The sequence below is a fragment of the Kitasatospora aureofaciens genome, assembly GCF_019192735.1.
GTDB lineage: Bacteria > Actinomycetota > Actinomycetes > Streptomycetales > Streptomycetaceae > Kitasatospora > Kitasatospora aureofaciens_A.
On the sequence record NZ_JAHTKP010000023.1, the window covers coordinates 1 to 57,021 of the forward strand.

Consider the following 57,021-nt stretch of genomic DNA (forward strand, 5'->3'; position numbering starts at 1 on the left):
TCTCCTGCCCCGGCGACCCCCGAGCTCTACACATCTTCTCACACTCTGTCCCTACCCGACGCTCGTCCGATCTCCGGCGGCCCCGGCCCGGGCGACGACGGCGCGGCCGGCCGGGCCGGCCAGCACCGCGGCGAAGGCGCGGGCGCCCTGCGCGGGGGTGATCGCCCCGGCCAGCATGGCGTCCTGCACGCCCGCCAGGTCGGCCGGCAGCTCCGCGCGGTCGGCCATGCCGACCTCGGCCCAGGTGTCCCAGTCCACCGCGACGACGTACCGTCCGCCGCGAGCGGTCTCGGCCTCGGCGACGCCGGCCAGGTAGGCGTTGGCCGCGGTGTAGTCGGCCTGGCCGTAGGTGGGCACCAGCGCGGCCAGCGAGGAGCAGAGCACCAGGACATCGGCCTCGCCGGGGCGCAGCGCGGCCAGCAGGTTGCGGGTGCCGACGGTCTTCGGGGCGAGCACGGCCCGCATCTCCTCGTCGCTGCGCAGCTCGATCGAGCCGCCGCCCGCGAGGCCGGCGGCGTGCACGACGCCGTCGATCCGGCCGAACCGCTCGCGGGCCTCGTCCAGCGCCCGCTCCAGCGCGGCGTGATCGGTGACGTCGGCCTGGAGGGTCAGCACCTCGGCGCCGGCCGCGGCCAGCCCGGCGAGGGCCTCGGCGCCCGGTCCGTCCGCCGGGGCCGCGCTGCGGCCGATCAGGACCAGCCGGGCGGCGCAGGCACGGGCAAGATGCCTGGCGAGGACCAGCCCGATTCCGCCGAGGCCGCCGGTGATGACGTAGGTGCCGCCGTGCCGCAACCTCGCGGAGGCGGCAGGGACGGGTCGCTCGACCGGCTCGACCACGCGGGTGAACAGGCCGTTCCCACCGAGGCTCTTCCCGCGCAGGGCCAGCAGCCGGGCGGGCGCGGTGAGCAGCGCGCGCACGGCGTCCTCGGCGAATTCGCCGGAGTCGGCGCCCTGGGCGAGGTCCACCTGGGTGCAGACCAGGTTCGGGTACTCCTCCGGGAGCACCTGGACCAGGCCGCTCAGCAGCGCGGCGGCCGGCTCCACCGGCTCCCCGTCGGCGGTGCGGAAGGCGCCTGCGGTGAGCACGCCGAGGCGCACCTCGTTGACCACCCGCTCGGCGGTCATCGCCCGGGCCACCCGGACCAGGCGCAGGTAGTCCTCGCCCTCCTGCCCGTCGGCGGCGTCGAGCCCCCATCCGTACAGGGCCGCGGTGGGAGTGCGGACGAGCGCGCGCAGGTCGGCGAAGAGCCGGTTGTACTGGGCCTGGTCGGCCGGGTCGAGCTGGTAGACGCCGCGGCGCAGGCGCCGGTAGTCGGGGCCGGGCCGGACGACGGTGACGATCTGTCCGCGCGCGGTGAGCAGGTCGACGACGGGCTGCGCGCGGTTCTCCCGGTCGACGAAGACCAGCCAGGTGTGGCGGCGCTCGGCGAGCGGGTCGGTGTCCGCGGTGCCCTCGACGGGCTGCCAGGTGACGCGGCCGTGCACGGCGTCCACCGTCCGGGCGGCGGCGACCGGGCCGGCCGGGCGGCCGGCGGGGTACGGCTCGATCCAGTGCGGCCGTCGCTCGAAGGGGTAGCCGGGCAGATCGGCCGGGCGGGCATCGGCGAGCGGCTCCCAGCGGACGGCGGCGCCGTGCGCCCAGAGGTCGCCGAGCGCGAGGACGGCGTGCCGGGCGTCGTCCTGCTCGGTGCGCCGGCCCCGGGTGGGCAGCGACGGGCGGGCGACGACGGTGGCGGTGTCCTTGCCGAGCGCGGCGCGGACGAGGTCGGTGAGCACGCTGCCCGGGCCGGCCTCGGCCAGGACGGGCGGGCGGCCGACGGCACGCAGCCGTTGGACTCCCTCGTGGAAGCGGACCGGCGCGAGCATCTGCGCGGCCCAGTAGGCCGGGTCGGTGCTCTGCTCGGCGGTGATCCAGTCGCCGGTCAGGTTGGAGAGGAACGGGATCTGCGGCGCGTGCAGGGTCACCTTGGCCAGCTCGGTCTCGAACGCCTCGGCGGCCGGGCGGCACAGCTCGCTGTGGAAGGCGCGGTCCACCGGCAGCCACAGCGGGTGCAGCCCGCGCTCGCGCAACTCGGCCTCGGCCGCCTCCACCGCCTCGGCCCGGCCGGAGAGCACGGCGGCCGACGGGCCGTTGACGGCGGCCACGGACAGGCCGTGTGCGGCGGCGAGTCCGGCGGCGTCCGCCTCGGCGAGCGGCACGGCGAGCATGGCGCCGGGCTCGGTCTCCTCCATCAGCCGGCCGCGCGCCGCCACCAGGGCGAGCGCGTCGGCGAGGTCGAACACCCCGGCCAGCAGCGCGGCGGTCAGCTCGCCCAGGCTGTGCCCGAGCAGCGCGGTGGGGCGCACGCCCCAGTGCTCCCACTGCTTGGCCAGCGCATAGCTGACTGCGAGCACGGCCGGCTGGGTGAGCGAGGAGCGGCGCAGTTCGGCCTCGTCGGCCGCGCGCAGCACCTCGATCAGGTCCCGGCCGAGGTGCGGGCGCAGCAGTGCGGCGGTCTCGTCGAGAGCGGCGCGGAACACCGGATGCGCCTCGTAGAGGCCGAGAGCCATCCGCGGGTACTGGGCGCCCTGGCCGGGCAGCAGGAAGGCGACGGGGGTGTCGCCCTGCTCGCTGCGGGCCTGGACGGTGGCGTGGCGGCCCCCGGCGCGCAGGGCCTCGACGGCGCTCGCGGTGGTGTCGGCGACGACGACGCGGCGGTGGGGCAGCCGCCGGCGGCCGTCCCGCAGGGTGCGGGCGACATCGGCGAGCGGCCGGTCGGGGTGGGCGGCGAGGTCGTCGGCCAGTCGCTCGGCGACGCGGTCCAGGGCGGTGGCGGTCTGTGCGGAGAGCGGGAGGGCGACGGGCAGTGCCGGGGCCTCGGTCACCGCGCGCCCGGCCGCGACCGGGGCCTGCTCCAGGACGACGTGCGCGTTGGTGCCGCCGATGCCGAAGGCGCTGACGGCGGCACGGCGCGGGCCGTCTGCGGCGGGCCAGTCGCGCAGCCCGTCCGGCAGGTAGAACGGGCTGTCGGCGAGCCCGAGTTCGGGGTTGGCCGGGGCGGCGTGGAGGGTGGCCGGGATGCGGCCGTGCCTGAGCACCTGGACGGTCTTGATCAGACCGGTGACACCGGCCGCCGCGTCCAGGTGGCCGAGGTTGGACTTCACCGAGCCGAGCGCACACCAGCCCGTCTCGGAGTCGGTGCCCGCCTCCCGGTACGCGGCGGTCAGCGCGGCGACCTCGATCGGGTCGCCGACGGCGGTGCCGGTGCCGTGCGCCTCGACGTAGCCGATGCTGCGCGGGTCGACGTCGGCCACCGACAGCGCCTCGCGGATCACCTCGCGCTGGCCGGTGAACCCGGGCGCGGTGTAACCGACCTTGGCGGCCCCGTCGTTGTTGACGGCCGAGCCGAGGATCACGGCGTGGATGCGGTCCCCGTCGGCGAGCGCGTCGGCCAGCCGCTTGAGCACCACGACGCCCGCGCCGTTGCTGAACACGGTGCCGTTGGCCTCGGCGCCGAACGGACGGCAGTGCCCGTCCGCCGACTCGATGCCGCCGGGCACCGGCAGGTAGCCGGAGCGGTTCGGGACGGTGACGGTGACGCCGCCCGCGAGCGCCAGGTCGCACTCCTGGGCGAGCAGCGCCTGTGCGGCCAGGTGCACCGAGACCAGCGAGGTGGAGCAGGCGGTCTGCACGCTCACCGCGGGACCGCGCAGGTCGAACTTGTACGCCACCCGGGTGGCCAGCCCGTCCGGGGTGTTGCCGTGGAAGACCATCGGCATGCCGACCGAGGCCGCCAGGTCGGTGCGCGGCACCAGGTTGTGGATCAGGTAGGTGCTCAGCATCGAGCCCGCGTACACCCCGACCGGGCCGGTGGCCCGCTCCGGGTCGCAGCCCGCGTCCTCCAGCGCCTCCCAGGCGCACTCCAGGAAGATCCGCTGCTGCGGGTCGATGACCGAGGCCTCCAGTGCGCTGTAGCCGAACAGCTGCGAGTCGAAGCCCGCGATGTCGTCCAGCACTCCCTTGGCCGGGACGTACCCGGGCTGCGCCGCCTCGGCGTCCGGCACGCCGTCGGCGCGCAGCTCCTCGGGGCCGAACCGGCGGACCGTCTCGGTGCCGGCGGTCAGCAGCTCCCACAGGCTGTCGGCGGAGTCGGCGCCGGGGAAGCGGCCGGCCATGCCGACGATGGCCACGCGGCCGTCGAAGGCGGGGTCGTTCGGCTCCACCGGAGCCGGCTGGTGTTCGTTCAAGGTCTTCTCCGTCCAGGGAAGGTGAGCGCCGCAAGGCGGGCGAGGGAGGTGTCCGCCGGGGCGTCAGGCGGCGGTGAAGTAGCGCTGGAAGCGTGGCATCAGGAATTCGAGCGCGCGGACCTCGACGGGGGTCAGCTCCGGGTGCCAGACGTCCCAGAGCAGCACCGCGCGCCGGCCGGTACCGCGGTTCCACGCCTCGTGGATGAAGCTGTCGTCGAAGAGGATCACCTTGCCCTCCTCCCAGCCGCGCTGGTCGTCGCCGACCGTGATGGCGCAGCCGTCCGGGACGATCAGCGGCAGGTGCGCGGTCAGCAGCAGGTTCACGCCGCCGGTGTGCGGGGTGATGTGCGCGCCGGGGTTGAGGATGGTGAACATGCCGTCACGCGGCCCGTGCGGGGTGGCGTCCAGGGCGGCCCGGGTGGCCGGGCAGCGCTCGGCGGCCTCCTCGCTCCAGGTGCCGTTGCGGTACAGCTGGTAGGTGTCCCAGCCCTGCCAGCCCAGCTCCTTGGTGTACATGTCCTCGTACGGCGCGAACCGGGCCTGCTCCTCCCGCAGCGCGGTGAACTCCGCCAGGATCTCGGGGTACTTGGCCTCGATGCCGGCCACCCACGGCTGGGCGGCGGTGTCGTGCCAGGGCAGCGCGCTGATACCGGGGAAGAAGAGCCGGGTCGGTTCCTGGTCGTCGTGCAGGTACTCGGGGGCCTGCTCGCCGGTGAGGATCCGCAGGCACTCCTCGACCCGCTCCAGGCCCTCGGCGCCCACGGTGTCCCGCAGCTCGGCCATCACGCTTTCCACGTTCATGTCGTCAGTCCTCTCGGGTGTGCTTCGGGTGTTCGTTCAGGTCCGGGGCCGGCCGCGCAGCGCCGCCCGGCGGCGGGCGCCCCGGTCCTCGGCCTGCGACGGCTGTGCCGCGGGAGCACCGGCCGGGGCCTCGGTGAGGGCGGCGGCGAAGTCCGCGATGGTGGGCCGGGTGAACAGGTCCACCAGGCGCACCTCACGGCCGAGCCTGCGGCTCAGGTCGAGCTGGAGCATCGCCGCGAGCATCGAATTGCCGCCCGCCTCGAAGAAGTTGGTGTGCCGGCCGACCGGCCCGCCGCCGAGCACCGTCCGCCATCCGTCGGCGATCAGCTGCTCGACACCGGCCAGCGGCGTCACCTCGGCGGCGGGCGCCGGGGCGGCGGGCACCGGCAGCCGGTTGCGGTCGCGCTTGTTGCTGCGGGTGCGGGGCAGCGCCTCCAGCAGCATCACGGTGTCCGGGACGGCGGCGGCCGGCAGCCGCTCGGCCAGGTGGGCCCGCAGGTCGGCGCCGGTGACGCCGGGCGCCGCGACGGCGTAGCCGACCAGCTGCTGCGCGCCGCCGGCGGTCGTGTGCACCGTGGCGGCGGCCTCCCGGACCTCCGGGTGGGCCTCCAGCACGGCCTCCACGCCGTCGAGTTCGACCCGGTTGCCGCGGATCTTCACCTGCCGGCCGATCCGGCCGAGGAAGGCGAGGTCGCCGTCCGGCAGCCATCGGCCGAGGTCCCCGGTGCGGTAGAGCCGGCCGTCCGGCTGCCACGGGTCGGCGGTGTACGCCCGCCCGGTCTCCTCGGGGCGCCGGTGGTAGGCGCCGGCCAGGAAGTCGCTGCGCAGGTGGATCTCGCCGGGCACGCCGACCGGGCAGGGCCGGCCGTGGTGGTCCAGCACCAACACCTCGCGCCCCGGAATGGGCCGGCCGATCGGGACGGCGCCGGGGAACCGCTCTCCGGGGGTGAGCATCCGGTGGGTGGCGAGGATGCACTCGGTGGGCCCGTAGTTGTTGTGCAGCCGGGGCCCGTCCGGGCGGTCCGTCCAGGCCTCGGCCAGGGCCGGCGCCAGGGCCTCGCCGGAGAGCAGCACGTGGCGCAGCTCCGGGAGACTGCCACCCGCGGCGTCGAGGGCGGCGGTGACCAGCCGGAAGAAGCCGGGCACCGTCTCGAAGACCGTGATGCGCTCGGTCCGCAGCCAGTCGACGATGGCCACCGGGTCGCGGCGGGCGCCGTCCGGGGGCAGGCAGAGCGTGGCGCCGGAGCACAGGGCGACGAACACCTCGGTGTAGGCGGCGTCGTACGTGAACGGCGCCCACTGGGCGACGTTGCTGCCGGGTCCGATCTCCAGCAACTCCCGCTGCCAGGCGGCGAACTGGGTGAAGGCCGCGTGCGACAGCACGATGCCCTTGGGGGTGCCGGAGGAGCCGGAGGTGTAGACGAGGCAGAGCGGATCCGCGCCGTCCGCCGGCGGGTTCGGCAGCGGCTCGGCGGGCTCCTGGGCGATCGCGTCGAGCAGGGCCACCGGGACGGTACCGAAGGTGTTCTCGCCGCACAGCCCCTGGTGCCGGGCCAGCGACTCCTCGGCGGCCAGCACGCAGACCGGCCGGGCGTCGTCGAGGACGGCGCCGATCCGCAGGGCGGTGTCCGCGGGGTCGAGCACGACGAAGGCCGCGCCGGTCTTGGCGACGCCGAGCACGGCGGTGCTCTGCGCCGCGCCGGCGGGCACCAGGACGGCGACGAACTCGCCGGGAGCGGCGCCGAGTTCGGCGAGACGGACGGCGATCGCGTCGCTCCGCGCGTCCAGCGTGCGGTAGTCGACGGCGGTGTCGTCGTGTCGCACGGCCACCGCCTCCGGGGTCGCCTCCGCCTGGCGGCGGAACAGCTCGTGCAGCGGGACGGGGTGCTCGGCGCGGGCGGCACCGAAGGGCCGGGCCGGCCGCACGCGGTGGTCCGCGGGGTCCGCGAGGTCCACGGCGTCGAGCGGGGCGTCCGGGTCGGCGAGCGCTGCCCGCAGCAGGGTTCGCAGCTGGACGGTGAAGCGGGCGGCGGCGTCCGGGCCGAGGCGGCGGCCGTCGTGCTCCAGCACGCCGCCGACCCGGTCCGGGTGCTCGTCCATGGCGAGCGCCAGGTCGTACTTGGCGACCGGCGGGAGCGCCGCCCGCAGTTCGCCCCGGGCCGCGCCGAGGCGCAGCTCGGCGGGGTGCGCGTCCTGCCACACCAGCACGGCCTGGATGAGCGCCGGGCGGGTGGGATCGCGGTCCACGCCGAGTCCGGCGACCAGCCGGTCCATCGGGACCAGCGGGCGGTCGAGGTCGGCGGCCAGGGTACGGCCGGTCCGGGCGACCAGGTCGGCGAAGCCCGGCGCCGGCGAGACGTCCAGCCGGACGGGCAGGGTGTTCACCAGGGTGCCCACCACGTCGTCGAGTTCCGCGCGGTCGCGGTTGGCGACCGGGATGCCGACCACCACATCGTCGGTCCCGGTCCAGCGGCCGAGCAGCGCCGCGAAGGCGGTGGCCAGGACGGTGAACGGCGTGGTGCGCAGCCGGGCGGCCACCTCGCGGAGGCGGGCGGTGAGTTCGGGGTCGAGGCCGAACGGCACCCGGCCGGCCGGGGCGCTCCCGTCCGTCCCGTCGGCGGGCAGCTCCAGCCGTCCGGCGTAGCCGTCCAAACGCCGCGTCCAGTGGGCGAGGTGCTCGTCGTCGAGGTGCTCGCTATCGGCGTGGTGGCCGGCCGCGTACTCGGCGTAGCCGACGAGCGGGGCGGGCGGCGGGTCGCCGGCGCTGGTGCGGGCCGCGTAGAGGGCGGCGAGGTCGCGCAGCGCGACGCCGATCGACCAGCCGTCGACGGCGATGTGATGGGCCGTCAGGAGCAGTTCGCGGCGCCCGCCGGGCGCACTGAGCAGCGTGGCGCGCAGCAGCGGACCGGCGGCGAGGTCGAACGGCCGGGCCGCCTCGGCCTCCGCGGCGTCAGTGAACGCCCGCTCCTCGTCGGCCAGTTCGACGACGGCGAGCCGGACGGGTGCGGCGTTCCGGACCAGGACGGGACGGCCGTCGACGACGTCGCAGCGGGCGCCGAGCACCTCGTGCCGGGCGGCCAGGTCGCCGAGCGCGGCGTCCAGGGCGGCGACGTCCACCGGCCCGTCGAGGCTGATCCGGCCGGGCAGGTGATAGGCCGGGGACTGCGGGTCGAGCCGGTGCAGCAGCCAGAGCTGGCGCTGCTGGTCGGTGAGCGGGAGCGGCCCGTCCGGGGCAGGCGCCGGGGTGACGCGGCCCTCCGGGGCAGGCGCCCGGTCGATGCCCAGGGCCAGCGCGGCGAGCGTCGGGTCGGCGTAGAAGTCGGCCAGGGAAGGGGCGCCGCCGAGTGCGGCGCGGGCGCGGGCGAGCAGGCGGGTGGCGGAGATGGAGTTGCCGCCGAGGACGTGGAAGTCGTCGTACCGGCCGACCCGGTCGGGCTCGATGCCGAGGGCCTCGGCCCAGAGCACGGCCAGCGCGCGTTCGGTGGCGGTCGCCGGGGCCTCGTGACTTCCGGTCGTGAACTCCCGGGCTGTGCTGACCAGTTCCGGACGGTCCACCTTGCCGCTGGTGTTCAGGGGCAGCTGTGCCAGCTCGGCAACGACCGCCGGGACGACGGCGGCGGGCAGCCGCTCGCGCAGGTACGCGCGCAGTTCCTCCGGCAGCGCCGGCCCCGGCCCGTCCGCGGCGGGGACGACGGCGGGGACGACGAAGGCCGCCAGGCGCGGGCCCGCCGGGTGGTCGCGGTCGACGACCACGGCCGCCTGCCGCACCCGGGGGTGGGCGGTCAGCAGCGCCTCGATCTCGCCGGTTTCCACCCGGTGGCCGAGGATCTTGACCTGCTGGTCGGCCCGGCCGAGAACGACGATCCGCCCGTCCGGCAGGTGCCGCGCGAGGTCGCCGGTGCGGTAGACCGTGCCGCCTTCGGGACGCACCGGGTCCGGCACGAAGGCCGCGGCCGTGAGCTCGGGCCGGTTCCAGTAGCCGGCCGTCACCCCGGCGCCGCCGATCACCAGTTCGCCGACCGCGCCGCGCGGCACCGGCCGCAGGTCGCGGTCGAGCACGTAGCACGCGGTGCGGGCGACCGGGCGGCCCACGGTGACCGGCTCGCCGGGCAGGATCCTCCCGGCGGTGGACCAGATGGTGGTCTCGGTCGGGCCGTAGAGGTTCCAGAGCTCGGCGCAGCGGTCGAGCAGTCGGCCGGCCAGGGTGGCGTCCAGCGCCTCTCCCCCGCTGAGCGCGCGCAGCCCGGGCTCGCCCGGCCAGCCGCCGTCGAGCAGGCCGCGCCAGAGCGACGGGGTGGCCTGCATCAGAGTGGGCCGGTGCGCGGAGATCAGGGCGCCCAGCGCCGCCGCGTCCCGGACGGACTCGCGCCCCGCGATGACCACGCGGGCACCGGCCACCAGGGGTGCGAACAGCTCCAGCACGGAGATGTCGAAGGTGATCGAGGTGACGGCCAGCAGGGTGTCCGCCGCGGTGATGCCGGGCTGCCGGGTGACGCTGTGCAGCAGGTTGGCCACGCAGCCGTGCGGGACGGCGACGCCCTTGGGCAGGCCGGTGGAGCCGGAGGTGTACATCAGGTAGGCGAGCGCGTCGGCCGCCGGGCCGTCCGGGAAGGGGACAGTGCCGACTGCGCCCTCCGCCAGCAGCGCGGCGGCGTCCGCCTCCGCCACGCCGGCCTCGCCCGACGGCCGGTCGGCGATGAGCACCGCGGCACCGCTGTCCGCCAGCATGTGCCGGGCGCGCGCGGCGGGCAGCGCCTCGTCCAGCGGCACCAGCACCGCGCCGGCCCGCCAGATGCCGGTGATCAGCGGCACCAGCTCGGCGCCGCGCCGCACCCGCAGGGCCACCCGGTCGCCGGGCCGCACGCGGTACTCGGCGGCGAGCCGGGCCGCGACCCGGTCGGCGGCGCGGTCGGCCTCCTCGCGGGTGAGGGCACGGCCCTCGTCGGCCACGGCGGGCGCCGCGCCGCCCTGCCGGGCGAGGGCGCGCAGGGCGGCCGGGACGGCGTCCCAGTCCGGCCGGACGTCGTCGGCGGCGTTGAACTCCTCGACCACGCGCCGGTATCCGGCCTCGGTGAGCAGCGGCAGCGCGGCCGCGGGGTGGCCCGGCTGCTCGACGGCCGCGCGCAGCAGGCGGAGCAGCGCCTCGGCGAGCCCGGCGGCGGTGTCGGCGCAGAGGGTGGCCGTGCGGTACTCCAGGGTGGCCTCCAGTTCGCCGGAGGGCCGGGGCCGTACGAAGAAGGAGAGGTCGTACTTGGCCGTGCCGCTGTGCGAGGGCGCCGGGACGGCGACCGCGCCGGGCAGCTGGAGCGTGGTGGTCGGGCCGCTGTGGTACGCGTACATCAACTGGAACACCGGCGGCCAGCCGCTCGCGGCCAGTTCCTCGACGACGACGTCGAACGGCGTCTCGCGGTGCCGCAGGTCGGCCTTGAGCGCCTCGCGGGTCCGGTTCAGCGCCTCCCGGAAGGTCGACTCGCCGGTGAGGTCGGCCCGGTGGGCCATCAGGTTGAGCAGCGGGCCGACCACCCGGGCCAGCGCGGGGCGGTTGCGGGTGGCCACCGGCATGCCGACGATCAGGTCGTCCTTGCCGGTGAAGCGCCCGAGCACCGAGCAGAACGCCGTGAGCAGCACGGTCGGCAGGCTGGCCAGCTGCTCGCGCCCGAGCGCGGCGAGCGCGGCGGCGAGGTCGGCCGGGACGGTGAAGTGGTGCAGCGCGCCGGCCACGTCGTCGGGCCGGTCGGCGGCCGACGGCCCTGCGCCGACCAGGTCGTGCCCGGCGGGGACGTCCCGGGGCAGGCCGGTGACGGGCTGCTCGCCGCCGAACCTGTCGCGCCAGTACGCGAGATCGCGCTCGCGGCCCTCGGTGCTCGTGCGCTGCCAGGCGGCGTAGTCGCCGAAGTCGGGCACGGCCGGCTCCGGATCCGCCGCGGCGCCCTCGTCGGCACCGGTCTGCGCGGCGTACTCCGCGGCCAGCGCCTCCAGGAACACCCCGAAGCCCCACGCGTCGACCAGGATGTGGTGGGCGACGAAGAGCAGCAGGTACTCGTCCTCGGCGAGCCGGAAGAGGTGGCAGCGCATCAGCGGCGGGCGGTCCGGGTCGAACGGCCGGGCCGACGCATCGGCGACCGCCTCGGCCAGCCGGGCCTCGCGCTCCCCCGCCGGCACCCCGGCGAGGTCGGCCCGCAGCACCGGCGGACGCAGCGCGTCCGCGAAGGCCTGGTACGGCTCGCCGCCGGCATCCACCAGGACGTGGCAGCGCATCATCTCGTGCCGGACGGCGAGAGCGGCGAGGGTGCGCTCCAGCGCCTCGGCGTCGACCGGCCCGGTGAGCCGGAAGGCGGCGGTCTCGTTGTGCAGGGCAGTGCCCGGGGTGCGCTGTTCGGTGCGCCAGATGGACTGCTGGGCGTAGGAGAGCGGGGCCCGCCCCCGGTCGGGGCGCGGCGGCAGCGGTGGGCGGCTCATCGGGCGCCTCCGGTCGCGTGGAGAGTCGGCATGGGGTTCACGAAGCCTGTTCGGACGAAGTCGGGCGGAGTCGGGGCGGTCGGACGGCGGAGTCAGGCAGATCAGACCGGGGTGACAGTCAGACGGAGGTGACGGATACGGGCGGCACGAGCGCCGGCTCGGTCGCCGTCGGGCGCGGCCGGGGCAGGAAGGCCCGTCCGACCGCACAGCCCGCGAGCGTCTGCAGAACCGCGACCAGCAGCGTGGCGGCCACCGCGAGCGCGGCGGAGGACGGCAGCCCGGCGAGCGCGGCGATCGTCTCGGCCGTCGCTCCGACCGGCTGCCCGGCCAGGGCCCGCCAGGCCAGCGGGATCGCCCACCCGGCGGCGCCGATCAGGACTGCCGACCCGAGCGTGCCGGGCAGGCGCATCCGGCGCAGTCCGGTGGCGGCCCCGGTCAGCACCCCGGCCGCGAAGGGCGCGTACCAGAGGCCCGTGGCCGAGCCGAGCGCCACGAGCAGCGCGCCGGCCGGGGCGATCAGGAGCGGTGCGGCGTTCCGGAACCGGCCGGACGCCATCCGTTGCGAGCGCATGCGCAGCTCACCCTTCCGAGGTCAGAGTCCACTTGAGGTCGTCCGAGCCGTGCTCGGCGGCGGTGCGCAGCGGCAGGTACTCGCCGCGCCACCAGAGGTCGATCAGGTTGCGGTACCAGGGGGAGGCCGGGTTCTCGCTCTGGCCGCCGGGGTAGACGGCCCGGGCGTCGGCGGTGGCCGGGCCGGTCCAGCGGACGACCATCCGCCAGCTGGGCCCGAAGTCCGAGTCCATCCCGCCGTCGGCGTTGTTGGCCGTCCAGGGGTCGCCGCCGGCCGGCAGCGGGCCGTGGCCGAGGGCGGGGACCTGGGTGATCGAGGGGATCACCCGGCGATGCAGCCTGCCCCAGTTCCAGCTCGCCGGGTCGGGGCCGAGGTCGGCGGCGAGGCCGGCGGTGGCTTTGGCGAAGGCGTCCCGCATGGCCGCGCGCGCGTCCCGGGCCGGGCCGCCGGGCGGGGTGAAGGCGGGGTTGCCCTGGTCGTGCAGGGTCCACTGCTCCAGGTCCTGGACCAGCGCGGGCGGGGTGCGCTCCAGCGCGAGGTGGCGGCGGGCCAGGTCGACGGGCACCTTGCGGTCCGTCCACCAGGGTTGGAACACCTCGCCGAGGTAGGCGATCAGGAACCGCCACCAGATCGAGGCCTGCGGCGACTTCTCGTCCATCGCGGCGTTCCAGCCGGTGAGCAGGTCCCGGGCCGTGCGCTGCCGCTCGTCCAGCGGGGCGCCGTCGAGGGCCTTGAGCAGTTCGGGGACCAGCTGGGCGGCGAGCCGGTCGGTGACATCGCTCTGGAGGGCACCGAAGTCGTCCGGGCCGAGCGCCGGCCCGGCCCGGAGGCCGGTGTTGATCTGCGTGGCCCGGTAGCCGGGGTCGAAGTCCTGGGTGGTGCCGATGTAGTAGGGGTAGTCGGCCCCGACGGGCCGCTGGTTGGCCGTCACCACCGCGTGGGAGGGCGGGTTGTAGACCTGCGGCACGGCGTCGAAGGGGATGGTGCCGGCGACGTCCGCGGCGCCCTCGCCGGACAGCGGCAGCCAGGGCTCGCCGCTCTTGACGAGCGGGTAGTAGCCGGGCGCGACGATCCCGATGTTGCCCTGGTCGTCGGCGTAGACGAAGTTCTGGGTCGGGGCCTTCCAGCCGCGCAGCGCCTCGCGGAACCCGCCGTAGTCGCCCGCCGTGCTGATGGAGAGCAGTGCGGCCAGGTCCGGCGAGGGGATGTTGCCCATCCAGTCGACGGAGGTGGTCTGGCCGTCCCGGGTGATGACCGGGCCGTGCACGGTGAGGTCGACGGTGAGCGGGACGGGGTCGCCGCCGCGCACCGGGATGGTGTACTCGACGTGTTCCAGCGGGCGCCAGGCGCCGTTCCAGTAGTACGCGCCGGGGTGCTCGGGGCTGGTGGTCTCGCTGTAGAAGAGCGTGGACTGGTTCTGCACGTCCGTCAACGACCACGAGATGTGCTCGTTGTGGCCGATCAGCACGGCGGGCATGCCGGGCAGGCTGGCGCCGGTGACGTCGAGGCCCGGCGAGCGCAGGGCGATCTCGAACCAGTCAGAGGGCAGCGAGAGTTGGAGGTGCGGGTCGCCCGCGAGCATCGCCCTTCCGCCGGCCACGGCGGGGCCGTTGGCGGCCCAGGCATTGCTGTCCGGGTGCAGGTGCAGGGCGCCGGCGGGCAGGTGGTCGGCCCGGGCGAGGACGGCGGTGGCGGCGGCCGCCGCGTGGGCGGTGTCGAGCGGCTGGGCGGTCGGGGCGGGGCCGGGGCCGGGCCGGAGGGCCGCCGGGTCGGCCGCGTTGGCGTTGCGCTCGGGGATGGGCGCGGTGCCGAGGTCCTGGTACGGGCCCGGGTCGTAGGGCTGCTGGGGGGTGGCCGGGAGCACCGGGAACCAGGCCTTCGTGAGCTCCGGCCCGAGCGAGCGGTCGAGTAGCGCGTAGCCCAGCGGGACGGTGCTGAAGTCCAGCTGCTGGGTGAGGACTTCCTGGACCACCAGGCTGTCCACCGGGGTCCAGCGGCCCGGGTGGACCCCGGTGAGGCCGTACAGGGCCGGCCAGTCGTGGCCGTCCTCCAGCTCCGCGATCCGGGCGTTGACGCCGGCCGTGTACGCGGAGAGCGCCTTGCCGGCGGGGCTGTCGGCCGGGGTCTGCGTCCACGCGGCCTCGGCGGTGCGGCGCAGGCCGAGCTGGAGTTCGAAGGTGTCGGACTCGACGGCCGCCGGGCCGCTGAGTTCGGCGAGCCGGCCCGAGCCGAGGCGCCGCAGCAGGTCCATCTGGGTCAGCCGGAACCGTGCGGTGACGTAGCCCTGGGCGCGGAAGAGGTCGTCGTCGGAGGCGGCGGTGATCGAGGCGAGTCCTTCGTTATCGAAGGACACCTGCGCCTGCTGCGTCAGGCCGGGCACGTGCAGCCGTCCGCCGGCCGGCAGCCGGCCTCCGTCGGCCGAGGCCCAGGCGCCCCGGGCGGGGTCGAGGGCCCGCCCCAGGGCGGGGATCGGCCCGGTGCCGACGCCGAGCACGAACATGAGCAGCCCGGCGAGTACCAGGGCGCCCAGCCGGCCCGCGATACGGCGGATCTTGGCTGACACGGTGCATCCCATCGTGTGGTGGTGGGGGGGTGGCGGCCGTTCGGCGGCCGCCACCCGGTGCGCGGACGAGGCCTTCGAGCCCGGCTATTACTCGGCCGCCGCGAGGCGGTCGGCCTCCTGGCGGATCCGGCGGGACCAGCTGCCCGCCTCGCGGGCCACGAAGTTCCGGGCCAGCTCCAGGTCGGTGGCGATGACCCGGTCGGAGTCCAGGAAGTCCACCTCCTTGCGCAGGCTCTCCAGCAGGTCGCGGCCCATCTCGGACAGCTCCAGACCGGGCAGCAGCTGGGCCGCCTGGGCGGCGGAGATCAGCTCGATGCCGAGCACGTACTCGCAGTTGTCGATGATTGTCCGCAGCTTGTAGGCGGATGTGCCGCCCATGCTGACGTGGTCCTCCTGGAGCTGGCAGGTCGGGATCGTGTCGACGCTGGCCGGATGGCTCAGCGTCTTCGACTCGTTGACCAGCGCGGCGGAGGTGTACTGGGCGATCATCAGGCCGGAGTTGACGCCGGAGTTGGCGACCAGGAAGTCCGGCAGGCCGCGCCGGCCGGAGTGCAGTTGGTAGGTGCGCCGCTCGGAGATGTTGGCCAGCTCGGAGACGGCGATGGCGAGCATGTCCAGCGAGAACGCGACGGACTCGCCGTGCAGGTTGCCGCCGAACAGCGCCATCTCCTCCTCCGCGAAGAACAGCGGGTTGTCGGAGACGCTGTTGACCTCGTCCTCGATCGTCTTCCAGGCGAAGTTGACGACCTGCCGGATCGCGCCGTGCACCTGCGGGATGCAGCGGAAGGAGTACGGGTCCTGCTTGGACTTGTTCGCGGTGTCCAGGGTGTGGTGGTTGCCGCCGAGCATGGCCGCGCGCAGGTTCCGGGCGACGGTCTTGCGGTCCTCGTGCGCCGTGGACGTGTGGTACAGCGCGTGGGCGAAGGTGTTGGAGGTGCTGAACGCCTGGGCACTCAGGCCCGCCACCACGTCGGCGAAGTCGGCGAGTTCGGCGATCCTCAGCAGCGAGTCGACGGCGTGCGCGGTGATGTACTGGACGCCGTTCGTGAGCGCCAGACCCTCCTTGGCGGCCAGCGTGATCGGCTCCATGCCGTACTGCTCGCCGAGGACGGTGGCGGGCCGGCGCTCGCCGTCGACCCACACCTCGCCGAGGCCGAGCAGCGGGAGGCTCAGGTGGGCCAGCGGCGAGAGGTCCCCGCTGGCGCCGACGGTGCCCTTGCCGGGGATCACCGGGATCGCGTCGGAGTTCCACAGCTCGATCAGCCGGTCGATCGGGCCGCGGCCGATGCCGGTGATGCCGGTACGGAAGGTCAGCAGCTTGATCAGCATGGCCAGCCGCGATATCCGCTGCGTGGCCGGCTCGCCGACGCCGGCGGCGTGCGACACCACGTGGTTGAACTGCAGCTCGTTGACCTGCTCCGGGGCGACCCTGGTCTCGCAGAGCGCACCGAAGCCGGTGTTCACGCCATAGACGTGCTGCGGGCCGACGGCGATCTCGCGGACGAAGGCGGACCCGGTGGCGACCGCGTCGGCGACCTCGCCGGACAGGCTCAGCGCGCTCCCCGCGTCGATGATGGCGCCCAGCTCGGCGAGCCCGTAGCGCCCCTGGCGGAGCTCGTGTGCGGTGGTGGACATTTCCCCTCACATACCTGTCTTGGAAGAGATCCGCGGAACGGATCCGAGGCTCTGGTGGTCGTACTCGAAGTCGCCGAGCCGCCGGGCGTCGCCGCCGGCCCGTCGTTCCAACAGCTGCAGGACGGGCCCGGCCATGGCCGTGGTCACCAGGGCCATCACCACCAGCAGCGAATAGAGCTGGGTGTCGATCACCGCGAGCTGGAGGCCGACGGTGAGAATCACGATCTCGGTCAGCCCGCGGGCATTCATCAGCGTGGCCAGCGCCGCGGACTGCAGTTTCGGGACGGCGCTCACCCGGGCTCCCGCGTACGCCCCGGCGAACTTGCCGATCACCGCGGTGAGCAGGATCAGGGCGAGTTCCCCGATCCCGGACAGGCCGACCTCGGCGAGGTTCACCCTGGTGGCCGCCAGGACGAAGTACGCCGGCAGCAGCAGGCCGCTGACGGCCTCGAACCGCCCGGTGACCTCGGTGGACAGGTCACGCCGCCCGCCGCGCGGGGCGATCGCCCCCAGCAGGAAGGCGCCGAAGATGAAGTGGATCCCCATCCACTCGGTGGCCCAGCACGACAGCAGCAGGGCCACCAGCAGCGCGCCGATCATGGCCGGCGAGACGCCGTGCTCGTCGGCGCCGGCGAACACCCGCTTCAGCAGCGGGCGGACGCCGAGGGACATCACGGCGAGGTAGACCGGGACGAGCAGCATCCGCTGCTGTCCGGCGGCACCCGCGACCGTCACCGCCAGGCCGAGCAGGCCCCAGGCGAACAGGTCGCTGAGCGCCGCGCCGGCCAGTGCGACCCCGCCGAGGCGGGTCCGGTCCAGGCCGCGGTCGGCCAGGATCCGCGCCAGCACCGGAAAGGCCGTCACCGACATCGCGGCGCCGAGGAAGAGCACGAACCCGGCCCGGCTGCGCACCGGGTGGGCCCCCGCGATGCCCAGCGCCAGCAGCACGCCGAGGACGAACGGCAGCGCCACCGAGAACACCGACACCCGCACCGCGAGCCCGCTGCGGCCGCGCAGTTCGGCGAACCGCAGCTCATACCCGATGGCGAACATGAAGAGCGCGAGGCCCAGGTTCGCCAGCGCGGTCAGCGCCGGGCGGATGTCCGCGGGCAGCAGGGCGTCGGCGACGGCTCCGCCGAACAGCGACGGTCCGATCAGGATCCCGGCGAGGATCTCCCCGACGACCGCCGGCTGGCCGAGCCGGCGCGCCGCCGCGCCGAACAGCCCGCTCAGCGTGAGGATCGCGACCAGCCCGAGGAACAACCACTGCACCTGATGGGCAGTCACAGACCGCTCCCTCAGGCTCCGGCGGGCTCGAAGACCGCCCAGTGCATGCCGTCCGTGGACTCGACCAGGCCGCCCTCGCGCAGCGGCTGGTCGCCGCTGCTCTCGCCGAGCAGGGCCTGGGCCTGGATCCGCGAGCCCTCCCAGTGCATCTTCGGCAGCTGGCCGAGCAGGCCCGCCTTGCGCTCGTCGGAGATGATCGCCCCGGGCCGCACCAGCGCGGCCTCGTCGGAGGCGCCGCCGCCGACCAGCTCGACGAAGGACTCGGCCTCCGAGGCGGAGCCCCTGGTGACCTTCTTGGCCTCGTCGAAGTAGGCCCGCTCGTCCTTGTCGACGTCGTAGAACTGGACCAGGAAGTCGTGGAAGAGGTAGTACTCGCGGCGGTAGCGGTCCTCGTACTCGCGGAAGCAGTCGTCCTCGGCGATCCCGCCGCGCAGCGCGGTGTTGATCGAGCGGGCGGCCAGCAGCGCGCTGTAGGTGGCGAGGTGGACGCCGGAGGAGAACAGCGGGTCGATGAAGCAGGCGGCGTCGCCGATCAGGACCAGGCCCGGGCGCCAGAACTTCTCCTGGATGTAGGAGTAGTCCTTGCGCACCCGGATCTCGCCGTACGGGCCGTCGGTGACGCGGCGCGCCTCGGAGAGGTAGTCGGCGATCAGCGGGCACTCGGCGATCAGCTGGTCGAGCACCTTCTCGCGGTCGCCCTGGATCAGGTCGACGGCCGCCTCGCGGCGCAGCACCGCGCCGACGCTGGTGAGTTCGTCGGACAGCGGGATGTACCAGAACCAGCCGAGGCTGAACGAGGCGCAGATGATGTTGCCGGTCTTGGGGGCCGGCATCCGCTTGCCGCCCTCGTAGTAGCCGAAGAGGGCGATGTTGCGGAAGAAGTCCGAGTACGTGCGCTCGCCGCCCACCTTGCTCTGGATGCGGCTCTTGTTGCCGGAGGCGTCGACCACGTAGGTGGCCCGGACCTCGCGGCGCACGCCCTCGGCGTCGTCGAAGCGGACGCCGCAGACCCGGCCGCCCTCCTCCAGCACGTCCACCACCGAGCAGCGCTCGCGGACGTCCACACCCTTGCGGCGGGAGTTCTCCAGCAGCAGCTGGTCGAACTTCATCCGCTCGACCTGGTAGGCGAAGGAGGTGGGGCCGGAGAACTTCTCGGAGACGGCGAAGTCGAAGGTCCACGGCTCTGGGTTGACGCCCCACCGGAACGTGCCGCCGTTCTTCTTCTGGAAGCCGGCCTCGGCCAACTCGTCGGTGACGCCGAGGAGTCGGCAGATCCCGTGCACGGTGGACGGCAGCAGTGACTCGCCGATCTGGTGCCGCGGGAACTCCTCCTTCTCCAGGAGCAGGACCCGGTGTCCCTGCATCGCGACGAAGGACGCAACCGTCGATCCGCCGGGGCCGCCGCCGACGACCACGACGTCGTATTCCTGTTCCAGAGCATGACTCATTGCCGGATGACCTTCCCTGAAAGGGCAGTTGTGGGATGGACCGAGGCACGCCGGGGCCCGCGCAGCGGTGCGCGTCCGGTCCTTCTCGGTGTGTGTCGGGTGTGGGCGCAGATGCGGGTCCCACGTGAGCGAGCGGGCGGCCGAACCGGATCCGGGGGACGCATCGGGTTCGGCCGCTCCCCGGTTGGCACCGGGAGGCTTCGCTTCGATCCTGGCACGGTCTGCCGGGCCGGGACCAGGGAACTTTGGTCCACCCCCCGGTCGGGCGGCCACCGTTCGGGCCGCGGTCCTACGGGCAGCGGCCACTCAGGCGGCAAGCCGCTCGCAGGGGTCCGGGCGGGCGGGGGCCTGCTCCGAGCGGGCGATGCGGTACGCGAGTGCGGCCAGCCCGATCTGGAGCCGGGACTCCAGCCCCAGCTTCTCCAGAATGCTGCCGACATGCTTCTTGACGGTCCGTTCGCTGACCCGGAGCTGGCCGGAGATCTCACGGTTGGACCGCCCGACGCCGAGCAGGTCGAAGACCTCGCACTCACGGACGGAGAGTGTGGCGATGCTCGCCAGCGCGCCCGTCAATCGCGGGGCCGCTTCCCAGCCGGCCCGCCAGCTGATCGGTTCCATTGCCATCGGCACGTTCCTCCTTCTGGACATGTCACCGGCGGGAACGCTAGGCCGGGTTGCCATCCTTGTCAACGCACTAGTTGATCCGTTGACTAGATCTGGCAATACATCTAGTCTCATCCTTGCCACCGGGCAACCGGAGCCGACACCTCCGCACCCCCAATGCGGGGGCGCCCGACAGACCCCACCGATCGGAAGAACTCCCCATGAGCACGTACCGCCGCGCCCTTGCCGCTCTTTGCCTGTCCCTGTCCGCGCTGGTCGCGGCCGGGCTTGCCACTCAGGCGGACGGCGCCCGACCGACCGTCGCCGCCGGCGCCGCGACCACGACGCCGACGCAGCCCCTGCCGGCCGGCGAGATCGACTGGCCGTAACCGGCCGCCACCGCACTCCCCCTGCCGAGGGCATGCCAGAACTCGACCGTTGCCAAATTTGGCAAACGAAACTCTGGAGACTTTCCAACCGTGTCGCAGATTGGACAACTGACTTGCTGGATGGCAAGGTGTCCGTGCGGGATACGGCCGGGGGAGATCTGCAGAAGCGGGTCCCGTGCCCGGAATCGGATCAACGCAGGAGGACGCGGTGCTGGAACAACCGCTTTTCGGGCAACGACTTCGGCAACTTCGCCAGGAACGCGGGCTGTCGCAATCCAAGCTGGTGGGCCCCGGCATGTCGGCCGGGTATCTGTCCCGCCTCGAATCCGGGGCGCGACCGCCCACCGCCAAGGCGGTGGAGTACCTCGCCGACCAGCTGGGAGTACCGGCCTCCGCATTCGCGGAGGAACGCTCCACATCAATGGCGGAAGAGATCGCCACCGCCATTTCGGCCGGTGACGAGGAAACCGTCGCGCAGGTGCTGAGTTCCGTCGCGCAGAACGGCGAACAGGGATCCACCGCACTGCGCTGGCTTTCCCTGTGGCTGCTCGTCCCGTCGGTCTCCCGGGAATCCGGCTCCGGGCCGGCGACGAATGACCAGCTCGAATCGATCGCACACCAACTCGTCGACCTCGCCGACCAGCTCGGTGTGCCCGCGCTCCAGCTCAGATCGAGACTCGTGCTGGCGCGCCGGCACAGATCCGCCGGCGACATGGGCACCGCCCACCGGCTGGCCGTGGAGGCTCGGCGGCTCGCCGCCGAGGACGGCCCCACCACCGCCGACCGGCTCCGGGCCCTGCTCGTCCTGATCTCCACCGAGGCCGAGATCGGCCGGCTCCAGGACGCTCTGGCCCACGCGGCCGAGGCGGAGCTGCTGCTGCCGGACGTCCCGGTCGCGCTCGGCGTCGAGGCCCTGTGGACGGCCGCCAACGTGTTCGTCCGCCAGGGCGACATCGCGAGCGCCGCCGACCGGCTCCAGCAGGCATTGGAGCGTCAGGACAGCCGGGCGGACATCACGATGTGGCTGCGGCTGCGGCTCGCCGCCGCCTCGCTGTTCCTGCAGATGAACCCCCGCCGCCCGGAGGAGGCCGACGCGCTGCTGCGGGAGGCCGAGCCGGTCCTCGGGCTGGTCGCCTCCCGCCGGCAGCAGTTGGAGTTCCGGGCGCTCAGCGCGCACCTGCTGTTCGCCCAGGGGTACATCGCCGAAGCCGGACACCTCTGCACCAGCATCGGCGACGCACGCGCCGACCTCGGTATCCGCGACCGCCTCCGGCTGGAGGTGCTGGCCAACCAGATCGAGATCCTGCAGGGACGCGAGCAGGTCGGCATCCCGGCCATCGAGGCACTCGCCCGCCAGGCCCAGGAGGCGGCCAACGTCGATCTGGCGGCGGAGATCTGGCGCAACCTCGCCGAGACGCTGGCCGCCTCGCGCGTGCCCGGCCCGGCCTGAGCAGCGCCTGAACACCGCGCCTCCGTCAGCGCACTGACGGAACCTCACCAACCCTCGGACAGGAAGACGCAGGCATGACAGAATCGCCGCTCATGAACAGTGATCATCTGGTGGTCCGCCGCGCCGTCGACGCCGACGCGGCGGCGGTGGCGGAGGTCTGGATCCGCTCGTTCGACGCGGCGCTGCCGACCGTGCGGCGGCCCCGGGGGAACGACCGGATCCGTGCGTGGTTCGTCGAGAAGATCGTGCCGACCCGGGAGACCTGGGTGGCCGAGGCGGACGGCGCCGTCGTGGGCATGATGGTGCTCCACGACGGCGACCTCGACCAGCTCTACCTGGACCCGGACTGGCGCGGCCGCGGCCTCGGCGACCGGCTGGTCGCGGTCGCCAAGGAGCGCTCCCCCGAGGGCCTGGAGCTCTGGACCTTCCAGGTCAACACCGCGGCCCAGCGCTTCTACGAGCGCCACGGCTTCGTGGAGAGCTTCCGCACCGACGGCAGCGAGAACGAGGAGCGCGAGCCGGACATCCGCTACGCCTGGAAGCCCCGGGCGTGAGCCGGTGGGGCGCCGCCCGGCGGCGCCCCACCGGGTAGCCGGTCAGAGCTCGACCAGCACCCCGGCGCCACGGTCCTGCCCCTCGCCGATGCCCACCAGCTCGGCCGGACCCCCTGGTCACGCCCGGGCGCGGCCCGAGGGGAGCAGCTCCGCGATGTCGTGCGGGAGGACGGCGGCGAGCTTGTCCATCAGCTCCGGGGCGAGCGCCGCGTCCAGCACCTCCAGGACGGCCGCCGCCTCCCGGATACCGCCGTCCTCGCTCGTTCCAGCCCGGTCGGCGACCCGTCCGGCGAAGACGGGCAGACCGAACCGCTCGGCGGAGGCGTGCGTGCGCCCCTCCGTGTCGGCCTCCTGCATCGCCTCCCGCACCGGCGCGGCCAGCTCGGGCGGCAGTTGGGCGGCCACGTGGGCGGCGAGTCCGGACGGGAGGCGCTCGCCGAGGGTCAGGAGGACGGCCTTGGTCGCGCGCGCGGCGGCGGCCCGGTCGGGGAGCCCGGTGAGTTCCTGCACGGTGGCGATGATCTCGTCGTACTTCATGGCCGGATCCCCTTCCGCTACCGCTGCCGACTCGGCTGCCGCCGACGGGCGAGGCTGTGCAGAGGCTATGCATGTGAGGCTACGCCGCCGCGCCCGGGGCCGCTACGAGGGGGTGATCGGGAGGCGGCGCTTGTGCTCGGTCCGCCGGTAGTGGCCGAGCACCGTACGGAACACCTCCTCGCCGACCGGCCGCTCCTCCAGGAAGTCGTCCACCGCGTCGTAGCCGACGCCGAGCGCATCCTCGTCGGGGCGGCCGGGGACGAGCGACTCCAGGTCGGCCGTCGGCGTCTTGTCGACGAGCGCCGCAGGAGCACCCAACGCCTCAGCAACAGCTCGCACTTGACGCTTCGTCAGACCGGCGAGCGGCATGAGGTCGGCCGCGCCGTCGCCGAACTTGGTGAAGAAACCGCAGACCGCCTCCGCCGCGTGGTCGGTGCCGACCACCAGCCCGGCCGACGCGCCCGCCACCGCGTACTGGGCCACCATCCGCTGCCGGGCCTTGGTGTTGCCGCGGACGAAGTCCTCGTGCGCGCTGTCCTCGAAGGTCAGTCCGGCGGCCGCCAGGGCGTCCATCGCGGCGTCGGTCGCGGGCCGGATGTCCACCGTCAGGACGCGGTCCGGCCGGATGAAGTCGAGCGCGAGCCGGGCGTCCTCCTCGTCCGCCTGCACGCCGTAGGGCTGCCGCATCGCACAGAACGCCGCCTCGTACCCGGTGGCGCGCAGCCGGTCGACGGCGAGCCGGCAGAGCCGCCCGGCCGTCGTGGAGTCGATCCCCCCGCTGACGCCGAGCACCAGCAGGCGCGCCCCGGCCGCGCGCACCTGGTCGGCGAGGAACGCCACCCGGCGCTCGGCGTCCTGCGCGGCGCTGGGGACGGCGGCGACCCGCAGGGTGCGGGCGATCTCCCGCTGGAGGTCGGCGGGCAGGGGTTCGGACATAACGGCTCCCAATCAACGAGGGTGTTCCGGGAGTCAGCATGATCGGTTCCATCGACAAGGCCAACAGATTTCGCCGTGATCGAATCCTCGATCACCTCCGCGCCCGAACCCGCGACCGGATCCTCGTCAGAGCCAGCCGCGCTCGTCCGCCACGCGCAGCGCCTCCAGCCGGTTGCGGCTGCCGGTCTTGGCGATGGCGGAGGAGAAGTAGTTGCGGACCGTCCCCTCCGACAGGTACAGCTTCACGGCGATCTCGGCCACGTCCGCACCCGATCGGCAGGCGTTGAGGACATCGCGCTCGCGGGCGGTGAGCGGGGAGGCGCCCGCGGCGAGGGTCGCGGCGGCCAGCTCCGGGTCCACCACCCGCTCCCCCGCGACGACCCGGCGGATCGCGTCCGCCAGCACCTCGGCCGGGGCGTCCTTCACGACGAACCCGACGGCGCCCGCCTCCATGGCGCGCCGCAGGTAGCCCGTGCGCCCGAAGGTCGTCAGGATCACCACCCGGCAGCCCGGCACCTGTTCGGCGAGGACCGCGGCCGCCGCCAGGCCGTCCAGGCCGGGCATCTCGATGTCGAGCAGGGCCACGTCGGGCCGGTGCTCGCGAGCCGCGTCCACCACCTGGTCGCCGCGGCCGACGGCGGCGACCACCGCGAAGTCGTCCTCCAGGCCGAGCAGCGTGCACAACGCGGTGCGGACCAGTTCCTGGTCCTCCGCGAGCAGGAGACGGATCGTCATGAGTTTCCTTCTCGGGCTTCTGGGACTTCTGGGGCTGCTCGGCCTTCCCGGCCTTCTCGGACGCGGTCGTGCGGTCGGCGGCCCTCCGGTGGGACGCTGACCCGCAGCCGCCACCCGCGCGGACTCAGCGGGCCGGCCTCGACGCTACCGCCCGCGACCGCGACCCGCTCACGGAGGCCGGCCAGGCCCTTCCCGTTGCCCTGCCCCGACACGCCCCCGCCCCTCCCGTCGTCGCGGATCTCCACGGCCGTGTCGGCGACCAGCACCGTGCAGCGGGTCGCGCGGGCGTGCCGGACGACGTTGGTCAGCCCCTCCCGAACCACCCAGCCGAACAGTTCGCGGTGGGCCTGCGCCACCGAGTCGGTGGCGCTCGGCAGGTCGGCGACCACCCCGGCAGCGCGCAACAGCTCGCGGCCACGGGCGAGTTCGGCGGCCAACGTGACCTCGCGGTAGCCGGAGACCGCCGCCCGGACGTCGGCGAGGGCCTGCCGGGAGAGGTTCTCCACGGCCGCCATCTCCGCGAGGGACGCGTCGGGGTCCTTCTCGGCGAGGCGCTGGGCCAGCCGCGACTTCACCGTGATGGCGGTGAGCGAGTGCCCGAGCAGGTCGTGCAGGTCCCGGGCGATCCGGTTGCGCTCCGCCTCCGAGGCGAGGCGCGCCACCTCGGCGCGGGCCGCCACCAGGGCGCGGTTGGTGGTGGCGATCTCCGAGAACGCCCGCACGGTGAGCGAGGTGAAGAGCAGCGCCAGGGCCTGGAACCAGCCGGGTCCGCTGTGCCAGGGCCGGACCGCCCACGGCAGCAGGACGGCGCCCAGCGTGCCGGTCAGCACGGCCGCGGTGGCCCAGCCGGGGCGCAGCACCGCGACGCAGGAGACGACCACGGTGGCCAGGAAGAACGCGTCGGCGTGGGCGAACGGCAGGGCGGCCATGAACAGCGCCGTGAGCGCGGCCGCCAGGAGCTCCGCGCGCCGCTGCCGGCCGCGCGCCATCGCGACGCTCGTCAGCACGTAGCAGACGACGAAGGCGCCCACGCTCGTGTACCCGGCGACAGCGGCCGTCCCGCTCGCGGTGTGGGCCACGCCCCCGACGGTGAGGGCCGGGAAGACGAGCATCCCGGTCCCCAGCATGACGCGGCGCCAGCCGTACGCCCACCGGTGCGAGTCGCCGTCCGCGCCCGCATCGGCGGTGCCTCCGTGGGTCACCTGCACGCCTCCTTCGGTTCGTTCGCCCAACCCGCTCAGCCCGCTCAGCCCGCTCAGCCCGCTCAGCTTCGCTCCGCTCGCAGCTCCGCTCCGCTCGCCGCGAAGAGCGTACGCAGGTGCCGGCCGTTGACGACGGCGGCCACCCCCAGCAGCGCGATCCCGCAGAGCCCCTGCTCGATCTTCATCCAGAGCGGGAACGTGCCCGGGGTGACGATGATGGCGACGATCACCACGAGCATGACCGCCGAGATGATCCGCAGCCGGCGGAACGCACCGTACGATCCGCGCGCGGCCCGTACGGCGAGCACGAGCGTGATCGCGGCGCTGACCGCGACGGCGGTGCCGCGGATCCACACCGCCGTGTTCACGATGGACGGGTGGTCGGCGAGCGCGACGATCGCCGCCAGGGTGATCACGCTCAGGCCCAGATAGGCGGCCAGGAACCGCCGGACGGTGCGGAAGGCCCGCAGGGTTTGGGAGTGGTTCAGGTTCACGTCGGTGGTGGTCATGGCATCCATGCTGGCCGCGCGGCCACGCTCCGCGGCAGTGTGCTCGCACACTGCCGCGGCATGACAAATGTCAGCGCCAGCCCGGCGTCGGAGGCTGCGGCCAGGCCGGCGGGGAGGGCAGCGGGGCGTCCGACCGGAGGCGGGCATCCGCCCCGCGGCCCGCGAGCCAGGCGAGCAGCACGTGGCCGGGGCCGGTGACGGTCGGGCCGGTCGCGGCCAGGGTCCAGGCGCGGTCCAGGTCGGTGGCCTCGATGCGGGCGACGGCGAAGTCGCGCGCGGCCAGGGCGGCGGCGGTCTCGTCGAGCGCCCCGGTGACGAAGCCGACGGACCAGGCGTCCGGGATGTGGCCGAGGTCCAGGTCGACGTGGTGGACCTCCAGCTCGCGCCGCGCGCGGTGCAGGGTGAACCAGGCCGGGTGCCGCCACCCCGCCAGGGCGGAGACCAGGACGGACCACCGCTCGGCGGGCACGGCCGACGCCTCGTCGAGCAGCCGGTCCAGACTGCGGCGCAGGTCCGCGACCAGGGCGGCGGCGTCACGCCCGGCGCCTTCGCGCAGCAGGCGGTCCAGAGTGGTGGCGTCGGCCCTCGGCCCGGGTTCGGCGCCGGTACGGGCCAGGGTCAGCAGCCAGCAGTAGACGTCGGCACTGCGCGCGAGGTGCGTGAGGACGTGCCCCCGGCTCCACCCGGCGAGAGCCGAGGGCTCGCGGGCCTCCCGGTCGGTCAGCGCGTCGACGGTGGCGCTGAGGCGCGCGGCGGAGGCGCGGACGTCGTCGAGGAGGACAGTGGGCTCGGTCAACACGTAACTTCCCTGCTCAGCCATCGATTTGACGCCGCCCAGAGTAGCCGCCATCGCCGCACGCAGCTCGTTCAGGCGGAAGTCGACGATCCGCCCCTCGCGGCCCGGCCCCGACAGGATGGCGGGCCCTGCTCCGGGCCCATGCGCGCGACGGGTGGGACGCACTCGTCGTGCGTCCCACCCGTCGGTCTCACGGCGTGCGCTCAGTCGGTGCCGAGGGCCTGGCGCAGGACGGTGACGGCCTGGGTGATCGCGGCCTGGGCCGCGTGGGTCCCGCGCAGGGCGTTGAGCATGACGAAGTCGTGGATGATGCCCTGGTAGCGCACAGCGGTGACGGCCACGCCGGCCTGGCGGAGCTTGGTGGCGTAGGCCTCGCCCTCGTCGCGCAGGACGTCGGCCTCGCCGGTGATGACCAGCGCGGGCGGCAGGCCCTTGAGCTGCTCGACGGTGGCGCGCAGCGGGCTGGCGGTGATCTCGGCGCGCTGGGCGGGGTCGGTCGTGTACTGGTCCCAGAACCACTGCATGCCGTCGCGGCGCAGGAAGTAGCCGGTGGCGAACTGGTGGTAGGACGGCGTGTCGAAAGCGGCGTCGGTGACCGGGTAGAACAGCACCTGCGCGGCCAGCGGCACGCCCCCGCGTTCCTTGGCCATCAGGGTCAGGGCGGCGGCCATGTTGCCGCCGACACTGTCACCGGCCACGGCGATGCGGGCGGCGTCCAGGCCCTTGCTCGCACCGTCGGTGACGACCCATCGGGCGACCGCGAAGTTCTGCTCGATGGCGATCGGGTAGCGGGCCTCGGGCGAGAGGTCGTACTCGGGGAAGACCACGGCGGCCCGGGCGCCGACCGCGAGCTCGCGCACGAGCCGGTCGTGGGTGTGGGCGTTGCCGAAGACCCAGCCGGCGCCGTGGATGTAGACGATGACGGGCAGGGTGCCGGCGGCTCCGGCGGGCTTGACGATACGCGTCCGGACGGAGCCGGTGGGGCCGCCGGGGACGGTGACCCACTCCTCGTCGACGGCGGGCTTGGCGATCTCCCCCGCCTGGACCTCGTCGACGGCCTTGCGGCCCTCGGCCGGGCCGAGGTCGAAGAGGAAGGGCGGGTTGGCGGTCGCGGCGGCGAACTCGGCGGCGGCCTGCTCCAGCACCGGCGCGGTCGGGCTGTACTCGGACATGGCTGGCACCTCCAGGGAAGGGAGCCCTGTGGGGCCCCGTCTCCCCAAAATGCTAGGGCACGATTACCTCGCGCACAAGTAAAACGCGGTCGTTCAAATAGCCCACAGGTGGAGGTAGGCTGCTGGGATGAGAGCGCACGTGGAGGTCGGACCGATGAGCCCCAGCACCGAACAGGACGCGGACCGGTCGTTCTCCATGCACCTGGACGACCAGCTCTGCTTCGCCCTGTACGCGGCATCGCGCGCGGTGACCCACCGGTACCGGCCGCTGCTGGAGGAGCTCGGCCTGACGTACCCGCAGTACCTGGCCCTGCTGGTCCTGTGGGAGCAGGGCACGGCGTCGATCAAGGACATCGGAGCCGCCCTCCAACTCGACTACGGCACGCTCACCCCCTTGATCAAGCGCCTGGAGGCCGCCGGCCTGGTGCGCCGCGAACGCCGTCCCGACGACGAGCGGACCGTCCGGGTCAGCCTCACCGACCAGGGCCGCGAGCTGCGCGAGCGGGCCGAAGCCGTCCCGGGCGCCATCGGCGACGCGATGGGGCTGCCGCCGCAGGACTTCGACCAGGTCAGGCGGATCCTGCGGCAGCTGACGGCCAACGTGTCCGCCGACGTGTGACGGCCGGACCGCAGCCGTCCCCCGCACGGGGCGTGCGGGGGACGGGTGCGGTCCGAGGCAGTCCGGTCGGTGCAGGACGCGTCAGTGCAGGACGTCCAGTTGGTTGGTCGCGTTGTCGACGAAGAAGACCGCGTCCCGGTCCAGGTCGATGGCGAGGCCGAAGAGCGCGCCGGCGCCGGGCGGGGTACCGCTGGTGTCGAGGGTGCGGACGGCCACCTGGTCGCCGGCCGGGGTGGTCTCGACGATGTTGCCGTCGCCGCTGTTGACCGTGAGGATGTCGCCGCGCGGCGTGATGGCCATCCCGAGCGGGCCGTTGAGGTGGTTGCCGGCGGTGACGACCCGTCCGGTCCCGGCGTCACTGGTGCGGTGCACGGCGTCGGGGATGGCGGTGATCCGGTTGCCGAGGGTGTCGGCGACGTAGAGCGTGCCGTTGTGGCCGAGGCCGACCCCGGTAGGACCGATCACCAGGGCCATCGGGTCGGTGCGCTCGCCGAAGCCCGAGCCGATCACGGTCGTCGCCACCCGCTCCGGGGGCTGGTCGCCGTGCCGGCAGAGGGTGATCCGCAGGACGGTGCCCCGGTCCACCTCCGTGCCGCCGGCCGCGACGGTCCCGTTGAGCACATTGGTCACGAACAGCTCGGTCCGGTCGCCGTGGCTGACCGAGGTCATGTCCCAGGGGCCGTTGATGCCGTCACCGACGATGGTCTCGCGCACCGTGCCGTGGCTGTCCAGCACCAGCAGACAGCCGGCCGACGCGGTGCCCGCGGTGCCGTCCGTGGTGGGCAGGCTGCCGACCACCACCCAGCCGCCCGGCAGGACGGTGAGCGCCGTGGTCAGCCCAACCCCGCCGGGGCACTCCCCGGGCAGCTTCGCCGGGTCGATCTGCGCGAACTGGCTGACCTTGCCGTCCGGGCTCACCTGGACCAGCGTGGTGCCGGTGCCCTGCAGGTTCGGCTTGTTGTTGAAGTTGCTGATCAGCACGTTGCCCCGGTGCAGATCGCCCTCGCTGTGGCGGATCACGACGGTGCCGTACGGGTTCTGGTCGCCGTTCGCGGGGACGGTGGACGCCACGGTGGTCACCGTGTTCAGCGGCCTGAGGAAGGGACCACCGGACCCGCCCGCGACGGCAGGCGCCGCGGCGGTGGCGCCGAACACCAGGGTGGCCACCGCCGTCAGGCCGGCCCGCATCAGGAGCCTTGCGTGATGCCGCACGGGCATCATCGGTTGCAGAGAGTTATTACTCATGACGCCACGTTAGGTCGGCGCAGCGCCGACGTGCGCGCTGACCTGGCGGAACGAAGACGGGACGCCGCTCCGTCAGCCGAACCGGCTGCCGGTCGGCGCCGCTGGTCCTGTGCCCGCGGGGCGGGCAGCAAATCGACCGGAGCGGGCCGGTCGGAGCTCTGCGCGGTACGCCTCAAAACGGTCGGCCAGTTGTCGGACAACGGCTGCGGCCACCGCCGATCATCGGTCTGGGATGACGGAGGATCATGCGGTGGCCACAGGCCAGCAGCCTGGACCTGCCCACCGACAGCGACCGACGCCCTCACCCCAGCTCGGCCACCAGGCGGCCGGCGAGCGGCACCGGGACGCCGTGGCGCTCGGCGGAGCGCAGCAGGGCGCCGCCGATGGCGTCCAGTTCCAGGGGCCGCCCGGCCTCGGCGTCGCGCTGCATCGACGACTTGGCGTCGGCCGGGAACGCGTCGTACAGGGCCAGGGACCGGGCGGGGTCCGCCGGTGCGCCGCAGGCCCGGGCGACGGCCGCCGCCTCCTCGACGAGGGCTTCCAGTTCGGCGCGGTGCTCGGTGCGGACCCGGCCGATGGTGAGCCCGTACCTGGTGGTGAGCAGGGCGAAGGGCGCGAGGAAAGCGAACTTGGCCCACAGCACGGCAGGTTCGTCCTCGCTCACCCGAGTCTGCACGCCCGCGCCGCCGAGCACATCGGCCAGGGCGGCGAGCCGCTCCGGCGGCCCGGCCAGGTCGATGTCGGTGAACGGGCTGCCGTGCTCGACCACGCCCGGCGCGACCCGGGTCGACTCCACCCGGACGACGGCCGCGGCAACGCGCTCCGCACCGAAGCGTCGGCGCAGCTCGGCCGGGTGCTCGATGCCGTTCAGCAACGGCACGACCAGGCCACCGGCCGTCATGGCGGGCGGGATGCGCTCCAGCGCGGCGGCGAGGTGGGTGTGCTTGACGGTCACGAGGCACAGGTCGACGGGCACGCGCAGCTCGGTGTCCGCCTCCACGCGCGCGGTGAACTCCCCGAACTGCGCGCTGCGCACCCGGATTCCGTCCGTTCGCAGGGCGTCGGCGGTCGTCTCGCCTGCGACGCAGATCACCCGGTGGCCGGCCCGCGAGAGCAGCGCCGCCAGCAGGCCGCCGACGCCACCCGGGCCGAGCACCGCCACCGTCCAGCGGGGGCCCGCGCCCAGGGCCTGGCAGGCTTCCCAGGCGGCCGGGCTCAACTGCGGCCGCAGCCGCGTGAACAGGGTGAGCAGGTCCGGCCCCCACTGTGCGCGGAAGGCGGGGTCGATCCGCGCGATGTCGAGTTCGTTGGCCGCGGACAGTTCGGCGAAGTCGCGCAGCTGGGCGGCGTCCGGGGTGAACGTGCCGCCGGTGAAGCGGTCGTGGAACACGGCGTCCGGGCCGGCCGGCCCGGGGTACGTCGCGGCGCGGTCGCAACTGGCGTACAGGTACACCAGGTTCTCGGCCTCCGGGCCGATCACCGAGGCCAGTTCGGCCCGGCGGTCGAGCGGCAGGAGTGCGGTCGGGAAGCCGTCCGTCCCGTAGGCGGCGTGGCACAGCCCCGCGAGCTGGAGGGCGGGACGGGCGCCCCAGGCGGCGAGTTGCCGCTGGACGCGTTCCAGATGGGCGAGCAGGGTCCCACCGGGGTGCTCGACGTCGGCCGCGCCGAGTTCGCGGAGCAGGGAGACGGCCTTGGTGGTGGTGACCGGAAGGGTGCACAAGTCGGTTTTCCTCTCGGAGCGTTGCGGGTCGGCACCCGCCGTACCCCCGCCTGTGCGTCCGGAACGCCGCGAGGACAGCGGGCGGGTTGCCGCCCTGGGCCCTGCAACGATGATCGAGCCCGGCGAACACCCAAGTCAATCCACGGGTTTGCTGGGGAACCCCCAAGCGATACCTTGGGTCACCGTGACTCTTGATGATCTCCGCGTCTTCGCCGCCGTGTGCCGGGCCGGCTCACTGAGCGCCGTCGCCCGCGAGCTGTCGTGCACCCAGTCCGCGGTCAGCCAGCACGTGAAGCGCCTCGAACGGGAACTGGGCGTCGCCCTGATCGAACGGCAGCCGCGCGGCGTCGTGCCCACGGAGGCCGGGCGGCTCCTCCAGGCGGCGGCCGTCGACAGCCTCGGCGGCATCGACCACGCCCTGCGCGGCATCGGCGAACTCGCGCGCGGCGACGGCGGATCGGTGCGGATCACCACGGGGGCCACCACGATCCGGCACTTCATGTCGGCGGCGGTCGTGGACTTCCGGCGGCGCTTCCCGCAGGTCAGCCTGGAGTTCCAGACCGAGGTCTCCAGCCGCAGCTGTTTCGAGGCGCTCGCCGCCGGCCGCGTCGACCTGGCCTGGATCACCCTCGGCTCCCCCGTCCGCGGCATCGAGCAGCGGCCGGTCGTCGAACTCCCCTGGGTCCTCGCCGTCGCCGCCGGCGACCCGCTGGCCGGCCGGCCCCACGTCGACCCCGTCGACCTCCAGAACGCCCGGCTCATCGGCCTGCCGCAGAACTCGATAGCCCGCTCGCAGCTCGACTCCTGGCTCGCGAGGTCGGGCATCCGCCCGGTCTTCGACACCAGTGTCGCGGACTGGGACACCGCCATCCTCCTCGCCGAGCTCGGCCTCGGCCAGGCCGTCGTCCCCGCCCTCCCCGAATGGCAGGGCCCCGGCCACCCCGGCCTCCGCCTGATCCCCCTCCCGGCCCTCCCCGTCCTCACCGCCGGCTGGGCCGTCCGCCGCTGGGACACCCTCTCCCCCTTGGCCCTCACCTTCGCCGACACCGTCGCCCACCACTGCGCGCGGTAGGGCCCGTCTTCAAACTCCCGTCGTCCGCCCGGAGGGCGGGCCGGGCGGCGTTGGGGTGCGTGCATCGCAAGGCGGAGGAGGGAGTCCATGCGGTGGGGGCACCTCCCGGCCGAAGGCTGGGGGACATCGGCGACCGACGACAACGCAGCGAGGCGCGTGCCCCGGCGTCGCCCGGCAGGCGGGAGTTTGAAGACGGGCCCGAGGAGCCCGACCGTCGGCTTTGCCCGTTCTCCCTCAGGCGGAGTCAACCCTGTGCGATGATCGCGAGCGCCCATTGTGACGGCATGACTACGTAGAGGAGATGGCATGGCTGAGCGTCAGACCGGCACCGTGAAGTGGTTCAACGACGAGAAGGGGTTCGGCTTCATCACACCGGAGTCCGGGCCCGACCTGTTCGTCCACTTCCGGGCGATCGAGGGGCAGGGCTTCAAGTCCCTGGTGGAGGGACAGAAGGTCTCGTTCGTGGCCATCCAGGGCCAGAAGGGCATGCAGGCCGACCAGGTCCGCCTCGAAGGCTGATCACGCGAGCGAGCCGCCTCGTGGGCCATCACCTGGTACCGGGTGATGGCCCACAAGCATGTGAGCAACGGACGGACGGGCGGCCTCAGGGCAGGAAGGCCGCCACCGCCGCCCGGGTCAGGGCCCGGAAGCGCTCTTCGCCGAGGGCGCCGGGGAAGTGCCCTCCCCGCTCAAGGCTGATCACGCCGTGGGCCGCCGCCCACAGCAGGTCGGTGACCTCGTCGACGTCGGCGTCCGGCCGCAGCACCCCGGCCTCGACGCAGGCGCGCGCCGCCTCGCGCAGCACGTCGAGGCTCGCCGCGGCCGCCGCGCGGGACTCCTCGTCCGGGACGAAGCCGGGAACGGCCTCGCCGTGCATGACGCCGTAGAAGTTCGGCTCCTCCAGGGCGTTGGCGCGGTAGGCGCGGCCGAGGGCGGCCAGGTACTCGGCCGGGTCGTCGCCGCGCGGCACGGCGTCGAGGCGGCGGCGCAGCCGGGCGAAGCCCTCGCGGTAGAGGGCCGCGGTGATGGCGTCCTTGGCACCGAACTGGCGGTAGAGGACGGTGGTCGAGCAGTCGGCGGCGGTGGCCAGGCGGCGCATGCTCAGCGCGGCCGGACCCTCGGCGGCGAGCAGGCCGGCGGCGATGTCGAGCAGGGCGGTGCGCAGCGCGGCCTCGCCCTGGGCCTGGGCTCGGGCGAAGGCGCCGGTCGGTGATTTCGCGGGCATGGGGATGATTCTGCAAGAAGCCCGAGCCGTGCTACGCCCGCTCCGGCAGCGGACGGTAGATCGGCACACCCGCCGCCTCCAGCGCCGATCGCCGGGCGAAGTACTCGTCGCCCATCGGGTCCACGCCGAGGAGCGGCATCGCGCTGCGCCAGGTGGTGACGTCCTCCGGGGCCAGCTCGGACGCCGCCGCGAAGTGCCGTTCCGCCGCCCGCTCGTGGCCGTGGCGCAGCAGCCACAGGGCCAGCGCCGCCTCCGTGCGGGCCCGCTGCCGCTCCGGGGTGCTCGGCTCGGTCAACCCGGCGACCGTGTCGGCGTCGACGCCCGCGTCGCCGGTGGTCACCCACCGACGTAGGGCGGCGAGGGTCTTCCCGGAGTCCAGGCCGCTCATGGAGCGGAAGAGGTCGGTGGCGAACTGTGTGTCGTTGGGGCGGGCGATGCGGCCGTGCTCGTCGATCCAGACCACGGTCGGGACGTTGAGCAGCTGGTAGAGGTCCGCGACCCGGCCGTCGACGTCGATCAGCGCGGGGTGGGTGGGCGCGGCCTCGGCGATCCAGGGCGCCGCGTCCTCGGTCCGGCGGTCGACGGCGACGCTCAGCACCGAGAAGCCCTCGGCGGCCAGTTCGGCGTGCTGGCGCTCCCAGGCGGGGAGGTCGTAGCGGCAGCCGCACCAGGAGGCCCAGAAGACCAGCGCCACCTTCCGCCCGCGCAGCTCGCCGAGCGAGTGCTCGACGCCGTCGGCGTCCGGGAGGGTGAAGTCGGGTGCGTCCCCGGCGGCCAGGGCGGCCGACCGGTCGGCCGCGGACGCGCCGAGTGCCAGGACCCGGGCGGCGGGCTCGGTCGCCACCGGGCGGCCCAGCAGCTCGGCGAAGGCGGTGACGTCGAGCAGTCCAACGCCTGCGCTCGCGTCCTCGATCCGCGCGACGGCGGCCGCCGGGATGCAGATCTCGCCCCGGCACCAGCCCTGCGGCTTGCGCGTGAAGCCCAGCGCGCGCTCGACGTCCGCGTGGGTGAGCCAGACGTGCGGGCCCGCGCCGTCGTCCGGGGCGGGGCGCAGCACGGCGTCGACCCGGCTCTCGACGTGGTCGTCCAGGATCGTCAGCTCGACGGTGGTGATCGCGGTGCTGGGCATGGCGCCTCCTCGGTCGGGCAACGCGGTCAAATAACGCCGTTATCTGAGAATAACGGCGTTATCTCGCCGGGCGCAACCACCGACGTCTGGCTCCGTTCAGCACCGTCACCCCGCCGCCGAGCGCTCCAGGAACCGCCGCAGCCCCTCCCGCACCCCGTCCGTCGGGACGGTCGCGGCGAAGCAGGCCGCCTCGACGGCGAGCCCCTCGTCGATCGGCAGGTTGATCCCCCGCGTGACGGCCCGCAGGCAGGCGGCCACCGCCGTCGGGGCATGCCGGATGATGCGCTCGGCCAGATCCCGCGCCGCGGCCGGCAGGTCATCGGCCGGGACGACCGCGTTGACCAGGCCCATCGAGGCGGCCCGGGCGGCCGGGATCGGGTCCCCGGTCAGGATCATCTCCAGGCCGCGCTTGCGCCCGACGTGCCGCGGCAGCCGCTGCGAGCCGCCGAAGGGCGGCGGGAAGCCCAGCGTGATCTCCGGCTTGGCGAAGGTCGCGTGCTCGGCCGCGACCGCCAGCGGCGCGGCCTCGGTGATCTCGCAACCGCCGCCGTAGGCAAGCCCGTTGACGGCGACGATGACCGGCTTGGGGAACTCCTCGATCCGCCGGGTCAGCGCGTGGCCGCGCCGGACGATCTCGCGCAGCGCCCGCTCCGGCCCGCCGGCGATGCTCGCGGCGAGCGACGGGATGTCCGCGCCCGCGCTGAACGCCCGGGTCCCGGCGCCGGTCAGGATGACGGCCCGGGCGGTGTCGTCGGCGTCGACGCGGTCGAGTTCGGCGAGCAGCGTGTCGATCGTCGGGTAGTCGAGGGCGTTGAGTTTCCGCTCCCGGTCGATGGTGAGGGTGACGACGTGCTGGTCGCGTTCCACGTGGACGGTCATACCGGCTGCTCCCTTGCGCCTGGTTGCGGACGGCACCGAGGCTAGGAACACCACTGCAGGACAATCCACTTATTGTCCTGGATACACGTCCTGGACAGACCTGGAGCCGCATGCGTCCGCCCGCCTACAAGGCCATCGTCGACGAGTACGCGGCCGCGATCCGCTCCGGCGCGCTCCCGGCCGGCACCCGTCTGCCGACCCACCGGGCGCTGGCCCGCGAGCGCCGGGTCGCGCTGGCCACCGCCACCCGCGTCTACGCCGAACTGGCCGCCGCCGGGCTGGTGGTGGGCGAACAGGGCCGCGGCACGTTCGTCCGGGTCCGCTCCGGCTACGACGGGATCGAGCCCTCCCGCGCGCTCCCGGTGCCGCGCCTCGCGGACCTGTCGTTCAACCAGCCGCTCGCCCCCGGCCAGGGCGACCTGCTCCGCCAGGCCCTTCGCACGCTCGCGACCTCCGGCGACGCCGAGGCGCTGCTGCGCCAGCACCCACCGGGCGGGCACCGGCACGACCGCGCGGTCGTGGCCACCTACCTCCTGGGGCGCGGCATCGACACGGCCCCGGAGAACGTCCTGCTCACGAGCGGCGCGCAGCAGGCCCTGGACTGCGTGCTGCGCACGCTCACCCGGCCCGGCGACGTCCTGGCCGTGGACGCGCTCAGCTACCCGGGCGTCAAACTGCTCGCCAGGGCCCACGGCCTCGACCTGGCGCCCGTCCCGGTCACGCCCGCCGGCCCGGACCTCGACGCGCTCGACCGCCTGTGCCGGGCCCGCCCGGTCCGCGCCGTCTACACGATCCCGACCGTCCACAACCCGCTCGGCTGGGTGCTCGACCGCCGGCAGCGAGAGCGCCTGGCCGCCATCGCCGCCGCCCACGGCTGCACGCTGATCGAGGACGGCACGTACGCCTTCCTGGAGCCCTCGCCCCCTCCCCCGCTGTACGCCCTCGCGCCGGACCACACCTGCTACGTCGCCGGCCTGTCGAAGAACGTGGCCCCGGGCCTGCGGTTCGGCTTCGCCGTTCTGCCGAACCGCCTTCTGCAGGCGGCCACCGGCAGCCTGCGCGCCGCCGCGTGGGGATCCCCAGGCCTCGTCACCGCGCTGGCCACCGGCTGGCTCGCGGACGGCACGGTCGCCCGCCTGGAGCTGCACCGCCGGGAGGACGCCGCCGCCCGGCAGGACATCGCCCGCGCCGCGCTGGCGGGCCTGGACGTCACGGCGCATCCGTCCTCGTACGTGGTCTGGCTGGGCCTGGAGCCGCACCAACGCCCGGACCACGTCGCCGCCGCACTCGCGGCGGAGGGGATCCTGGTCTCCACGGCGGACGCCTTCGCCACCGGCCCGCACACCCCGCACGCCGTCCGGCTGGCCCTGGCGACCCCGCCGCGGCACGAACTGGGGGACGTGCTGCGCCGGTTGAGAAAGGCGATCGAGGAGATCCCACCGTGACTCCTCGGCCCCGAAGTGACCGCTGGTGAAACTCTTCTGACAGAACGTCACTCATTCGAGTGACGCGTGCATGGCGCCCGGGCCGCGGTGGGTAGGCCGGGCCCGAACGGCCCGGCCGAATCTTCGGCCTGCGCCGCACGAGGCCTGCCAGCCAGGCACTCACCCCGACGAGAGGATCAGCTGTGACCGAGCAGCCCGAGCCCGTCCTGGAACCGTTCGGCCTGATCTCACCGCCCCAGCCGCCGGAGATCCCGGCCGCACCCGAGCCCGACGCCGTGTGGGACCTTCCCGGCGGGAAGGCCTGGGTGTACCTCGCGAACTCCCGCTTCGGGATCCAGAAACCGGTCATCCTATCCGACGGGTTCGAGACCGGCCCGTCCAAACTCGACCCGCTCTGGCACGGCCTGAACCGCACCGGCTACCCGTTCGCCACGAAACTGCGCGAGCGCGGCCACGACCTGATCGTGCTCGGCTACGACGAGCGCAGCGCCTCCATCCTGGAGAACGCCGAAACGGCCACGGCCTGCATCCGGCGGACGATCGCCGAGCGCAAGGGCGACGCGCCACTGACCGTCGGCGGCTTCAGCATGGGTGGCCTGGTCACCCGCTATGCGCTGGCGAAGATGGAGACCGAGGGGGTGGACCACCAGACCGGGACGTACCTCTCCTTCGACAGCCCGCACCGCGGCGCCTGGATCCCGATCTCGCTCCAGGCCCTCGCCCACTTCCTCAAGGCCACCCCGGCCATGTCGAAGCAGATCAACAGCGACGCCGCCCGCCAGCTCCTCTGGCGCCACATCGAGACCGCCGACGGCACGCCCCGTCAGGACCCGCTGCGTACCCGGTTCCTGGAGGAGCTCGACCGCGTGGGCTGGTGGCCCCGGATCCCGCGGCTGCTCGGCGTCGCCAACGGCAGCGGCTCGGGCACCGGCAACGGCGTGAAGGCCGGGGTCGACGCCATCCGGGTCACCTCCGGCTGGTTCACCGGCACCACGCTGCGCACCCAGGCCGGCGGCACCGGCCACGAGGTGGCCCGGCTCAAGGGCCTGCTGTCCGAGCGGCGCGTGGTCACCGACGACCTGCCCGAACTCGACGGCGCCCCCGGCGGCACCCTGGAGAGCTTCGGCATCGCGGGCAGCAAGCTGCGGCTCACCGGCAAGGTCGACATCGAACCCGGCACCGAGTCGATCTGCTTCGTCCCCTCGGTCAGCGCGGTCGCCGTCCGCGACCTCGAAAACCAGGCCGACCTGTACCTCGACATCGAGGAACTGTCCAAGGACGAGAGCGAGTTGGACGACTTCATGCTCTCCCCCAGGAACGACCCGCACTCGTTCATGAGCGAGGAGCTGGCCATCTGGATCCTGAAGCGCCTGCCTGACTGAGAACTGTCGCCGCACCCACCGCCCGGCCGAACCGGGTGCTCCAGTCGTCGAGCCGCTCGACCAGTTCGGGCGGCTCGACGACGTGGAAGTCCGCGCCGAGCGCACCGAGCGCCATGATCGGCCAGTTCAGGTCGTCGGCCGTGATCCGGATCCGGCAGCGCTCGGCGTCGATCTCCTCGACCGTGCTCCACCGGCCGATCCGCTCGCGGACGGCCGCAACCGGGGCATCCACCACGACCTCGACCCGGTACGGGCGGGGCATGCCGTTGACCCCGGCCCGGACGAACTCGGCGGCGTCGGCGGCGGGCAGTTCACGCTGCCGGAACCGGGCGCCGGCGCCCCGCGGCGCGCTCAGCCGGTCGAGCCGGAAGGAACGCCAGTCCTGCCGGACGAGGTCGTAAGCCACCAGGTACCAGCGGCGGTTGAGACACACCAGCCGGTGCGGTTCGACGTGCCGCTCGGCGCTCCGGCCGTCGGCGGCGGTGTACGAGAACCGCAGCTGTTCGTCGTCCCGGCAGGCCACCGCCACCACCGTGAGCTCGTCGGGGTCGACCTTCACACCCGCCGGACCGCCGCCCCAGCCGACCGGGACGGTCATCGCCCGCAGCGCCTCCACCCGGCGCCGCAGCCGGGCCGGCATCACCTGCACCACCTTCGCCAGCACCCGCACCGAGGCTTCGCCGATCCCCTCGACCGGACTGTCCGCGGCGGCCTGCAACCCCACCGCCAGCGCGACCGCCTCCTCGTCGTCGATCACCAGCGGCGGCAGCGCCGCGCCCGCCGCGAGCTGGTAGCCGCCGTCGACGCCGCGCTGCGCCTCGACCGGGTAGCCCAGCTCGCGCAGCCGGTCGATGTCGCGGCGCAGGGTGCGGATCGAGACGCCGAGCCGGTCGGCCAGTTCGTCGCCCGGCCAGTACCGGTGGGTCTGGAGCAGGGACAGCAGTCGGAGCGTCCGGGTGCTGGTGTTCGCCATGGCTCCGATTCTCCCCTCTCTCGCGAGGAATTCAGGACAGAAAGTGGCCGCAATTGCTTCTACCGTAGAGCTTGTCCGACGGAGCAAGAAGCACACGGAAGGCGAACCACCATGACTGCCACCACCTCGACCGCCACCACCGCCACCCCCACCGTCACCGGCGAGCGCGCCGACCTGCTGGTGGCGCTGGCCAAGCAGCGGCACTTCCTGCGCTTCACCACCCGCGACCTCACCGACGAGCAGGCCGGCCTGCGCACCACGGCCAGCGCGCTGTGCCTCGGCGGCCTGGTCAAGCACGTGACCTCGGTCGAGCGGATCTGGGCGAACTTCATCGTGGAGGGCCCGTCGGCGATGCCCGACTTCTCCGCCTGGACCGAGGCCGACTTCGCCCGCCGGGAGGGCGAGTTCCGCATGCTGCCCGGCGAGACGCTCGACGGCGTCCTCGCTGCCTACGAGGAGGTCGCCCGCCGCACCGACGACCTGGTCGCCACCCTCCCCGACCTCGACGCCACCCAGCCGCTCCCGAAGGCCCCCTGGTTCGAGCCCGACACCGAGTGGTCCGCCCGCCGCGTCCTGATGCACGTCGTCGCCGAGACCGCCCAGCACGCGGGCCACGCCGACATCATCCGCGAGTCCCTGGACGGCGCGAAGAGCATGGGCTGACCTGCCCTGAAGGTCGATCCCGAGGGGCCCGGCACCGCGCCGGGCCCCTCGGCGCGTCGACTGGCGGACATCGGCGCGCCCACCGGCGGATATAGGCTGATCGGGTCAAACGATCTTCAGGAGAGTCATGGCCGCCGCCAAGCCCCGCGTTCTGTACGTCACCGACCTGGCCTACCAGGCGCGCGGACGCCGCTACTGCGACGAGGACATCCAGCTCTCCTCCCGCCTGCGCGAGGACTTCGACGTCGCCCTCTGCCACCCCCTGGACGCGGCCGCGCTGATGGACGGCTTCGACGCGGTCCTCGTCCGCAACAGCGGCCCGGTGCTGAACTACCGCGCCGAGTACGAGGCCTTCCGCACCCGGGCGCTCCTGCACGGCACCCGCGTCTACAACCAGCTGTCCGGACGGGCCGACATGGCGGGCAAGCAGTACCTGCTCGACCTGAGCGCCGCCGGATATCCGGTCATCCCCACCGTCGACCGGGCCGAGGACCTCGCACGCCTGCCCGTCGTGCCCGAGTACGTGGTCAAGCCGAAGCTCGGCGCGGACTCGATCGGCCTGGAGATCGTCCCCCGCGAGCGGCTCGGCACGGTCGCGTACGGAGACGTCCTGGTCCAGCCGCTGATCCACTTCGCGTACGAGGTCTCGTTCTACTTCGTCGACCGCACCCTCCAGTACGCCCTCCACGCACCCCACCCCGACGAGCGCTGGCGCCTGGAGCGTTACGAACCCACCGCCGCCGACCTCGACTTCGCCACCCGGTTCGTCGACTGGAACACCGTCGAGCACGGCATCCAGCGCGTCGACGCCTGCCGCACGCCCGAGGGCGAGCTGCTGCTGGTCGAGCTGGAGGACCTCAACCCGTACCTGTCCCTGGACCTCCTCGACACGGCCACCCGCGACTCCTTCGTCGCCGCCCTCACGGCATCCCTGCACACCCTGCTGGCCACGAAGCCGGCGGCCTGATGTCCCGTCCCACCGAAGGCCGGCCGTGTCTCATCGAACCTTGAGTGCTCCACTGGTAGTTGGCGGGCTCGGGTGACTCACGGACAGTAATGAGCCCATGGCGTGCGGCAGTTCGAGCGTCGACGATTATTCCGGGTCATTGACAAGTCCCGGCAAGCCATCGTTGCAGCACAGCCGGCACCGCACAACCGCCGGCTCAGACCGGGCGTGCCGCAGCCCTGACCCGCCGGGCGGCCTCGGTCAGGACGGCGCCCAGGGGCAGGCCGATCCTGGCCGCGGCCAGGTCGTCCCCACGGGTGGCGCCCTGGTTGACGATCGCCACCGGCGTGCCCGCGCGGGCGGCGCGGCGGACGAAGCGCAGGCCGGACATGACCGTGAGGGACGAGCCGAGAACCACAAGGGCCTGCCCGGCGTCGACCAGCTCGTAGCAGCGCCGGACCCGGGGCTCGGGGACGCTCTCGCCGAAGAAGACCACGTCGGGCTTGAGGACACCGCCGCACGCCCGGCAGGGGGCGACCCGGAAGCCGTCCACCAACTCCTGCGGCAGCTCCGCGTCCCCGTCCGGGCGGGCCGCCGCGTCGGCGTCCCGGAAGCCGCCGTTCAGCGCCTCCAACCGACTGTCCAGCTCCTCGCGGGCGCTGGTGCGCCGGCACTCCAGGCAGACCACCCGGTGGAGGCCACCGTGCAGCTCCACGGCCGTGCGCGTCCCGGCCGCGCGGTGCAGACCGTCCACGTTCTGGGTGATCACCGCCGACACGTGTCCGGACCGGCGCAGCTGTTCGACGGCGCGGTGCCCGGCGTTGGGCTCGGCCCCGGCGATCGTCCGCCAGCCGGCGTGGCTGCGCGCCCAGTACCGACGGCGGGCCGCCTCGCTGCCCGTGAACTCCTGGTACGTCATCGGCGGGCGTCGGCGCCGGCTGCCGGTGGCGCCCCGGTAGTCCAGGATGCCCGACTCCGTGGACAGCCCCGCGCCGCTGAGCACGACGACGCCCCGCCCGGCCAGCAGCCGCACCAGCGTCTCCAGGCCGGCCGCGTCGGCCGCCGTTCCGTCGAGCGTCGCGGACACACTCATGCGGTCAGCCTAGGCCCGTCGTCAAAGGCAGGGACGCCCGGACCTCACGGCCGGGTGACCGCGAGGACGGCCATGTCGTCGTCCCGGGGCGCGCCGGTCCACCGCTCGACGTCCCGCACCAGAGCGTCCAGCGCCTCCTGCGGCCCGGCGAACGGGCCCAGGGGCGCCAGGCCCGCCACGGGGTCGTAGAACCGCCCGGCGGCGTCACGGGCCTCGGTCACGCCGTCGGTGACCAGGAGCAGCGTGTGCCCGGCCGGGAACGGCCACGCGTCCGGCGCCCGCCGGGCCGGGCCGAGGGCGCCCATCCCGAGCGGCAGGCCGGGGTCGGCGGCGTCCAGCCGCCGCACGCCGCCGGCGCCGTCCAGCAGGTACGGCCCGGGGTGGCCGCAGCTGAGGGCGCGCAGGGCGTCCCGCCCGGGCGTGAACTCCACCAGCAGCGCCGTGCTGAAGCCCTCCGTCCGCACTTCCTCCTCGCGGTGCGCGCTCTCGCGGGCCAGTGCCTGCTCCAGGGTGTCGGCGAGCGCGACGAGGTCCGCCGTGCGCGAGGCGTTCTCCCGGAACGCCCCGAGCAGCACCGACACCGTCTCCACGGCCGGTAGGCCCTTGCCCCGCACGTCCGCCATCAGCACCCGCACGCCGTACGGGGTCTCCTGCACGGCGTACGCGTCGCCGCCGATCAGGGCCTCCGTCTGGGCGGCCCGGTAGCAGGCGGCCACCGACAGCTCTCCGGCCCGGGGCGGCGGCGCAGGCAGGACGGCCCGCTGGGCGGCCTCCGCCACGCTGCGCATGGTGGCCAGCCGACGGCTGTGGCGGGCGACGACCCGGTTGACCCAGACGCCGAGCAGCGCGGCGAACACCGTGTTCACCAGCTCCAGGTAGCCGCCCTTGGTGCCGGCCGTGCCGTCGTAGACGGACAGCGCGAGGATGCCCGTGACGTTGGCGGTGCCGACCGCGAGGGTGTCCCGGAGCGGCAGCAGCGCACCCGCCAGCACGGCGGCGGCCGCCACCATCGGATCGCCCCAGTAGTCGGCCGCCTCGAGGCCGTTCCAGAGCATCCCGCCGGCGACCAGCAGCCACGGCGCGACCCTCAGGTAGCGCGGCCACTGGGCGGACCTCGGTGCCATCGGCGCCACTCGCCTTCCTGCTCTGCGTCCAGGTCTGCTTCCTGCTCGGCGTCCTGCTCTGCTCGCGAAGGCGGTCATTTCCGATCCTAGAAGCTCCGGGGTCCCGGAAGCTCAGGGGCTGGGTCCTGGAAGCTCAGGGACTGGTCAGGGGTGCCCCGGATGCACTTCACGATCATGGAAACGAGAAGATGATCACATGAGAAGAGCATCGGGGGATGTCGCATGCTGAGGATTGCCCGCTCCACGCTGCGGGTGCGGTGGAGCTCGTTCGTCGGGAGCTTCGTCGCACTGGCCCTCGGGGTCGCGCTGATGGCGACGGCCGCGCTGGTGATCGCCGCCACCGGGGCACTGGAGACCGCGCAGTACCGGTACGCCGCCGCGCCCGCCGTGATCGTGCCGGACGCCCGGTTCGGCTTCACCGACGGCGACGGGCAGCCGCAGCGCGAGCCGGTCGCCCGGCAGCCCGGGCTGTCGCCGGCGCTGGTCGCGGCGGTCGCCCGCACCGGGCGGGTCACCGCCGACCGCAGCTTCGCCGCCCAGGTGCTCGGCGGACCCCGGGGGCAGGTCGGGCACGGCTGGTCGGCGGCCGCGTTCGGCGGCTACCGGCTGACGGCCGGGCGGGCCCCGGCGGCGGACGGCGAGGTGGTGCTCGGCAGCGGCGACCCGGGCCTGGTCGGACGCTCCGTCAGGCTGCTCACCGACGCGGGCCCGCTGGACGCCACCGTCACCGGCGTCACCGCGGCCGTCCCGTTCGAGCACGCCGTGTTCCTCACCGACGCGCAGGCCGAACGCCTCTCCCCCGCCGTCAACGCGCTCGTGGCGTACGGCGCCCCGGACGACGTGCGGCGGGCCGCCGAAGGCAGCGACGTCAAGGTGCTCACCGGCGTCGACCGCGAGTCCGCCGACCCCGGCCGGATCGCCGCGCTCGGGCAGCTGGAGTCCGTGTCCACGCCGCTCGGCCTGGCGGCCGGCGTCGCCGCGTTCGTCTCCGTCTTCGTCGTGGCCGGCACCTTCGCGCTCTCCATCGCGCAGCGTCGCCGCGAGCTGGCCATGCTGCGGCTGGTCGGCGCCTCGCGGGGGCAGCTGCGCAACCTGGTGCTCACCGAGGCGCTGCTGGTGGGCCTGGCGGCCTCCGCCGTCGGGTGCGCGCTCGGGCTGGTCGCGGCGCCCGCGGTCGGCCGTTGGCTGGTGGACCGGGGCCTGGCGCCCGCCGGGTTCGTGGTCGCGCCGTCCGGGTGGGCGCTGCTGGTCGCGGCGCTCGTCGGACTGCTGACGGCGGTCGGCGGCGTGCTGGTCTGCTCGGTGCGGGCGGCGATGGTCGGCCCGATGGACGCGCTGCGCGAGGCCGCCGCCCCCTCGGGCTCGCGCGTCGCGACGGTGCTGAGGTGGTCGCTGGGCGGCGCGGGGCTGCTCGGCGGCGTCGCGGTGATGGCCGCGATCGCCGGCTACGCGCCCGAGTACGCCGGGAACGCGGGCGGTTCGGCCGCGCTGGCCCTGTGGACCGGCGGCGTGTTCGTCATTCTCGCCGGGGTGCTGGCCGGTCCGGCGATCCGGCTGCTCAGCGGCCCTGCCGCATGGGTGCTCGCCCGCCGCCGGCCGGGGATGGTGTGGCAGACCGCCCGGCGCGGCGCGCTCGGCGCCCGGCAGCGGACGGCCGCCACCGTCACGCCCGCCGTGATCGTCGTCGCGCTCACCGGCTGCCTGCTCGGCTCCGTCGACACCATCGGCGCCGCCCGCGTCGCCGCCGCCCGGCACCAGCTCGCCGCCACCGACTTCGTCGTCACCCCCGCCGGGACGACCGGCCTCAACCGGGCCGCCGTCGACCGCATCCGGGCCGTCCCCGGCACCACCGTGCTCACCGAGACCCCGAGCACCCTCGTCGCCGTCCAGGACCGCGCCGTGGCCCTCGGCCTCACCGTGATGGCCGCCGACCCGGCGCAGCTGCGCGCCGTCGGCCGCCTGCCGCTGATCTCCGGCTCCCTGGACGACCTCGGGCCCGACTCGGCGGTGCTCAGCCAGGAGTGGCCCGGCTCGCCGAAGACCGGGCAGAGCGTCCAGGTCCGGCTCGCCGACGGGACGCCCCGCACGCTGCGGGTCGCGGCGGTCCTCGCCTCGGCCGAGGACACCGTGCAGGGCTACGTCTCGTCCGCCCTGCTCGACGGATCCGCTCCGGCATCGGTGGCCTACGTCCAACTCGCCCCCGGCGCCGACCGGTCCGCCGTCTCCACCGCCCTCGCGACGGCCGTCGACGGGTTCGGCGCCCGCGTCGACACGCCCGCCCACGTGGCCGCGGGCACCCAGGACGCCAACGAGCAGCAGGCAGCCGCCGGGCTGCTGCTGATCCTCGGATGCTCCCTCCTCTACGCCGCCATCGCCCTGGCCAACACCCTCGCCATGACCACCGCCGACCGCCGCCGCGAACTGCTCCTCCTCCGCCTGGCCGGAGCGTCCCGGTCCCAGGTGCTCCGCATGGTCGCGACGGAGGCCCTGCTCTGCGTCGCCGGCGGCGTCCTGCTCGGCGCCATCGCATCCGCGCTCAGCGCGGCAGGCGCATGGGCGGCACTGCGCCGCCTCGTCGGCCCGCTGCCGGTCGCCGTCCCGTGGACCGTGATCGGCACGCTGGGCGGAGTCTGCGCCCTCGTCGCCCTGGCAGCGGCCCTGATCCCGGCCGCCCTCATCCTCCGCCCACGCACGCTGGCGATGCAGTGACGTTACGAAACCTGAGCGGTCCGGTCGGGGTGACGGACTAACGCTCCCGGGCCCTCGCGCGGGGCGCGCGAGGGCCCGGGGAACGACGGGGGCTCAGCGGTCGGCCTGGAAGCCGTTGATCACGCTGAGGGGGCCGAAGCTGCGGCCGATCAGGCGTGCGGTGGGCCGTTCAGGTGAGCCGCTGCGGTCGGAGGCGGGCGGTCACAGGCAAACGGTCAGAGGCGGGCCGCCGCCCGGCCGGCGGCGGCCTGCATGCGGCCCCAGGGCACGGTGTCGGCGGTCTCGGCGCCGACGTAGAGCACGGAGACGGTGGTGCCGCGCTGCTGCACCGTGAACTCGCTCTCGGTGCGGGCGGTCGCGGGCAGGCCCTTGTTGCGGTCCGGGCCCGGGGTGGCGCTGGTGATGGACCACTGGCCGGGCCCGTGGGCGGTGACGGTGGCGCCGGGCAGGGAGCCGTCCCGTGCGCAGTCGCGGATCCAGCCGTCGATCGTGGCGGCGGCTGCGGGGGCGGCACCGTCGGGGAAGTCGGCGACCAGGTGCGCGGCGTAGTAGAAGTCGTACTTTCCGCCGGGCCGGGTGGCCTGACGGTAGGTGCGGTACGCCTGGGCGCGGGCTCCGAGGCGGTCGAGGGCCCCGCGCAGGCAGGGGATGTCCGAGGACTGGCTGTGGTCGGCGTAGCCGGCCGTCTCCTGCCAGACGTCGGTGCCGTCGACCAGTAACGGGAGCTCCCCGGCGGCCAGCAGCCGGGGGTCCCGGAGCCAGCTGACGCGGCCCGCGGTCGGGAGGGGTGTGGCGGGCGCGTCGGAGGGCCGCGAGGCAGTCAGCGACCACAGCCGAGTACCGGACGGGTGGCGGCCGGTCGGCGCGGAGCCGGCCAGGACGGCGAACGCGGCGGCGCTGCCGATCAACGCGAGGACGGTGCGGGGTATCCGGTTGGTCACGAGCCTTCTCTCTGTCGCCCGCCCCGGGGTCGGGGCCGGCCTCAAGCCTGCCGTACGGGTGTTGATGCCCGATCAACACGTTCGACGAGTGCCTCGGGCAGCCCGAATCGGCTGAACCTCCGCCCCCTCCCGGCGCGTTCCTCCTTATACCACCGCTTGTCCGTCCGCCCCTCTCCAGGAAGCCGCCGCATGTCCACCAGCGCCGCTGCCCCCACACCCATACGCCCCTCCGGCCGCCTCGGCACGAGGGCCGGCCGGTGAGGGTGTTCGCCGGATCCCGCCAGAAGGCCTGGTACGGCGCGCTCGCCCTGGTGGTGGTCGCCGCGCTGGCCGCCGGCCTGCTGTGGTGGCACCCGTGGGACCGGGACGGGCAGAAGGCGATGGCGTTCACGACCGCCCCGGGCGGCTCCGCCCGTTTCGGCACCGGCGAGCACCTGTACCGCTACAAGGTGCGCGTGGAGAACGGGCTCCAGGAGACACCCGAGCAGTTCGCCGCCGAGGTGGACGCCGTCCTCGGCAACGTCCAGCGCGGCTGGGCCGCCGGCAACGACGTCTCCTTCCAGCGCATGGCCGCCGACCCGGTGGACTTCACCGTGTACCTCGCCACGCCCGGGTCCACCGACCGGATCTGCGGCCAGTACGGACTGGACACCGACGGCTGGGTGAACTGCGGGGTGAGCCACCAGGTGGTCATCAACGTCAAGCGCTGGGTCGAGCTGTCGGAGTACTACGCGGGCAAGCCGGACCTCTACCACGCGCTCGCCGTCAACCACGAGGTCGGCCACGTCCTCGGCCACGGCCACGTCGAGTGCCCGGGGCCGGGCGCGCCGGCACCGGTGATGATGCAGCAGATCAAGGGCCTGCACGGCTGCGTGCAGAACGGGTGGCCCTACTCCGAGACCGGCGCGCTGCTCACCGGCCCGCCCGTCCAGGCCACCACGCCCGCCCCCTGACGGCGGCCCCGGTGCCCCCCTCTCCCCTGTGGGCACCGGGGCCGCTTGCTTTTCGGCGCGCCCTATGCGGGCGGCTCAAAGCGCCCGACTCAGCCCAGCGCGCCCGTGCGGGCGTCATGCCACAGGTCGACGCTGTCGGTGTCGGCGGTGAGCTCGTCGATCGCGGCCAGCTCCTCCTTGGCGAAGTCGAGGTTCTCCAGGGCGGCCACGTTCTGCTCCAGCTGCTCGGTGCGGGAGGCGCCGACCACCAGCGAGGTGACCCGGTCGTCGCGCAGCGCCCAGGCCAGTGCCATCTGGGCCAGGGTCTGCCCGCGGCGGCCGGCGATGTCGTTGAGGGCGCGCAGCCTCCGCAGCATCTCTGCCGAGAGCCAGTCTGTGTCGAACGACTTGCCCTGTGCCGCGCGCGAGTCCGCCGGCACCCCGTCGAGATAGCGGCTCGTCAGCAGACCCTGGGCGAGCGCGGTGAAGCCGATGACGCCGAAACCCTCCTCGTCGGCGGTGTCGAGCAGGCCCTCGGTCTCGATCCAGCGGTTGAGCATCGAGTACGAGGGCTGGTGGATCACCAGCGGGGTGCCCAGGTCGCGCAGGACGGCCGCCGCCTGGCGGGTGCGGTCGCTGTCGTACGAGGAGATGCCCGCGTACAGTGCCTTGCCCTGGCGGACCGCCGTGTCCAGCGCGCCCATGGTCTCTTCGAGCGGGGTGCTCGCGTCGAGCCGGTGGGAGTAGAAGATGTCGACGTAGTCGAGGCCCATGCGCCGGAGCGACTGGTCGAGCGAGGCCAGCACGTACTTGCGCGAGCCGCCGCCCTGCCCGTACGGCCCCGGCCACATGTCCCAGCCCGCCTTGGTGGAGATCACCAGCTCGTCCCGGTACGGCCCGAGGTCCTGCCGCATCAGGCGCCCGAAGTTGATCTCCGCGGAGCCGTAGGGCGGGCCGTAGTTGTTCGCCAGGTCGTGGTGGGTGATGCCGAGGTCGAACGCCCGCAGGGCGATCTCCCGCTGGGTCTCGAACGGCTTGTCGTCCCCGAAGTTGTGCCAGTAGCCCAGGGACAGGACCGGAAGGTCGAGACCCGAACGCCCGGCGCGACGGTACTGCATCGTTCCGCTGTAGCGCTGGGGGTCCGCGCGATGGTTCATGGCTCTCCGCCTGACAGGTCCGTACATCCCGGGACTCCCCCCTGTCCCAGCCTGCGCCCGGGGCACAGGGAAGTCCAACGCAGTGCTTCGGTCACTCTCGGCGACCGGGCCGCTGCGCTCCGAGCCTCACCGACCTATCGCCCACGTGCTGGACCTGTCGACGGCTGCCCGCGCGAGCGCGCCGGCCTCTACTCCGTGGCCGGCACCCTCGACGCCATCGACCACGGCCTGATCCGCCCCGGCGAACGCGCCCTCGCCGTCCTCACCGGCGGCACCGCCCCCTCCCCCACCGGCACCTACCAACCCCAGTGGCACGCCGACGAGTTCGACGCCCCCGAGATCACCGCCCGCGCCGTCGACAAGCTGCGTCCCTGACACCGGTTCCCCAACGCTCGTACCGCGAAGGTTGACGGACCTCTGCACCCGTGGGTTGACGACCCTTCCGCCCGCAGCCCGGCAGTATCTCCATGCACTCGCCGGCGCGTCCGAGTGAACCCACGGCGCGGGCGGGCCTGACCCTCAACGGAAGGAACCGATCCATGAATCTGCGCAAGCACATAACGACGCTCGCGGCCACCGCGACCCTCGCAGGGCTGGCAACCCTGGGCCTGACCGTTCCCGCGCAGGCAGCCGAAGCCGGCCCTGCCGCCGCAGCGTCAGCGGGCGAGTCGGTCAGCGAGCCCACCGGCGATGCCGCCGCGACCGCCGACGCCGCCACACCGTTCAGCCGGACGGCCGGGACGGCGGCAGCCCCCCGCTGCGCGGGACCCGACCTGTGGAAGCCGTACCCGCGCAAGATCGGCAGGGACTGGTACGTGGAGGCCGGCGCCAGGCTCCACGACTGCGGACTCACCTTCCTGACGCTGGAGTTGCAGAAGAACGGCCACACGGTGGACAAGAAGACCGTCACCCGCCAGGGAGACATCAACCCCAGGTACAAGTGCCGCAACTTCAAGACCGGCAAGTGGACGATCGTGGCCACCTGGTCGAAGCCCAAGTCCACGTACCCCGGATTCGAAGTGATCCAGAAGTGGGTCAGCCGGAGCCCGGAACACCTGAACTGCAGCTAGCGAACGCCCGCCGGGTGCCCGGGCAAACCGTGCACCGGCAGTGACGGCGCCGCATCGGCCCACGGGTGTAAGCCCGTGGGCCGATGCGGACGGCCGGTTGATCAATCCGTGGGCGGATGTGACCGGTTGACGTCGCATGACAGCGTTCCACCCGTACGAAGTCCCAGGGCCGCACACCCGATGTGCGACCGCGGTCACGCCGACGATCAGGAACCGTGGCCCGGTTCTGCCCAGGAAACTCAGGGAGGGTCCGTTGACAACCACGCCGTTCACCAGCCGCCAGGGAATGACGCGCCGTCGCATGCTGGGAGCCGCGCTGGCGGCCGGGGCCGCCGTGCCGCTCGCCGTCGCAGGCCCCGCATGGGCGTCGGCTCCGGCCGCCGCCCCGGGCCCGGCGCGGCTCACCCTGCCCGCGCCCACCGGACCGCACCTCGTGGGCACGGTGTCGCTGCACCTCGTCGACGGTTCGCGTCCGGATCCCGTGGCAGGCGCTGGTCATTTCCGCGAGTTGATGGCCAGCGTCTGGTACCCCGCCCGGGACGTCGAGGACTACGAGCTCGCCCCCTGGATGCTCGACGGCGCGATGCGGGCGTTCCTCACGGACACGGGCTTCGCCATCGATCCCGCCCTCGCCCCGCTCACATCCGGCCACGTCGGCGCTCCCGTGCACCGCGCGGGCCACCGTCTGCCCGTCGTCGTGTACTCGCACGGCGCGCACAGCCATCGTGCCGACCACACCGTCATGGTCCAGGAGCTCGCCAGCCACGGTTACGTCGTGGTCACCGTCGACCACACCTACGACGCGGTCACCGAGTTCCCCGACGGCCGGGTCGTCGTCCCGCTCAGGGACCGGGAGCACGCGATGGCGCCGAAGGACTTCGCCGCGGACATCCGGTTCCTCCTCGACTGCGTCGAGGAGCTCGCCGCCGGGCGCAACCCCGACACCGACCGCAAGCCACTGCCCGCCGGCCTGCTCGGCGCCCTCGACCCGAAGCGCATCGGCATGTTCGGCTGGTCAAAGGGCGGCACGGCCACCGCCCTCACCATGCTCGCCGACCAGCGCGTCCGCGCCGGGCTGAGTCTCGACGGCCCGATGCAGGCGAACCCGCCGCTCACCTCCGACCTGGACCGGCCGTTCATGATGATGACCGCCGTGTTCACCCGGGCCCAGGATCCCGCCGCCGCCGAGTTCTGGTCGCACCTGCGGGGCTGGCGGCTCAACATCCAGGCCGACGGCGCCGTCCACTCCTCGTACGGCGACAACCAGGTGCTGATTCCGCAGGCGGCGAAGATCCTCGGCATGACCGACCAGCAGCTTCAGGAGTGGATCGGCACCCTCGACCCGGCCCGAGCGGTACGGATCCAGCAGGCGTACCCGCTCGCGTTCTTCGACGAGCACCTCCGGCACCGCCGCGGCCACCTGCTCGACGGGCCGTCCGCGGCCTTCCCCGAGGTGAAGTTCCTGCCGTGACGCGACGGACTGCGGCACGCACCTGCCGCGCCGCAGTCCCGCGAGCGTGTCGGCGACGAACGTGTCAGTGGCGGTCGAGCGGTCCGCGGGCGACGACCGGGCGACCGCCGTCCTCCGGCAGGACGACGAGGAACCGCCACGGGCCGTCCTCGACGCGGGCCATGCCGATGGTCGGCGCCGTGCCGCAGGCCTCGGCGGCGGGCCCTGCGCCGTCGGTCAGGCCGTCGAGCTTCGCGTGGTCCCTCGCCAGGCCTGCGGATGGGCCATTGATCCACAGTCGGACGTTCGCGCCTCGGCGAAGCGCGGCGAGCAGGTCGTCGCGGACGCTGCCCGGAGCCGCGCCCTCTACCCGTGCGTGCAGGCGTTCCTGCACGCACGGCTGGGTCGGAACGGCAGCGGCCAACTCCCCGCAGCGTCGGCAGGACTGCAGGGCATCGGGCTCGAACAGGTGCAGATAGCGCGTGGTGTACCGCATCGCTGTGCCGCAGAGCGTCCCACGCGCGCCGACCGCGTGGTCGACGCCGGGAACGCCGTTCACCTGGCGGGCACCGAGCCGCGCCGGCTCGCGCGCGGTGGCGAACGACCAGCCGTCGTTCGGGGTCGAGATCATCGGGACCACTCTTCAAACGTCGCCGTGGACGCGGGCGTGGAGATGCTCGTCGTGCCAGCCGTCGGCGTGGAGCAGGGCGCTGCGCAGTGTGCCCTCCAGCGCGAAGCCGGCCCGCTCGGCCACCCGGCAGGAGGCCGCGTTGGCCGTCGAGTGGGTCAGCTGCAGCCGGTGGAGGCCAAGTTCGTCGAGGGCCCAGCGGGTGACCTCGCTGAGCGCGGCGACGGCGAGGCCCCGGCCGCGGGCGGCGGGGAGCAGCCAGTAGAGGAACTCGGCGGTGCCGTCGGCGAGGCTGACGTCCCCGAGGCCGATCAGGCCCAGCGGGACGTCGGCGTCCACGTTGGCGCCGGCGACCACGATGGCCCAGATCGCCGCCGACTCGTCCCGCCAGTAGGCGCCCCAACGCCCGATCCGCGCGCGGGCCTCCTCCGCCGTCAGGTGGCCGAGCCGGTTCCAGTGCTGGATGTCGGCGTCCCGGGCCGCCGCAACCAGGGCGTCCGCGTCGGACGCGCGCCACGGGCGCAACTCGGTTCCGCCCGCCAAGCGGAGGCAGGGCTGCTCGCTCTGCCCCATCCGGGCTGCGGGGACTACGGCGGGGATTGGATCAACGTACGTCACCGCCCCAGGTTTCCGTACCCTGCGCGCGGCCACCACGGAATTTCCGCCGATCCCCCGCGGCACTCCCGCCCCACCGGTCAGGGGCTCGCGGCGCGCGGCGGGCACTGACCGTCGGGGCTTGCCCTCCAGTTGGTCGAGGGTCCTATCGTCCCCGGCCATGACCATCACGGACACCGACACCGCAGCCCCGCCCGACCGCCTGCCCCGCAGCTACCTCGTCTGGCTGGCCGGCAGCCGGGCCTCGCTGCTGGGCGATGCGGCCCTGCACTTCGCCCTCGGATGGGCGGCCGGCGTGCACGGCGGGCGGGTCGCCGCCCTGGTCCTGACGGCTATCACCCTGCCGCGCACCGCGCTGCTGCTGGTCGGCGGCGCGGTCGCGGAACGGTTCGGGGTGCGGCGGGTCCTGCTGGTGGGCGACGCGGTGATGCTCGCGGCGACGCTCCTGCTCGCGCCGGCCGGGCACGGGCCGGAGCGCTCGCCCTGGTTCCTCGTCGCGGTGGCCGCGCTGATCGGCACGGTCGACGCCTTCTACCTGCCGGCCTCCGGGGCGATGCCGCGCCGCCTGGTCGGCCGCGCCCTGCTCCCCCGCGCCCTCGCGGTGCAGCAGGCCGGGTCCCAGGTCACCGCGCTGCTCGGAGCCCCGCTGGGCGCTCTGCTGGTGACCGTCGCCGGGCTGGGCGGTGCCGCGCTCGTCGACGCCGCGAGCTTCGCGCTCGTCCTGCTCGTCCTCGTCCGGCTGCGCCCGACCGTCGACGTGCTGCCCGCCGACGAGAGCCTTCCCGCCCCCGACGGCCGTCCCACCGCCCAGAGCCTTCCCACCGCCATCGCGGACGGCCTGCGGCTCGCCGTACGGGACCGGACGCTCCGGCCCGCCCTGCTCCTGACCTCCGCGGCCGCCGCGAGCCTGCTGCCGGTCGTGTCCCTGGTCAGCCCGCTGCTGGCGCGGGAGCGCGGCTGGGGAGCGCAGGCCGCCGGTCTGGTCGCAGGCGGGCAGAGCGCCGCGATCATCGCGGTCTCACTGCTGATCGCGCGCCGAGGACCGCTGCGCCGCCCGGGCGTGGGCGCGTGCGGAGGGCTCTGCCTCGCGGCGGTGGGCGTCGCGGGGCTCGCGGCCGCGTCCGGCGCGACGACGGCGGTGGCGGCCGGTACCGTCCTCGGGCTCGGCTCGGGGCTGTTCGCCGCGCACATCGGGCCGCTCGTCCTCGGCCGCGCTCCTGAGTCGCATCTGGCGCGCGTGCAGTCCGTCCTGACGCTCGTGCAGAGCGCGGCACTGGTGGCCGCCAACAACCTCCTCGGTTCGATCGCCGAGGCGCGCGGCGCAACGATGGCGGCAGCCGTCTGCGCGGTCGCCGCCGCCGTCAGCGGCCTGGCCGGCCTGGCGTCGCCGGCCCTGCGTGCCGCCGAGGTCCCCGTCCGGGCCTGATCCTGCCCGACGGCGGCCTCGCCCTCGGCACCGGTGTCCGTCGGGAACCCGGACGCGGACGGCGTCGTCCAAGGCCCCGACACCGAACGACCAGGAGACGACCCTCATCCATGAACAGACCTGGTGCCCTGGCGGTCGGCGCGCTGCTCCTCGCGCTCGCCGCCACCGCCTGCACGTCCGCCGCCAAGCCGTCCCCGGCCACTCCGTCCCCGGCCGTGTCGACGGCACCCGCCACGGACGGAGCGTCCACGCCGTCCCCGTCCGACACGACCACGACACCACCCCCGACACCGGCCGGCGGAACCCCCGCCCCGCACCCCACGAACCCGCCGCAGAGCAGCAGCCCCGGCCGCACGGCGACGCCGACCCCACCCCCCGCCCGCCCGAGCCCCACCCCGACCACCTTCGACCCGGAGAACCCGACCGACCTCCAGCACCGCCCGGTCCCCGCCGCGAGCCGCCCGGCCGGGTAGGCCCCTGCCCCCGCGCACACCGAGGCGCCCGGCGCGATGCCGGGCCCCTCACGATGTCCTACTGGCTTACAGGTTGGCGCACTGGTCGTGACGGGAGCCGTGGACGGTGTTGGCGTTGCCGCCGTTGGTCGGGGGCGGGGTGTTGCCCATGCAGTGGAGCGAGCCGCCGATGGTGTTGCCCTCGATCTCGGCCTGGGTGTCCTCGGGGAACGGGCCGGTGCCGGTGGTGCCGTTGACCTCGACCGAGCCGCCGATCCGGTTGGCGATCAGCTCGGCGCCCGAGTGGTTGTCACCGAGGTGGACGGAGCCGCTGACGCGGTTGCCGGCGCAGCCGTCGTCACCCGGGTCGCCGATGACCACGAACCCGCTCGCGCCGTCGACCGCCACCATCCCGGTGGCGGTGGAGCCGCACATCCCGAACAGGGTGCCGCCGGAGGAGTGGACGCCGCCGTGGAGGGTGGAGTTGCCGATGAACAGCGCCCCGCCGGCCGCGCCGCGGACCGTCCCGTGCACGGTGGCGTCGATGATGAACAGCCCCGGCACGCGCTGCAGCGGCCGGACCAGCCGGGGCGTGGACGGCCCCGGGCGGTCCGTCCGGTCGCGCGGCTGGTCGGTGGCGCCACCGGGGCTCGCGGACACCGTCGGGTTCGACGGCGGCGCGGCGCTCTCGCCCGCCCAGCCCTGTGCGGACAGCAGCAGCGGTCCGGCGGCCAGCGAGAGCGCGAGGGCCGCGCCGAGCGGGCGTCCGAGGGGGTGCCCGGGAACGATCGGTCTCCGGCGGTGTGCGGGTGCCACAGGTCAGCCCTCTCGATCACGTGACAGGGCGGTGACATTGTGTGATCGAGGAGATCGTGGTGGTCACCCGGCGCACCCGACGTGGACACGTTCACCCGCAGGAGGCCCGCCTTCGGCCGAGCGGCCGACCCGCGTGAGCCCCGCCGCGTCAGCCCCGGCCGACGAAGGTGAAGCCGGCTCCGTCGACCGCGCGGCGCAGCGCGGCGTCGTCGAGGGGCTGCGCGGAGGCCACGGTGACGCGGCCGGTCGGCGCGTCCGCGGTGACGTCGATGACGCCCGGGAGGGCGGAGAGCCCGGCGCTGACCGTCTTCTCGCAGTGGCCGCAGCTCATGCCGTCGACGGTGAGAACGGTGGTGACGGTGGTGATGGACATCGCGGTGCCTCCGGTGAAGGGCGTGGGGTACCGGCTGCGCAGCACAGCCGGTGATCGACGCCGTCAAGGACAGCGGAAACGTGCGGCGCGTCCCAGGGACACGCCGCACGGTTGGCACCTTCGTGTGGTTCCGGGAACCGATCGGGCCGCCCGGCCGACGGGGGCCGCGCCACGCCGCCGAACGCCCCGCGTCACGCCGCCGAACGAGCCGCCGAGCGCGCCGTCGTGAAGCGCCGCACCGCCCACACCACGGCGCCGAGCGCGAACCCGTAGACGGCGACGAGGCCGTGCCCGTTCTCCTGCGCCAGCCACATCGCCAGGCCGAGCACCGGGACGCCGATCGCCAGGGCCCGCTCCTTGGCGGCCCCCGTGCCGGTGAGGAGGGCCAGGGCGAGGGTGGCCCCGAGGAAGTAGGTGGCGCCGGAGCTGCCCGCGAAGTTGCGCGGATCGGTGCTGGGGGTGTCGTCGCCCAGGCCGAGCAGCGTGTCGATCCGGTTCGGCAGGACGATGCCCGCGAAGAAGAAGCCGAGCGTCAGCGGCCCGCCCCAGTACCACTGCGCGAGGGCCGCCACGGCTGCCAGGGTGGCGAGGTTCCACAGCGCGCCGCCGGCTCCGCCGTTCTGCATGAAGACGGACGTGAACTCCCGCCACCAGCCCGACTTCGCGGGGTCGCTGTCGAGTGCGTCCATCGCCCCCGACCAGCACAGCTGGAGCACGACCCCGGCCACGGCCAGCACCGTCAGCCCGACAGCGGCCCACGGCACCTGCCGCGTCAGCCGCCCGCGCAGCGAGTCCCTGCCGACGACCGCCAGCCCGCTGTTGATCATCATGACCATCAACGCCGCCGTGGTCACGTTGAACAGCACTGCCCCCATGCCCGCCCCCACCACTTCCAACACCGTTCGAAAACTCGCGGTGCTGACGCTAGCACAGTTTTCAAACACCGTTCGAAACCCGGTGTACGGTGGACGCCATGAAGCTCAGCAAGGAGCGCATCGTCGACGCCGGGATGGCCGTCTTCGCCGAGGTCGGCTACCACGGCCTGTCCATGCGGCAAGTGGCC

Annotated in this window: 49 protein-coding genes and 1 pseudogene (1 of these 50 only partly in view); 18 read left to right on the plus strand and 32 right to left on the minus strand. The window is 74.0% G+C overall.

The features are described from left to right. Positions 1–51: 51 nt before the first annotated feature. The 9 genes from KV557_RS22255 to KV557_RS22295 form a co-directional block, all read right to left on the minus strand. Positions 52–4,227 carry a type I polyketide synthase gene (locus KV557_RS22255; RefSeq protein ID WP_218202949.1) on the minus strand — a complete coding sequence of 1,392 codons (4,176 nt, stop codon included), beginning with the start codon at positions 4,225–4,227 and terminating at the stop codon, positions 52–54. Positions 4,228–4,290: 63 nt separating this feature from the next. Next, positions 4,291–5,028, minus strand: a complete 738-nt coding sequence (locus KV557_RS22260) for an aspartyl/asparaginyl beta-hydroxylase domain-containing protein (RefSeq protein WP_218202951.1) — start codon at positions 5,026–5,028, stop codon at positions 4,291–4,293. 36 nt (positions 5,029–5,064) lie between these two features. Next, positions 5,065–11,487 (minus strand): non-ribosomal peptide synthetase, encoded by a 6,423-nt coding sequence (locus KV557_RS22265; protein WP_218202954.1) that lies wholly within the window; start codon positions 11,485–11,487, stop codon positions 5,065–5,067. A 118-nt stretch (positions 11,488–11,605) separates the two neighbouring features. After that, the gene (locus KV557_RS22270) at positions 11,606–12,058 is read right to left on the minus strand and encodes a hypothetical protein (RefSeq protein ID WP_218202957.1); all 453 of its coding nucleotides are present in this window, start codon (positions 12,056–12,058) and stop codon (positions 11,606–11,608) included. Positions 12,059–12,065: 7 nt separating this feature from the next. Beyond that, positions 12,066–14,621 (minus strand): penicillin acylase family protein, encoded by a 2,556-nt coding sequence (locus KV557_RS22275; protein ID WP_218202959.1) that lies wholly within the window; start codon positions 14,619–14,621, stop codon positions 12,066–12,068. A gap of 87 nt (positions 14,622–14,708) precedes the next feature. Further along, the gene (locus KV557_RS22280; protein ID WP_218202960.1) at positions 14,709–16,256 is read right to left on the minus strand and encodes an HAL/PAL/TAL family ammonia-lyase; all 1,548 of its coding nucleotides are present in this window, start codon (positions 16,254–16,256) and stop codon (positions 14,709–14,711) included. A 6-nt stretch (positions 16,257–16,262) separates the two neighbouring features. Then, positions 16,263–17,543, minus strand: a complete 1,281-nt coding sequence (locus KV557_RS22285) for a cation:proton antiporter (RefSeq protein WP_218202963.1) — start codon at positions 17,541–17,543, stop codon at positions 16,263–16,265. A gap of 11 nt (positions 17,544–17,554) precedes the next feature. Continuing rightward, a complete protein-coding gene (locus KV557_RS22290) occupies positions 17,555–18,991 on the minus strand; it encodes a tryptophan 7-halogenase (protein WP_218202965.1) in 1,437 nt (478 codons plus the stop codon). Between the two features lie 306 nt (positions 18,992–19,297). Beyond that, positions 19,298–19,615 carry a response regulator transcription factor gene (locus KV557_RS22295; protein WP_218202967.1) on the minus strand — a complete coding sequence of 106 codons (318 nt, stop codon included), beginning with the start codon at positions 19,613–19,615 and terminating at the stop codon, positions 19,298–19,300. Positions 19,616–19,815: 200 nt separating this feature from the next. On the opposite strand from KV557_RS22295, the gene KV557_RS22300 reads away from it, so the two are divergent. From KV557_RS22300 to KV557_RS22310, 3 genes are all read left to right on the plus strand, one after another. Beyond that, the gene (locus KV557_RS22300) at positions 19,816–19,983 is read left to right on the plus strand and encodes a hypothetical protein (protein ID WP_218202969.1); all 168 of its coding nucleotides are present in this window, start codon (positions 19,816–19,818) and stop codon (positions 19,981–19,983) included. A gap of 208 nt (positions 19,984–20,191) precedes the next feature. Beyond that, a complete protein-coding gene (locus KV557_RS22305; RefSeq protein WP_218202971.1) occupies positions 20,192–21,433 on the plus strand; it encodes a helix-turn-helix domain-containing protein in 1,242 nt (413 codons plus the stop codon). A gap of 92 nt (positions 21,434–21,525) precedes the next feature. After that, on the plus strand, positions 21,526–21,987 hold the full coding sequence (locus tag KV557_RS22310; RefSeq protein WP_218202972.1) for a GNAT family N-acetyltransferase: 462 nt from the start codon (positions 21,526–21,528) through the stop codon (positions 21,985–21,987). 117 nt (positions 21,988–22,104) lie between these two features. On the opposite strand, the gene KV557_RS22315 is transcribed toward KV557_RS22310, so the two are convergent. The 7 genes from KV557_RS22315 to KV557_RS22345 all read right to left on the minus strand — a co-directional run bounded on the left by KV557_RS22315 (position 22,105) and on the right by KV557_RS22345 (position 27,874). After that, the gene (locus KV557_RS22315; protein ID WP_218202974.1) at positions 22,105–22,524 is read right to left on the minus strand and encodes a DUF2267 domain-containing protein; all 420 of its coding nucleotides are present in this window, start codon (positions 22,522–22,524) and stop codon (positions 22,105–22,107) included. 102 nt (positions 22,525–22,626) lie between these two features. Beyond that, the gene (gene nadE, locus KV557_RS22320; RefSeq protein ID WP_218202975.1) at positions 22,627–23,460 is read right to left on the minus strand and encodes an ammonia-dependent NAD(+) synthetase; all 834 of its coding nucleotides are present in this window, start codon (positions 23,458–23,460) and stop codon (positions 22,627–22,629) included. 126 nt (positions 23,461–23,586) lie between these two features. Beyond that, entirely contained in the window at positions 23,587–24,195 is a 609-nt protein-coding gene (locus KV557_RS22325) for a response regulator transcription factor (RefSeq protein ID WP_218202977.1), read from the minus strand. Then, the gene (locus KV557_RS22330) at positions 24,192–25,397 is read right to left on the minus strand and encodes a sensor histidine kinase (protein WP_308130010.1); all 1,206 of its coding nucleotides are present in this window, start codon (positions 25,395–25,397) and stop codon (positions 24,192–24,194) included. Before KV557_RS22330 ends, KV557_RS22325 begins: the two co-directional genes overlap by 4 nt. A 62-nt stretch (positions 25,398–25,459) precedes the next feature. Continuing rightward, entirely contained in the window at positions 25,460–25,906 is a 447-nt protein-coding gene (locus tag KV557_RS22335; RefSeq protein ID WP_256177788.1) for a hypothetical protein, read from the minus strand. Positions 25,907–25,976: 70 nt separating this feature from the next. Next, the gene (locus KV557_RS22340; protein WP_256177789.1) at positions 25,977–26,702 is read right to left on the minus strand and encodes a maleylpyruvate isomerase family mycothiol-dependent enzyme; all 726 of its coding nucleotides are present in this window, start codon (positions 26,700–26,702) and stop codon (positions 25,977–25,979) included. A 203-nt stretch (positions 26,703–26,905) separates the two neighbouring features. Further along, positions 26,906–27,874, minus strand: coding sequence for an alpha/beta hydrolase (locus tag KV557_RS22345; RefSeq protein WP_218202979.1), 969 nt, complete (start codon positions 27,872–27,874; stop codon positions 26,906–26,908). Positions 27,875–28,028: 154 nt separating this feature from the next. Here KV557_RS22345 and KV557_RS22350 point away from each other — a divergent pair, with 154 nt between their 5' ends. Then, positions 28,029–28,493, plus strand: coding sequence for a MarR family winged helix-turn-helix transcriptional regulator (locus KV557_RS22350; RefSeq protein WP_256177790.1), 465 nt, complete (start codon positions 28,029–28,031; stop codon positions 28,491–28,493). An 81-nt stretch (positions 28,494–28,574) separates the two neighbouring features. Here KV557_RS22350 and KV557_RS22355 read toward each other — a convergent pair whose 3' ends face one another. The 3 genes and pseudogenes from KV557_RS22355 to KV557_RS22365 form a co-directional block, all read right to left on the minus strand. Beyond that, positions 28,575–29,738 (minus strand): hypothetical protein, encoded by a 1,164-nt coding sequence (locus tag KV557_RS22355; protein ID WP_256177791.1) that lies wholly within the window; start codon positions 29,736–29,738, stop codon positions 28,575–28,577. A 301-nt stretch (positions 29,739–30,039) separates the two neighbouring features. Beyond that, positions 30,040–30,924, minus strand: a complete 885-nt coding sequence (locus tag KV557_RS22360; RefSeq protein ID WP_218203110.1) for a ketopantoate reductase family protein — start codon at positions 30,922–30,924, stop codon at positions 30,040–30,042. Further along, a pseudogene (locus tag KV557_RS22365) lies at positions 30,910–31,458 on the minus strand (DUF6817 domain-containing protein); the annotation flags it as partial. The gene KV557_RS22360 and the pseudogene KV557_RS22365, both read right to left, overlap by 15 nt. Positions 31,459–31,642: 184 nt before the next feature. Here KV557_RS22365 and KV557_RS22370 point away from each other — a divergent pair. Next, positions 31,643–32,530, plus strand: coding sequence for a LysR family transcriptional regulator (locus KV557_RS22370; RefSeq protein WP_218202981.1), 888 nt, complete (start codon positions 31,643–31,645; stop codon positions 32,528–32,530). Between the two features lie 306 nt (positions 32,531–32,836). Continuing rightward, a complete protein-coding gene (locus KV557_RS22375; RefSeq protein ID WP_218202982.1) occupies positions 32,837–33,049 on the plus strand; it encodes a cold-shock protein in 213 nt (70 codons plus the stop codon). 85 nt (positions 33,050–33,134) lie between these two features. Here the strand turns inward: KV557_RS22375 and KV557_RS22380 are convergent, their stop codons facing one another. The 3 genes from KV557_RS22380 to KV557_RS22390 form a co-directional block, all read right to left on the minus strand. Next, positions 33,135–33,755 (minus strand): TetR/AcrR family transcriptional regulator, encoded by a 621-nt coding sequence (locus tag KV557_RS22380; RefSeq protein WP_218202983.1) that lies wholly within the window; start codon positions 33,753–33,755, stop codon positions 33,135–33,137. A gap of 31 nt (positions 33,756–33,786) precedes the next feature. Next, positions 33,787–34,884: a TlpA disulfide reductase family protein gene (locus KV557_RS22385; RefSeq protein WP_218202984.1), complete on the minus strand. Its 1,098-nt coding sequence runs from the start codon at positions 34,882–34,884 to the stop codon at positions 33,787–33,789. 105 nt (positions 34,885–34,989) lie between these two features. Continuing rightward, positions 34,990–35,763 carry an enoyl-CoA hydratase-related protein gene (locus KV557_RS22390; protein ID WP_218202986.1) on the minus strand — a complete coding sequence of 258 codons (774 nt, stop codon included), beginning with the start codon at positions 35,761–35,763 and terminating at the stop codon, positions 34,990–34,992. Positions 35,764–35,873: 110 nt separating this feature from the next. Between KV557_RS22390 and KV557_RS22395 the strand changes: the two genes are divergently transcribed. Together KV557_RS22395 and KV557_RS22400 are read left to right on the plus strand one after the other, a co-directional pair. Next, positions 35,874–37,208, plus strand: a complete 1,335-nt coding sequence (locus KV557_RS22395; protein ID WP_218202987.1) for an aminotransferase-like domain-containing protein — start codon at positions 35,874–35,876, stop codon at positions 37,206–37,208. A 182-nt stretch (positions 37,209–37,390) separates the two neighbouring features. Next, a complete protein-coding gene (locus KV557_RS22400; RefSeq protein ID WP_218202989.1) occupies positions 37,391–38,590 on the plus strand; it encodes an esterase/lipase family protein in 1,200 nt (399 codons plus the stop codon). Here KV557_RS22400 and KV557_RS22405 read toward each other — a convergent pair. Continuing rightward, positions 38,541–39,563 carry a helix-turn-helix transcriptional regulator gene (locus KV557_RS22405; protein WP_218202990.1) on the minus strand — a complete coding sequence of 341 codons (1,023 nt, stop codon included), beginning with the start codon at positions 39,561–39,563 and terminating at the stop codon, positions 38,541–38,543. The two genes, KV557_RS22400 and KV557_RS22405, sit on opposite strands and share 50 nt — an antisense overlap. A gap of 111 nt (positions 39,564–39,674) precedes the next feature. Between KV557_RS22405 and KV557_RS22410 the strand changes: the two genes are divergently transcribed. Beyond that, positions 39,675–40,226 carry a DinB family protein gene (locus KV557_RS22410; protein ID WP_218202991.1) on the plus strand — a complete coding sequence of 184 codons (552 nt, stop codon included), beginning with the start codon at positions 39,675–39,677 and terminating at the stop codon, positions 40,224–40,226. 127 nt (positions 40,227–40,353) lie between these two features. Next, complete coding sequence (locus tag KV557_RS22415) at positions 40,354–41,193, plus strand: hypothetical protein (RefSeq protein WP_218202992.1); 840 nt, start codon at positions 40,354–40,356, stop codon at positions 41,191–41,193. A 196-nt stretch (positions 41,194–41,389) separates the two neighbouring features. Here the strand turns inward: KV557_RS22415 and KV557_RS22420 are convergent, their stop codons facing one another. Beyond that, positions 41,390–42,265, minus strand: a complete 876-nt coding sequence (locus KV557_RS22420; RefSeq protein WP_218202995.1) for an NAD-dependent protein deacetylase — start codon at positions 42,263–42,265, stop codon at positions 41,390–41,392. Positions 42,266–42,309: 44 nt separating this feature from the next. Next, entirely contained in the window at positions 42,310–43,389 is a 1,080-nt protein-coding gene (locus tag KV557_RS22425) for a PP2C family protein-serine/threonine phosphatase (protein WP_218202997.1), read from the minus strand. A 222-nt stretch (positions 43,390–43,611) separates the two neighbouring features. On the opposite strand from KV557_RS22425, the gene KV557_RS22430 reads away from it, so the two are divergent. Beyond that, on the plus strand, positions 43,612–46,098 hold the full coding sequence (locus KV557_RS22430; protein ID WP_218202999.1) for an ABC transporter permease: 2,487 nt from the start codon (positions 43,612–43,614) through the stop codon (positions 46,096–46,098). Positions 46,099–46,313: 215 nt separating this feature from the next. Here KV557_RS22430 and KV557_RS22435 read toward each other — a convergent pair whose 3' ends face one another. Continuing rightward, positions 46,314–47,039, minus strand: a complete 726-nt coding sequence (locus KV557_RS22435; RefSeq protein ID WP_218203002.1) for a hypothetical protein — start codon at positions 47,037–47,039, stop codon at positions 46,314–46,316. A gap of 257 nt (positions 47,040–47,296) precedes the next feature. Between KV557_RS22435 and KV557_RS22440 the strand changes: the two genes are divergently transcribed. Continuing rightward, entirely contained in the window at positions 47,297–47,992 is a 696-nt protein-coding gene (locus tag KV557_RS22440) for a DUF3152 domain-containing protein (protein ID WP_218203004.1), read from the plus strand. A gap of 89 nt (positions 47,993–48,081) precedes the next feature. On the opposite strand, the gene mgrA is transcribed toward KV557_RS22440, so the two are convergent. Then, positions 48,082–49,128, minus strand: coding sequence for an L-glyceraldehyde 3-phosphate reductase (gene mgrA / locus KV557_RS22445; RefSeq protein WP_218203005.1), 1,047 nt, complete (start codon positions 49,126–49,128; stop codon positions 48,082–48,084). A gap of 195 nt (positions 49,129–49,323) precedes the next feature. Between mgrA and KV557_RS22450 the strand changes: the two genes are divergently transcribed. From KV557_RS22450 to KV557_RS22460, 3 genes are all read left to right on the plus strand, one after another. Further along, entirely contained in the window at positions 49,324–49,503 is a 180-nt protein-coding gene (locus KV557_RS22450; protein WP_218203007.1) for a hypothetical protein, read from the plus strand. A gap of 164 nt (positions 49,504–49,667) precedes the next feature. Beyond that, positions 49,668–50,198 (plus strand): hypothetical protein, encoded by a 531-nt coding sequence (locus KV557_RS22455; RefSeq protein ID WP_218203008.1) that lies wholly within the window; start codon positions 49,668–49,670, stop codon positions 50,196–50,198. Between the two features lie 253 nt (positions 50,199–50,451). Further along, positions 50,452–51,669, plus strand: a complete 1,218-nt coding sequence (locus KV557_RS22460) for an alpha/beta hydrolase family protein (RefSeq protein ID WP_218203010.1) — start codon at positions 50,452–50,454, stop codon at positions 51,667–51,669. Positions 51,670–51,733: 64 nt separating this feature from the next. Here KV557_RS22460 and KV557_RS22465 read toward each other — a convergent pair whose 3' ends face one another. Both KV557_RS22465 and KV557_RS22470 read right to left on the minus strand, forming a co-directional pair. Further along, positions 51,734–52,279, minus strand: a complete 546-nt coding sequence (locus tag KV557_RS22465; protein WP_218203013.1) for a hypothetical protein — start codon at positions 52,277–52,279, stop codon at positions 51,734–51,736. A 12-nt stretch (positions 52,280–52,291) separates the two neighbouring features. Further along, positions 52,292–52,801 (minus strand): GNAT family N-acetyltransferase, encoded by a 510-nt coding sequence (locus KV557_RS22470; RefSeq protein WP_308130011.1) that lies wholly within the window; start codon positions 52,799–52,801, stop codon positions 52,292–52,294. 250 nt (positions 52,802–53,051) lie between these two features. Here KV557_RS22470 and KV557_RS22475 point away from each other — a divergent pair, with 250 nt between their 5' ends. Together KV557_RS22475 and KV557_RS22480 are read left to right on the plus strand one after the other, a co-directional pair. Further along, a complete protein-coding gene (locus KV557_RS22475; protein ID WP_218203014.1) occupies positions 53,052–54,317 on the plus strand; it encodes an MFS transporter in 1,266 nt (421 codons plus the stop codon). 110 nt (positions 54,318–54,427) lie between these two features. Further along, positions 54,428–54,790: a hypothetical protein gene (locus KV557_RS22480; RefSeq protein ID WP_218203016.1), complete on the plus strand. Its 363-nt coding sequence runs from the start codon at positions 54,428–54,430 to the stop codon at positions 54,788–54,790. Positions 54,791–54,856: 66 nt separating this feature from the next. On the opposite strand, the gene KV557_RS22485 is transcribed toward KV557_RS22480, so the two are convergent. The 3 genes from KV557_RS22485 to KV557_RS22495 form a co-directional block, all read right to left on the minus strand. After that, positions 54,857–55,585 (minus strand): hypothetical protein, encoded by a 729-nt coding sequence (locus KV557_RS22485; RefSeq protein ID WP_218203017.1) that lies wholly within the window; start codon positions 55,583–55,585, stop codon positions 54,857–54,859. 148 nt (positions 55,586–55,733) lie between these two features. Further along, a complete protein-coding gene (locus KV557_RS22490; RefSeq protein WP_218203019.1) occupies positions 55,734–55,958 on the minus strand; it encodes a heavy-metal-associated domain-containing protein in 225 nt (74 codons plus the stop codon). Between the two features lie 191 nt (positions 55,959–56,149). Then, positions 56,150–56,833: a hypothetical protein gene (locus KV557_RS22495; RefSeq protein ID WP_218203021.1), complete on the minus strand. Its 684-nt coding sequence runs from the start codon at positions 56,831–56,833 to the stop codon at positions 56,150–56,152. 98 nt (positions 56,834–56,931) lie between these two features. On the opposite strand from KV557_RS22495, the gene KV557_RS22500 reads away from it, so the two are divergent. Then, on the plus strand, positions 56,932–57,021 hold the start of the coding sequence (locus tag KV557_RS22500; RefSeq protein WP_218203023.1) for a TetR/AcrR family transcriptional regulator. 540 nt of this gene lie beyond the right edge of the window; 90 of the gene's 630 nt are visible here — the first part of the coding sequence; its start codon is at positions 56,932–56,934; its stop codon lies beyond the right edge, outside the window.

Coding starts and splice junctions, on each gene's coding strand:
- KV557_RS22260 (WP_218202951.1), bottom strand. CDS start 5,028: ATGAACGTGGAAAGCGTGATGGCCGAGCTGCGGGACACCGTGGGCGCC.
- KV557_RS22265 (WP_218202954.1), bottom strand. CDS start 11,487: ATGAGCCGCCCACCGCTGCCGCCGCGCCCCGACCGGGGGCGGGCCCCG.
- KV557_RS22270 (WP_218202957.1), bottom strand. CDS start 12,058: ATGCGCTCGCAACGGATGGCGTCCGGCCGGTTCCGGAACGCCGCACCG.
- KV557_RS22280 (WP_218202960.1), bottom strand. CDS start 16,256: ATGTCCACCACCGCACACGAGCTCCGCCAGGGGCGCTACGGGCTCGCC.
- KV557_RS22290 (WP_218202965.1), bottom strand. CDS start 18,991: ATGAGTCATGCTCTGGAACAGGAATACGACGTCGTGGTCGTCGGCGGC.
- KV557_RS22295 (WP_218202967.1), bottom strand. CDS start 19,615: ATGGCAATGGAACCGATCAGCTGGCGGGCCGGCTGGGAAGCGGCCCCG.
- KV557_RS22300 (WP_218202969.1), top strand. CDS start 19,816: ATGAGCACGTACCGCCGCGCCCTTGCCGCTCTTTGCCTGTCCCTGTCC.
- KV557_RS22310 (WP_218202972.1), top strand. CDS start 21,526: ATGAACAGTGATCATCTGGTGGTCCGCCGCGCCGTCGACGCCGACGCG.
- KV557_RS22315 (WP_218202974.1), bottom strand. CDS start 22,524: ATGAAGTACGACGAGATCATCGCCACCGTGCAGGAACTCACCGGGCTC.
- nadE (WP_218202975.1), bottom strand. CDS start 23,460: ATGTCCGAACCCCTGCCCGCCGACCTCCAGCGGGAGATCGCCCGCACC.
- KV557_RS22325 (WP_218202977.1), bottom strand. CDS start 24,195: ATGACGATCCGTCTCCTGCTCGCGGAGGACCAGGAACTGGTCCGCACC.
- KV557_RS22335 (WP_256177788.1), bottom strand. CDS start 25,906: ATGACCACCACCGACGTGAACCTGAACCACTCCCAAACCCTGCGGGCC.
- KV557_RS22345 (WP_218202979.1), bottom strand. CDS start 27,874: ATGTCCGAGTACAGCCCGACCGCGCCGGTGCTGGAGCAGGCCGCCGCC.
- KV557_RS22350 (WP_256177790.1), top strand. CDS start 28,029: ATGAGCCCCAGCACCGAACAGGACGCGGACCGGTCGTTCTCCATGCAC.
- KV557_RS22355 (WP_256177791.1), bottom strand. CDS start 29,738: ATGAGTAATAACTCTCTGCAACCGATGATGCCCGTGCGGCATCACGCA.
- KV557_RS22375 (WP_218202982.1), top strand. CDS start 32,837: ATGGCTGAGCGTCAGACCGGCACCGTGAAGTGGTTCAACGACGAGAAG.
- KV557_RS22380 (WP_218202983.1), bottom strand. CDS start 33,755: ATGCCCGCGAAATCACCGACCGGCGCCTTCGCCCGAGCCCAGGCCCAG.
- KV557_RS22385 (WP_218202984.1), bottom strand. CDS start 34,884: ATGCCCAGCACCGCGATCACCACCGTCGAGCTGACGATCCTGGACGAC.
- KV557_RS22390 (WP_218202986.1), bottom strand. CDS start 35,763: ATGACCGTCCACGTGGAACGCGACCAGCACGTCGTCACCCTCACCATC.
- KV557_RS22395 (WP_218202987.1), top strand. CDS start 35,874: ATGCGTCCGCCCGCCTACAAGGCCATCGTCGACGAGTACGCGGCCGCG.
- KV557_RS22405 (WP_218202990.1), bottom strand. CDS start 39,563: ATGGCGAACACCAGCACCCGGACGCTCCGACTGCTGTCCCTGCTCCAG.
- KV557_RS22410 (WP_218202991.1), top strand. CDS start 39,675: ATGACTGCCACCACCTCGACCGCCACCACCGCCACCCCCACCGTCACC.
- KV557_RS22415 (WP_218202992.1), top strand. CDS start 40,354: ATGGCCGCCGCCAAGCCCCGCGTTCTGTACGTCACCGACCTGGCCTAC.
- KV557_RS22420 (WP_218202995.1), bottom strand. CDS start 42,265: ATGAGTGTGTCCGCGACGCTCGACGGAACGGCGGCCGACGCGGCCGGC.
- KV557_RS22425 (WP_218202997.1), bottom strand. CDS start 43,389: ATGGCACCGAGGTCCGCCCAGTGGCCGCGCTACCTGAGGGTCGCGCCG.
- KV557_RS22430 (WP_218202999.1), top strand. CDS start 43,612: ATGCTGAGGATTGCCCGCTCCACGCTGCGGGTGCGGTGGAGCTCGTTC.
- mgrA (WP_218203005.1), bottom strand. CDS start 49,128: ATGAACCATCGCGCGGACCCCCAGCGCTACAGCGGAACGATGCAGTAC.
- KV557_RS22455 (WP_218203008.1), top strand. CDS start 49,668: ATGAATCTGCGCAAGCACATAACGACGCTCGCGGCCACCGCGACCCTC.
- KV557_RS22465 (WP_218203013.1), bottom strand. CDS start 52,279: ATGATCTCGACCCCGAACGACGGCTGGTCGTTCGCCACCGCGCGCGAG.
- KV557_RS22475 (WP_218203014.1), top strand. CDS start 53,052: ATGACCATCACGGACACCGACACCGCAGCCCCGCCCGACCGCCTGCCC.
- KV557_RS22480 (WP_218203016.1), top strand. CDS start 54,428: ATGAACAGACCTGGTGCCCTGGCGGTCGGCGCGCTGCTCCTCGCGCTC.
- KV557_RS22490 (WP_218203019.1), bottom strand. CDS start 55,958: ATGTCCATCACCACCGTCACCACCGTTCTCACCGTCGACGGCATGAGC.
- KV557_RS22495 (WP_218203021.1), bottom strand. CDS start 56,833: ATGGGGGCAGTGCTGTTCAACGTGACCACGGCGGCGTTGATGGTCATG.